This is a genomic window from Enterobacter sp. PTB (genome assembly GCF_051130085.1).
In the GTDB taxonomy this organism is placed as follows: domain Bacteria; phylum Pseudomonadota; class Gammaproteobacteria; order Enterobacterales; family Enterobacteriaceae; genus Enterobacter; species Enterobacter ludwigii.
Map to the genome: position 1 here is coordinate 1 of NZ_JBDKEE010000027.1, position 57671 is coordinate 57671.

A 57671-nucleotide genomic window follows, 5' to 3' on the forward strand; every position below is an offset into this window, starting at 1 on the left:
CTGTAAATCTGCCGTCATCGACTTCGAAGGTTCGAATCCTTCCCCCACCACCATCATCTCAAAGCCAATCCAGTGATGTATTTCAAACGATGTGTCATGCATAGCAACAGACGATCACATTGGAGGCAACCGACGCTTCACCGGTGAACTTTTCACGATCGACGTATTACACTGAGCATGTTCCGCCAGACCATCAAGCAACGCATCCAGTTGCTCAATCGACCGCACGACCAGCCTGATAACAAAGCAGTCTTCACCGGTGACTTTATCGCTCTCAATACATTCCGGCATGGCCTGAATGTACTTATCTACCTTTTGCAGCAACCCCGGTAAAGGACGAACCCGCACCAGCGCCTGCAACGTATACCCCAACGCCGTCAGATTGACGCGCGCGCCATACCCTTCAACCACCCCGCGCTCTTCCAGTCTTTTCAGACGCTCTGCTGTACTGGGAGATGTCAGTCCAACACGTCCGCTGAGTACCTTTAGCGACATGCGCGCATCCTCAACCAGACAGGCCAGGATTTGGCGATCGATATCATCGAGAAGGTTTTCCATCGTTTTTACCTAATTTAAAAAAGTCATCACTGTCTTTCACCTTATATCAGCCATGTTATTCCCGACAGCGGTATTCGACAATATCGTCATTAATCAGGAGGTGAATAATGGGTGATGTGCAAAAAGGCGTCTGGCAGATGAGCCTGGCAATGTTAATTTCCGGCTCGATTGGCGCGTTTGTTCTGCTTTCCGGCCTGCCGGTGACGGAAGTGGTTTTCTGGCGATGCCTGATCGGGGCGATGGCCCTTTTTATTTTCATCCGAATAAGTCGAAAACCATTTAGTCCGCTCACCCGTGTCACGCTACTGCTGGCAATTCTGGGCGGTGTTGCGTTAGTGGTGAACTGGTTGCTGCTGTTCGCGGCTTATGAACATATTTCAATCGGCCTTTCTACCGTGGTCTATAACACTCAGCCGTTTATGCTGGTGTTGACGGGGATGTTTTTAGGAGAACGCGTGAGCCTGGTGAAATGGGGTTGGCTCGTTCTCGCCTTTGGCGGCGTGGTCATCCTGCTCTCCAGTGAGCTGAATGGCGCACAGGGCGAAGGCTGGCTCGCAGGAATCGGTCTGGCGATGGGAGCCGCTTTCTTCTACGCACTGACAGCCATAATCGCCCGCAGACTGAAATCAGTTGCGCCCCAGCATATCGCCTTTATTCAGGTACTGACCGGCGTGGTCATGCTGTTGCCCTTCGCCCACCAGCCGGCATTATCAGCTGATTTCCCATGGCCGATTTTACTGACGTTAGGTGTCGTCCACACCGGGATCATGTATCAGTTGCTGTATAGCGCGATCCAGAAGCTCCCGACGCCCGTTACCGGTTCTCTGTCTTTTATCTATCCCGTGGTGGCCATAATTGTCGATAACGTGGTGTTCGGACACTCGCTGAATATCACGCAACTGGCAGGGGGTGCATTGATACTGTTTGCGGCGGCAGGTAATAACCTGGGCTGGGGCGAGAAAAAACCCCGCGAGTGCGGGGTTAGGATCAAATCAGCAAATTAGCGACGGGCGCGAACAATCTGATATTTGCGCGTCAGATACTCCACCGGTGCGCTCCAGATATGCACCAGACGAGAGAACGGGAACAGCACAAACAGCGTCATCCCGAGCACCAGGTGCACGCGGAAGATAAACGCCACACCGTCAAGGTGCTCAGACGCACCACCGTGGAAAGTCACCACAGACTGCGCCCAGCCGACCAGCTTCATCATTTCGCTGCCATCCATATGCTGAGCCGAGAACGGAATGGTCAGCAGACCCAGCGCACACTGCACCATCAGCAGGGACAAAATCAGAATGTCCGCGCCGGTGGTAGTCGCGCGAACGCGCGGGCTGAACAGACGGCGTTTGAGCAGCAGTAAACCGCCCACCAGCGTCATCACGCCGCAGGCACCGCCGGCAATCATCGCCATTTTCTGCTTCACCTCAATCGGCAGGAATGACTCATACATCCAGTGCGGCGTCAGCATTCCGAGGAAGTGACCCGCAAAAATCCCCAGGATCCCGATGTGGAACAGGTTAGAAGCCAGGTTCATCCCTTTGCGATCGAGCATCTGGCTGGAGGCAGCACGCCAGGTGTACTGGCCGTAGTCATAACGCAGCCAGCTTCCCACCAGGAACACGGTGCCCGCGATATACGGGTAAATGTCAAAGAAGAACATATTCAGGAAGTGCATTATTGCTGTCCTCCGTTAGAGATATTCAAATATTGCGGGGCAACGGCTCCGGCAAAACGACGTTGGTGAGCAGAGATTTCAGACTCACCGCAGTTCTGGTCAGCCATGAATTTCACCTGCTCTTCCTCCCAGACCGCATCCAGCGCCTGTGGCGTATCATCGCGGGCTTCATCGGCGATCTTCTCCGCAACTTTTTCACTGTCGACCGATGCGTTGGCGAGTTTCACCAGCAGGTCGAACAGCACCGCGTAACGGCTCTCGCGCTGCTGAAGTCGTGCGCCGAGCAACGCCAGGATCGGCGCGATGTCCTGCAGCCCCCCCAGCGCCTCCTCTTTAGGCAACTGCGCCAGATACTCAAGGTAGAGCGGCAGGTGGTCCGGCAGCTCGCGGCTGTCGAGCTGCAGGCCGTGTTGCTCGTACTGTCCCATCAGGTCAACCATCGCCTGACCGCGGTCACGTGACTCACCGTGAACATGTTCGAACAGCAGCAGCGACGTCGCGCGTCCGCGGTCAAACAGCTGGCTGTAATCCGCCTGCGCATCCAGTAAATTGCGTGCTAACAGGTCCCTGAGGAAAACGGCCAGTGTCTGGGCATCCTCTTTCTCAAGATTTTCAGATGACGCGAGTGCATCAAAGAGCTCCTGCTGATGCTGCGCAAGCGCATCATCCGGGTACTCGAGCAGACGCGAAACAATGACAAGTTCAATCATTGGTGCGGCTCCGTTTTGCTCGTCACATCCAGGGCATCGATGCGGCGGCTGTTGAAGAGATTGAATTTCGTGTCTGAACCGTGGCATCCATCGCCAAAGGTAAAGCCACAGCCATTTTTCTCCGGGAAGGCTTCGCGAGCCAGTTCTCGGTGGCTGCTCGGCACCACGAAACGGTCTTCGTAATTGGCAATCGCCAGGTAACGGTACATCTCCTGCGCCTGGGCTTCGGTCAGACCTACCGCTTCCAGTGCACGGGTATCGTTAACACCGTCAACGGTTTCAGCGCGTTTGAAGTGGCGCATCGCCAGCATACGTTTCAGCGCCAGCAGGACCGGCTGGGTATCCCCTGCGGTTAACAGGTTTGCCAGATACTGAACCGGGATACGCAGGCTTTCCACGTCTGGCAGAATGCCGTTGCTGCCCAGCTCACCCGCATCCGCAGCAGACTGGATCGGAGACAGCGGCGGCACGTACCAGACCATCGGCAGCGTGCGGTATTCCGGATGCAGCGGCAGCGCCAGCTTCCAGTCCATCGCCATTTTGTACACCGGAGACTGCTGCGCCGCGTCAATCACGCTCTGCGGAATGCCGTCTTTCAGCGCCTGCTCAATCACTTTCGGATCGTTAGGATCAAGGAAAACGTCCAGCTGACGCTGATAGAGATCTTTCTCGTTCTCGGTGCTGGCTGCATTTTCAATCGCGTCCGCGTCGTACAGCAGCACGCCGAGGTAACGAATACGGCCCACGCAGCTCTCAGAGCAGACGGTTGGCATACCGGCTTCAATACGCGGATAGCAGAAGATGCACTTCTCAGACTTGCCGCTCTTCCAGTTGAAGTAGATTTTTTTGTACGGGCAACCGGTAATACACATACGCCAGCCGCGGCACTTGTCCTGGTCGATCAGCACAATGCCATCTTCTTCACGCTTATAGATGGCTCCGCTCGGACAGGTCGCCACGCACGCCGGGTTAAGGCAGTGCTCGCACAGACGCGGCAGATACATCATGAAGGTGTTTTCGAACTGGCCGTACATCGCCTTCTGCATGTTCTCGAAGTTCTGGTCTTTGGCGCGTTTTTCGAACTCGCCGCCCAGAATCTCTTCCCAGTTTGGACCGCTGGTGATCTTATCCATACGCTGTCCGGTAATGAGCGAGCGTGGACGTGCGATCGGCTGATGTTTGCTTTCCGGCGCGTTGTGCAGGTTCTGGTAGTCGTAATCAAACGGCTCGTAGTAATCATCGATGCCCGGCAGATGCGGGTTGGCGAAGATTTTACCAAGCAGCATCGCACGGTTACCCATGCGCGGCTGCAGTTTACCGTTGATTTTACGGATCCAGCCGCCCTTCCATTTCTCCTGGTTTTCCCAGTCGGTTGGGAAGCCTGTGCCGGGTTTACTTTCCACGTTATTGAACCACGCGTACTCCATCCCTTCGCGGCTGGTCCAGACGTTTTTACAGGTGACTGAGCAGGTATGACAGCCGATGCATTTATCCAGATTCAGCACCATGCCGACTTGTGAACGAATTTTCATTTTACGCTCTCCTGTACCTGGTCATTACCTTCGCCGTCTAACCAGTTAATATTCTTCATCTTACGTACCACCACGAACTCATCGCGGTTAGATCCTACCGTGCCGTAGTAGTTAAAGCCGTAGGCCAGCTGCGCATAGCCGCCGATCATGTGCGTCGGTTTTGGCGTAATACGGGTCACGGAGTTGTGAATGCCGCCGCGCTGCTCGGTGATTTCAGAACCCGGCAGGTTAACGATACGTTCCTGCGCGTGGTACATCATGGTCATCCCGGCCGGGACACGCTGGCTGACAACCGCACGCGCCGTCAGCGCACCGTTGCTGTTGAACACTTCGATCCAGTCGTTATCTTCAATGCCCAGATCTTTGGCGTCCGTCTCGCTCATCCACACAATCGGGCCACCGCGGGACAACGTCAGCATCAGCAGGTTGTCGCTGTAGGTGGAGTGAATGCCCCACTTCTGGTGTGGCGTCAGGAAGTTCAGCGCCTTCTCCGGGTTACCGTTCGATTTCGTACCCATTACCGCTTTCACGGAGCGGGTATCGATTGGCGGACGATAAACCAGCAGGCTCTCACCGAAGTCGCGCATCCACTGGTGATCCTGATACAGGGACTGACGACCGGACAGGGTACGCCATGGGATCAGTTCGTGAACGTTGGTGTAGCCAGCGTTGTAGGAGACGTGTTCATCTTCCAGGCCAGACCAGGTCGGGCTGGAGATAATTTTGCGCGGCTGAGCCTGAATATCGCGGAAGCGGATCTTCTCTTCCTCTTTATTCGTCGCCAGATGGGTATGATCGCGACCGGTAAACTCACTCAGTGCCGCCCATGCTTTCACCGCCACGTGACCGTTGGTTTCCGGTGCCAGAGTCAGGATCATTTCTGCAGCATCAATGGCCGTGTTCAGCATTGGCTGGCCTTTGGCCGGGCCGTCTGCTTTGGTGTAATTGAGCTTACGCAGCAGGTCCATTTCGCTCTGGGTATTCCACGCAATCCCTTTACCCCCGTTACCGATTTTTTCCATCAGCGGGCCGATAGAGGTAAAGCGTTCGTACGTTGCCGGGTAGTCACGTTCAACGGGAATAATGTGCGGCGCAGTCACACCCGGGATCAGGTCGCACTCGCCTTTTTTCCAGTCCTTCACGTCCAGCGGCTGCGCCAGTTCGGCTGCAGAGTCGTGCTGAATCGGCAGGGTCACCACATCGGTCTCTTTGCCCAGATGTCCTACGCACACTTCGGAGAATTTCTTCGCGATATCTTTGTAGATATCCCAGTCGCTTTTGGATTCCCACGCCGGGTCAACGGCGGCAGACAGCGGATGAATAAACGGATGCATATCCGAGGTATTCATGTCGTCTTTTTCATACCAGGTGGCGGTTGGCAGCACGATATCGGAATACAGGCAGGTACTGGACAAACGGAAGTCCAGCGTCACCACCAGATCCAGCTTGCCGTCCAGACCGTTGTCTTTCCACTCCACTTCTTCTGGTTTCACGCCGCCCTGCTTGCCCAGATCTTTCCCCTGAATACCGTTTTCAGTACCCAGCAGATATTTCAGCATGTACTCGTGGCCTTTACCGGAGGAGCCCAGCAGGTTAGAGCGCCAGATAAACAGGTTACGCGGATGGTTTTTGCCGTTTTCAGGCTGCTCGGCCGCAAAGCGAATGGTGCCTTCTTTCAGTGCCTTGACGGTGTAATCCGCCGGGGTCATGCCCGCTTTCTTCGCCTCGTCGGCAATACGCAGCGGGTTAGTTCCTAACTGAGGTGCTGACGGCAGCCAGCCCATGCGTTCTGCGCGGACGTTGAAGTCGATCAGATGGCCGCTGTAGCGGGATTTATCCGCCATTGGCGACAGCAGTTCCTGGGCCGTTACCGTCTCATAGCGCCACTGGCTGGAGTGGTTGTAGAAGTAAGACGTACTGTTCATATGACGCGCCGGACGCTGCCAGTCGAGGGCAAACGCCAGTGGCTGCCAGCCCGTCTGCGGACGCAGTTTTTCCTGGCCCACATAGTGCGCCCAGCCGCCGCCGCTTTGACCCACACAACCGCAGAAGATCAGCATGTTGATCAGGCCACGATAGTTCATATCAAGGTGATACCAGTGGTTCAGACCAGCACCAACAATGATCATTGAACGGCCATGCGTCTTGTCAGCATTTTCAGCGAATTCACGGGCGATACGGGTGATGTGTCCACGCGGCACGCCGGTGATCTGCTCTGCCCAGGCCGGGGTATACGCTTTGATGTCGTCGTAGCTGGTTGCGCAGTTTTCATCATTCAGGCCGCGCTCCAGGCCGTAGTTGGCCAGCGTCAGGTCATACACGGTGGTCACCAGCGCCGTCGACCCATCCGCCAGCTGCAGACGTTTGACCGGCAGCTTATGCATCAGGATGTTCTGCAGCTCAACTTTGTTGAAATGCTCGGACCCTTCGCCGCCGAAGTACGGGAAGCCCACATCAGCAATTTCGTCCTGGCTACCCAGCATGCTCAGACGCAGTTCAGTCTCTTCACCGGTGGTACCGTTACGCTGCTCGAGGTTCCACTTGCCCTTCTCGCCCCAGCGGAAACCGATAGAGCCGTTGGGTGCCACCAGCTCGCCGTTATTGTTATAGGCGACCGTTTTCCACTCAGGATTGTTTTCCTGACCCAGCGCATCCACCAGATCGGCGGCACGCAGCGTGCGGCCCGCTGCATAATAGCCATCACGCTCTTCCAGCATGACCAGCATCGGCATGTCGGTATAACGACGGACATAGTCAGTAAAGTACTGGCTGGGTTTATCGAGGTGGAACTCACGCAGCATCACGTGGCCCATCGCCAGCGCCATCGCGGAGTCGGTACCCTGTTTAGGTGCCAGCCACAGGTCGCACAGCTTGGCAATTTCCGCATAGTCCGGGGTCACCGCAACGGTTTTGGTGCCTTTGTAACGCACTTCCGTGAAGAAGTGGGCATCCGGCGTACGGGTCTGTGGAACGTTAGAGCCCCAGGCAATAATGTAGCTGGAGTTGTACCAGTCAGCGGATTCCGGCACGTCGGTCTGCTCGCCCCAGGTCTGCGGAGAGGCTGGCGGCAGGTCGCAGTACCAGTCGTAGAAGCTCAGACAGGTTCCGCCGATAAGCGACAGATAACGAGCCCCGGAGGCGTAAGAGACCATCGACATCGCCGGGATAGGCGAGAAGCCTGCGACGCGGTCCGGTCCGTAGGTTTTGACGGTATAAACGTTTGAAGCGGCAATCAGTTCGTTGACCTCTTTCCAGGAAGAACGAACAAAGCCACCGCGACCGCGCGCCTGCTTAAAGCTTTTTGCTTTGTCGGCATCTTCGATAATGGATGCCCAGGCATCAACCGGATCGCTGTGCAGCACTTTCGCTTCACGCCACATTTTCATCAGGCGTTTGCGCATCAGAGGGTATTTCAGACGGTTGGCGCTGTACAGATACCAGGAGTAGCTTGCACCACGCGGGCAGCCACGAGGTTCGTGGTTTGGCATATCCGGACGGGTACGCGGATAGTCGGTCTGCTGCATTTCCCATGTCACCAGGCCGTTTTTAACGAAAATCTTCCAGCTACATGAGCCAGTGCAGTTCACGCCGTGGGTCGAACGGACGACTTTGTCATGCTGCCAGCGCTGACGGTAACCGTCTTCCCAGTCCCGGTTGGTCTCCAGAACCTGGCCGTGCCCATCGGCAAAAGTTTCACCCTTCTGTTTGAAGTAGCGAAACCGGTCCAAAAATTTGCTCATCGGGTATCTCCTGTGTGGAGCCTGTGGCTCTCTAAATCGACATTGCTGATTTGCAGCGAAGGTAACGCTCTGATAGATGGCGAGAATTGATAACGATCAATGCGGAGAGGGAGTTTCAGGTGGGGTATTAGATCGGATACCACCAAAGCGGTAGATTTTTAATTTTCATAAGCCATTAATTTATAATGATATTTATAATTTATCGTACAAAAAGGAGGGCTAAATTTAACATCTCAGGTATTAAGGGGTAGACCGCCCTGTAAAGCGATGGCGATCACAGTGTTACCCGCAGGCATTATTCCTCAAACGCCATCAGTATGTTGTAACTACTGTAGTAATAAAAAAACGCGGCCCGAAGGCCGCGCAAACGGATAATCACACTTACTTATTTTTCTTGGTATTACGGCCATATACCAGCCACGTAATCACTACGCAGGCGATATAGAAAACGAGGAAGACTTTCATTGCCCCTGCCGGAGAGCCGGTCAGGTCCAGAGAGATACCGAACGCTTTCGGAATAAAGAAGCCGCCAATTGCGCCGATGGCAGAGATAAAGCCCAGTGCAGCAGCCGTATCCGTCGCGGCTTCACGCATGGCCTGCTCTTCGCTTCCGCCCTGCGCTTTAACGCGATCCATCGTCAGTTTACGGAAGATAACGGAAATCATCTGGAAGGTCGATGCGCTACCCAGACCGGCCGTCAGGAACAGCACCATAAACACGCCGAAGAAGGCGGTAAAGTTGCCACCCTGGCCATTGGCGGGCAGCGTCAGGAACAGCAGCGCACAGAAAACAGCCATGATCACAAAGTTCACCAGCGTCACGCGTGTTCCGCCCAGACGGTCAGACACCATCCCGCCCAGTGAACGCGCCAGGGCACCGATGAACGGACCAAAGAAGGCAAACTGCAGGATCTGCACTTCCGGGAACTGTGTTTTGGACAGCATGGCAAAGCCTGCGGAGAAACCGATAAACGACCCGAAGGTTGCCAGATAAAGCAGCGCCATGACCCACAGGTGCCCGCGTTTCAGCACCGGCAACTGCTCGCTCAGCGAAGCCTTAGATGCCGACAGATCGTTCATAAAGAACCATGCCGCCAGGGTGAAGACCACCAGGAACGGAACCCAAATCCACGCCGCATTCTGCAGGTACAGGGAAGAACCATCCGCCTGCTCGACACCACCGCCACCAAAGGCTGCAAAAATGGAGACAGAGATTGCCAGCGGTGCAATTAACTGCATCACGCTTACGCCCATGTTTCCCAGACCGCCGTTAATACCCAGCGCACCGCCCTGCTTCGCTTTCGGGAAGAAGAAGCTGATGTTCGCCATACTGGAGGCGAAGTTAGCGCCAGCAAAACCGCACAGCAGGGAGATAATCACGAACACGCTGAAAGGCGTGGAGGTATCCTGCACCGCAAAACCCAGCCACACGCAAGGTACGATCATGATGCCCGTACTGAACGCCGTCCAGCGACGACCGCCAAACACCGGCACCATAAACGCGTAAGGGACGCGCAGCAGCGCACCGGACAGCGACGGTAACGCGGTCAGCATAAACAGCTGATCGGTCGTAAAGGTAAAACCCACTTTTGGCAGATTGACTGCCACTGCACTAAACAACATCCATACGCAAAACGCTAACAGCAAACACGGAACGGAAATCCACAGATTCCGGCTCGCTATACGATGGCCGCGCTGTTGCCAGAACGCCGGATCCTCTGGACGCCATTCAGTAATAACGGCACCATTTTCCCTTTCGGGAGCGGATGAGTGACTCATAGACACCTCTGATTCTCGAATGATGCTGCAAACATTAGGGTTTTAGGGCGGCGGTAAGTTGATATAAATCAAAGGAAAAGTGGGAGGTTTTACAGCGCGAAAAAAGCCCTTATCCTTAGTGAGTAGGCTATTTCAGTAAAAAAGACGTGGTTTTTCACGGCACTGAAGCGTCCCCGATACCGCCTCCTCCTGCCGCTTACTCCGCTGGCAATTTAGGGGTAATCCTTTATTGGTATGGGTATACTCCTGGGTATGCACCAGAATAGCGCCATTCCTGCAAGCAGGCCACGTCAGGAGCCCGGCAACTCTATGTTAAAAAGATGTTTATCTCCGCTAACACTGGTTAACCAGTTGGCACTGATCGTTATGCTGTCCACCGCCCTCGGTGTGACCGGTATGGCGATTTCTGGCTGGCTGGTACAGGGCGTACAGGGTAATGCGCATGCCATCAACGAGGCAGGCTCTCTACGCATGCAGAGTTATCGCCTGCTGGCGTCGGTACCGCTGACGGAAGACGATCAGCCTTTGATCGACGAAATGGAGCGTACCGCGTTCAGCCCGGAGCTGGAACGTGCCGCCATCCGTGACGGGCAGGAATCACAGCTTAAATCCCTGCAAAACTACTGGCACACCCAGCTTCAGCCTGGTCTGAAACAGGCACGCAATACTGAGACCGTAGCACGGGACGTCGCGGGCTTTGTGTCGCGCATTGACGCGCTGGTCTCCTCTTTCGATCAGACCACAGAATTGCGTATCGACCGGGTGCTGATGGTTCACCGTGCCATGGCGTTGTTTATGGGGCTGCTGCTGATTTTCACCATCCTCTGGCTGCGCGCCCGGCTGTTGAACCCCTGGAAACAGTTGCTGGCAATGGCCCGCGCGGTAACCGCACGCGATTTTACTCAGCGCACGCATATCAGCGGGCGGAATGAAATGGCGATGCTGGGCCAGGCGCTCAATACCATGTCCGAAGAACTCTCCGAAAGCTACGCCGTGCTGGAAAAACGCGTGCAGGAGAAAACGGCAGGGCTGGAGCAGAAAAACGAAATCCTCTCCTTCCTGTGGCAGGCCAATCGTCGTCTGCATATGCAGGTGCCGTTATGTGAACGCCTCTCGCCGGTGCTGAATGGCCTGCAAAATCTGACCTTGCTGCATGACCTGGAGCTGCGGGTCTACGATGTTGAAGATGAAGATAATCATCAGGAATTTACCTGTCAGTCCGACATGTCCTGCGATGACAAAGGCTGTCATCTTTGCCCGCGAGGCTTGCCGCCCCTCACCTCCGGCGGTACGACACTGAAGTGGCGACTGACGGACAGCCATACCCAGTACGGTATCCTGCTGGCCACGCTGCCCGCCGGGCGGCATCTGAGCCACGATCAGCAGCAGCTGGTCGATACGCTGGTCGAGCAGCTGACCGCTACGCTGGCGCTCGACCGCCATCAGGAAAAGCAACAGCAGCTGATCGTCATGGAAGAGCGTGCGACTATCGCGCGCGAACTGCATGACTCCATCGCCCAGTCGCTCTCCTGTATGAAAATGCAGGTCAGCTGTCTGCAGATGCAGGATGCGGAGATGCCGGAAAGCAACAAACAGCTGCTGAGCCAGATCCGCAACGAACTCAATACCTCATGGATTCAGCTTCGCGAGCTGTTGACCACCTTCCGCCTGCAGCTGACCGAGCCTGGCCTGCGCCCCGCGCTGGAGTCCAGCTGCCATGAATTTAGCGCCCGACTGGGGTTCCCGGTGAAGCTTGATTATCAGCTGCCGCCGCGGTTTGTCCCCTCCCATCAGGCGATTCATCTACTGCAGATCGCCCGTGAAGCCCTGAGCAACGTGCTCAAACACGCTGACGCGACGGCGGTCACCGTTACCGTCAGCCAGCACGATAATCAGGTCAGGCTCACGGTTCATGACAACGGCTGCGGCGTGCCGGAAAATGCCGAAAGAACTAACCATTATGGTTTAATTATCATGCGAGACCGCGCCCAAAGCCTGCGCGGTGATTGCCAGGTTCGCCGGCGAGAGACAGGTGGCACGGAAGTCGTGGTCACCTTTATTCCCGAAAAACCGCTCACAACTGCTCAAGGAGAAACCCATGACTAATCAGGAACCGGCATCCATCCTGTTGATCGACGACCATCCGATGCTGCGTACTGGCGTTAAACAGCTGGTCAGCATGGCACCCGATATCACCGTCGTTGGCGAAGCCAGCAATGGCGAACAGGGCATTGAGCTTGCCGAATCGCTTGATCCCGATCTGATCCTGCTCGATCTCAACATGCCGGGCATGAACGGTCTGGAAACGCTCGACAAGCTGCGGGAAAAATCGCTCTCCGGACGCGTAGTGGTCTTTAGCGTCTCGAATCATGAAGAGGATGTGGTGACGGCGCTCAAGCGTGGCGCGGACGGCTACCTGCTGAAAGATATGGAGCCGGAAGATCTGCTCAAGGCCCTGCAACAGGCCGCCGCGGGTGAGATGGTGCTGAGCGAAGCCTTAACGCCGGTGCTGGCCGCCAGCCTGCGGGCAAACCGCGCCACCTCGGATCGCGATGTCAGTCAGTTAACGCCGCGTGAGCGCGATATTCTGAAGCTGATTGCCCAGGGCCTGCCGAATAAAATGATTGCGCGTCGCCTGGATATCACCGAAAGCACGGTCAAAGTGCATGTGAAACATATGCTGAAGAAAATGAAGTTAAAATCGCGGGTTGAAGCCGCGGTATGGGTACACCAGGAACGTATTTTTTAAGCATTACTCATCCGGCAGCAGCTTCCAGCGCGGATCGTCGGCGGGTAATGCCACAAGCGGTTGCGCCACAGCCAGCGTGATCTCATTGGACGAGACGCGCTTGCCATCATTATCTTCTACCACCACCGAAAGCCGCCAGCGGTTGCTCGCGCCCTCACTGTCATCCCAGGCAGGCATAATCACGCTCCAGCCGTCTTCGCTGGTATTGTTGGCCGGCGATGTCAGACTCAGCGCCTGCGTATCTCCCTGCCAGTGCAACTGGCGAATCCCGTGCTTACTGCGGATCTGCAGCTTAAGCATCACGGTTTCGCCCCCTTTAAGATCCCACGGCGGTGTCGCCAGGTAGACGGACAACGTTTTGCTCTGGCGGAACTCCATCACCGGCAGGTTATCCCGCTCTGGCGAATCATAGCGACTGCCGCGCAGAGAACGGGTGGCGGCGACTTCACTGGCAGAAAGTTGCTTCACCAGCGGCACGCCAAAGCGGTAGTTGAGCTTGAGGCCAAGATTATTCTGGCTCACCCCACTCTCTCCTTGCTTATGCCCGGCGGTGAGGGTCACCAGCGGAACGGGGGTATAATTCAGCCCAAGATTGACCGCCACCGGGTTGTGATAACCGGTACCGCTGTTGAACAGGTCAACGTTATCACCAAAATATTGCTCAAAACTGACGCTGGTATTCAGGTGATGGAACCACGGCAACCACGCTTTAGCGGTCACGTCGTACCCCCGGGCCATACGTTGTTCCTGAATGTCGGAGCGATCGCGCCAGCCGGCAAAGGGCTGATAATAGTTCGCAGACAGACGCAGGTTCTCGCCCCACACTTCCGCACCTAACCCGGCACGCTGCAGGTTTTCATCCAGCAGGTTGTCGTAAAAGGTGTTGTAGCCGAGCAACCATTTTCCGGCAACCCAGCGCTGCCCAATGCCGGCATTGCTCACCAGACCGTCAGTCTGCTGCGTCAGGCCAAGCTGGCTCCAGCTCAGATAACGGTTGTTATCGTTCCACGGAATAAACCAGCTGCCGCTGCTGCCGTTAAATTTGCCGTCGTCATCCACCAGCAAGTTCACGCTGGCATTCCCCCACGGCGAAAGCCAGGATTCAATATGCTGGTTCACTTCGCCGCTCACCGCGTCACGCACCTTGCCAAAGGCAAACTGACGCGCCTGCTCGCCTGTCGTCAGGCCGTTATCGGTCATACTGGCTTCGCCAAACGCTTTCGCCATTTCTGCCAGATGTTTTTCGCCCTCGGTCGTGGGCGCCGCCATGCCGAGATCGGGCAGATTATCCCCGTTGTTATCAAAGGGGTTCTGTGCCTGTTGCACAAAGGAATTCGGCGCACCGTGAACGGCTCCGACCGGAATGAGGGGGAGTAAAGCAAGAAAACGAAGATGAGATGACACAGCCATTAACGTCGTAAGAAATACCCGATGCTTACGTGAGAACACCGGGTACCTTACCGTTATTCCTCACGTTTTGCAGCCTTAAGAGGAATTTTCCGGAATATCCTGAAACATTGTTTTTAGTTCAGGCACACAGGAGCCGCAGTTCGTTCCGCAGCGCAGCCTGGCACCCAGCGCCGCGACGGAATCACACCCTCCCCCAATCGCCTCGCGTATGACGTTTTCCCCCACGCTGAAACAGCTGCAGATGATCCGGCCCGGATCGACACTGTCCCCGGTCCCCTGTCCATTCAACAACGCGTGGCGCTCAGCAAGCGTCACGGGAGGTGAACGAAACGCGGCTTCAATTACCGCGTGCGCCAGTGTCGGTAACGCAGTGCCTTCCCAGAACCCGAGCATCAGTTGTCCGTCATGCCAGGCCAGCACGCTGCTGCGCTCGCTGGTCTGCGCGACCTGCAGCTGCCAGCCCCGTTCACTGGCGTACTGCATAACCCACGCCAGCAACGGCTTATCCCCCGCCACCGTCAGACGTGAGACTTTACGCCACCAGCAGACAGAGGGTGGAAGCTCCGGCAGTTCACGGGCATAAAGCTCACCCTGCCAGCCCGGCTGCCAGGGCATAATCCTGACGGCCGTCTGTTTACTCTCGGGCTGACCGGACAGCGGGTCACAGCGCCCTTCCACCAGCGCATTCACCTTCCCCTGGCGGGCAAACTGGGCATTCCAGTGCATTGGCACAAACAGCTCACCTTCTCGCAGCCCGTCAGTGATACGCACTCTTGCCAGCATCACCCCACGCGGAGAACTGATGCGCGCCAGCTGTCCGTCGTACAGTGAGAAGCGCATGGCATCGGCGGCGCCGATCTCAACACACGGCTCAGCACTATGCTGCATCAGTTTCGGGACGTATCCCGTCCGGGTCATGGTGTGCCACTGATCGCGGATACGTCCGGTATTGAGAATCAGCGGGTATAGTGCGTTTATTGCCGCACCGTGTGGCTGAGGCTCTACCGGCACAATTTCCCGGCGCGCAAAGGCCCCCGCTGGCCACTGATAAGGCTCAAGCCGGTCCCATTCCTCACGGCTAAGTGACGTCAGTTCATGAAGGTTAAACGCCCGCGCACCGTCATTTTCAAAGGCCGAGAGCGCTGCATGCTCACAAAAAATTTGCTGCGGATGTTCCCAGGCGAAGGCTTCACCATAGCCCAGCGCCTGTGCCACCCGGGCGATGACCCACCAGTCCGGTTTGGTCTCGCCTGGCGCCGGCAGAAAGGCGCGCTGGCGCGAAATACGCCGCTCGGAATTGGTTACCGTACCGTCTTTCTCCCCCCACGCCTGTACCGGGAAGCGGATATGGGCATAGCGGCTGGTGTCGGTCTCCTGCATCACCTCGGAGACAATCACCAGCGGGCAATGTTCCAGCGCCTGGCACACCGCGTGGCTGTCCGGCAGCGAGACGGCAGGATTGGTGCCCATGATCCACACCGCTTTCACTTCGCCGCGGGCGATCGCATCAAACAACTCCACCGCCATCAGGCCCGGCGTCTGGGCCAGTCTTTCTGTACCCCAAAAACGCGCCACCCGCGAAAGAGACTCCGGCTCGAAATTCATGTGAGCGGCAAGCTGGTTCGCCAGCCCACCCACCTCCCGCCCCCCCATCGCGTTAGGCTGTCCGGTCAGCGAAAACGGTCCGCAACCCTGACGGGCGAATTTTCCGCTGGCCAGATGAACGTTGATGATGGCATTACACTTGTCGCTGCCGCTTGAGGACTGATTAATGCCCATGGTGTAGAGCGTGATGGCCCGCGGCGCAGTCACAAACCAGTCGTAGAAGGTCCCCACGTCCTCGGTTGAGAGGCCACAAAACTCAGCCACTCGGGCGATGGGCCACGCGTCGGTTCCCTGAATCAGATTGAGTAAACCGACAAACAGCCCGGCGTCACTGCCGGGCGTAAGCGCCAGATGCAGGTCAGCAATATCGCAGGTGGCCGTTTTGCGTGGGTCGATAACCACAACTTTCATCGCAGGATTGTTCTGGCGCGCCTGTACCAGCCGCTGATACAGCACCGGATGGGTCCATGCCGCATTTGACCCGACCAGCACCACCAGATCGCTGTTTTCCACATCCTCATAGCTGCACGGCACCACATCTTCACCAAACGCGCGCTTGTAGCCTGCCACCGCGGACGACATACAGAGCCGCGAGTTGGTATCTATGTTTGCCGCACCGATAAACCCTTTCATCAGCTTATTGGCGGCGTAATAGTCCTCAGTCAACAGCTGGCCGGAGGCGTAAAACGCCACCGCCTGTGGTCCCCAGGTGTCGATGATGGTCTGCAGCCGTTCACCTGCCGCCGCCAGCGCCCGGGACCATTCCACCTCCTGCCCGTCGACCACCGGGTGCAGCAGTCGCCCCTGCAGACCGGTCGTTTCGCCTAATGCCGAGCCTTTAACGCACAGGCGTCCAAAACTAGCGGGATGGCGTTCATCTCCGCGCACGGTGACCTTCTCGCCCTCTACCGTTGCGATCACGCCGCAGCCCACCCCGCAGTAGGGGCACGTCGTTCGGGTTTCATTCATGACGCCTCCGCACGCAAGATTTGCGCGTCGTTCCCGACCCACACCTGACCGTTTTCTATTTTCACCGGCCAGGCGCGCACCGCAGGTTCCCCGTTATCGACCTGACAGCCGTCGCGCAGACGGATACGCTGCTTATAGAGCGGAGAGATAACCACCGGCTCGCCGGCAGCATCGCCGAGAATACCGCGTGAAAGCACGTTTGCTGTGCTGCCCGGCTCGAGGTCGTCGAGGGCATAGACAGATTGACCAAAGCGGAAAAGCGCAATCGGTTTTCGCCCCAGCCGGGCGCCGATCCCCGCCTGCTCAGGGATCTCATCGATAGCGCAGACCGCTTGCCAGCGTTTATTCTCCTCCACCGGCTGACGGTTCACTTCGGTACGGAACAGCGCCAGACGGCTCGGATCGTTAAGCGTGGTCTGCCATTCACACTGGTAGGTTTCCACCACGCGAACCATCTCCTGTTCCAGCTCGTGCGCAATGCCCAGGCTGTCGTGAAGAATCACCTCGCGCAGGTAATCGATCCCCCCTTCCAGATTGTCCATCCACGTACTGGTACGCTGCAGGCGATCCGCCGTGCGGATGTAGAACATCAGGAAACGGTCGACGGTGCGGATCAGCGTCTCGTCATCCAGATCGCTGGCAAAGAGATCCGCATGGCGCGGTTTCATGCCGCCGTTACCGCAGAGATAAAGGTTCCAGCCTTTGTCGGTCGCAATGACGCCCACGTCCTTGCTCTGAGCCTCCGCACATTCACGGGTACAACCGGACACGGCCATTTTAATTTTGTGCGGCGCGCGTAAGCCTTTATAGCGGTGCTCAAGCGTGACCGCGAGACGCGTGGAATCTTGCACGCCATAGCGGCACCAGGTCGACCCGACGCAGGATTTCACCGTGCGCAGGGATTTACCGTATGCGTGACCGGTCTCAAATCCGGCCTCCACCAGCGCCTGCCAGATCGCCGGCAGCTGGTCGAGCGTGGCGCCAAAGAGGTCGATACGCTGCCCGCCCGTGATTTTGCTGTACAGCTGGTAGCGTTTGGCGATCTGGCCGATAGCTATCAAGCCGTCGGCCGACACTTCTCCTGCAGGCATCCGGGGCACGATGGAGTACGTCCCGTCTTTCTGAATATTGGCAAAGTAACGGTCGTTGGTGTCCTGCAGCGGCAGATGTGCCGGTTTCAGCAGGTACTCATTCCAGCAGGAGGCGAGCACTGACCCCACCAGCGGTTTACAGATTTCGCAACCGTGCCCCTGCCCGTAACGGCTGATAAGCTGGTCGAAGGTACGAATATGATTGACGCGCACCAGGTGATAGATTTCCTGACGCGACCACGGGAAGTGTTCGCAGATGTCCTTTTTCACCTCCACGCCCTGCTCCGCAAGCTGGTACTCCATCACCTGTTTCACCAGCGCACTGCATCCTCCGCAACCGGTCGCGGCTTTGGTGCACTGTTTTATGGCTCCAATATCCGCGGCACCGGCACTTACCGCCTGACAGATATCACCTTTGCTGACGTTATGGCAGGAGCAGATCTGCGCACTGTCAGGCAGTGCTGCCACGCCGAGGGCTTTTGGCGCGCTCCCGGCGAAGGAAGGTAAAATCAGCGTTTCAGGCTCTTTGGGCAACGCTATGCCGTTGAGCATCATCTGCACCAGGGTCGCATATTCGCTGGCATCCCCCACCAGTACGCCGCCCAACAGGGTTTTATTGTCCTCACTGACCACGATCTTTTTATAGATTTGCTGCGGACCATGCGTCCATTGATAGCTTAGCGCGCCGGGTGTTCTTCCATGGGCATCGCCAAACGAGGCCACATCTACCCCCATCAGCTTCAGTTTGGTGCTCATGTCAGCCCCGGTAAAGGCGCTCGCCTCTCCCGCCAGCGTGGCCGATGCCACCCGCGCCATCTGATAACCCGGGGCGACCAGGCCAAAAATTTTACCCTCCCACAGTGCACATTCGCCGATAGCGAACACGTCTTTATCGGAAGTCTGGCACTGGTTATCAATGCAAATCCCGCCGCGCTCTCCGGTCACCAGGCCACTGCTGCGCCCCAGTGCATCCTGCGGGCGAATACCTGCAGAGAAGACCACGATGTCAGTTTCCAGCTGTTCACCGTCCGCAAAGCGCATCACCAGCCCGCCGTTCGCAGAGACGATGTCGGTGGTGGCTTTGCTGGTGTGAACGCCCACGCCAAGCGCTTCGATTTTTTTGCGCAGCATGGCCGCGCCGTCGTTATCGAGTTGTACCGCCATCAGGTGTGGCGCAAACTCCACGACATGCGTTTCCAGGCCCAGCTGTTTCAGGGCATTCGCGGCTTCCAGTCCCAGCAGGCCACCGCCAATGACCACCCCGCGACGGGATTGCTTTGCCTGCGCGGCGATGTTATCCAGGTCGTCCAGCGTACGGTAAACAAAGCAGCCTGGCAGCGTGCTGCCCGGTACCGGAGGCACAAACGGGTACGAGCCGGTCGCCAGCACCAGTTTGTCCCAGTGGGTTTCATGCCCACTGGCGGTACGCACGACGTGTGCGTCGCGATCGATACTCACAATTTGCTGCGAGAGGCGAAGCTCAATGCCGTGTTCAGCAAAGAAATCACCATCCACCAGCGAGAGCGATTCTGCGCTTCGTCCGCCAAAATATTCTGACAAATGCACACGATCGTAGGCGGCATAGCGCTCTTCGCCAAAAACGATAATCTGGTACTGCCGGTGCAAATTGCGCTTCACACAGTCTTCGAGAAAATGATGGCCGACCATACCGTGTCCAACCACCGCCAGCGTAGGTTTTGTCATAGCGTTTTGTCCTGCAACCTGCGGTTGCGTAGTGAATCGATTGAACAGCCAGTCCGCGTGGGCGGGTGCAGCCGTTGCCAGTAAATCGGTGAATGTTGCCGCGTTGCGGCAATCCCCCATCAGCAGCACGCCCGCAAGCGCACCGCGATGCAGTAACAAACGGCGATAGTGACGGGTCAGCGGATCCCAGGCGCTCCAGACCACATCGTCTGGCAGAACCTCTACTCGCCCGGCGCTGAACAGCTCCACACCGGGTACTTTGAGGCGCATGCCGCTGTCGGTCAGGGCAAATGGCGTGCTAGCCTCCCCAGCCAGCCGGGCGGCGAGGATATCCGCCTGCGCCAGGCAAGGTGCAACCAGGCCGAACGTCTGGCCGTCGATTTCACAGCACTCACCAATGGCGCTGATCGCCGGGACTGAGGTCTGCATCTGGTGGTTAACCACAATGCCGCGGACACAGTGAATGCCGCTGCCTTTTGCCAGTGCGACATTGGGCTGCACGCCGGTCGCCAGCACCACGCGAGAGGCGTTAATCTTGCGTCCGTTGTGTAACGTCACGGCATCCGCCGCAATGGCGGTCATTCCCGATGACAGTTCGCAGCGAACGCCGCGCTCCGCCAGCGCCTCTTCAAGCAAAACGCCTGCCTGGCGATCGAGCTGCTGTTCCATCAGCCAGGCACCACGATGCACCAGCGTGACGTTGTCACAAGACCGGGCCAGTGCCGCAGCGACCTCGACGCCGAGCACCCCACCGCCCAGCACTACAGCTGGCCCCGGGTTCTCCTGAATCGCGCGGATATCGGCCAGCGTACGAAAGGTGAAGACATGCGGAGCGTCACCGCCAGGAATGGGGGGTACAAAAGGCGTCGACCCGGTGGCAAAGACCAGTTCGTCCCAGGCCAGCGTGGTTGCTGTGGTATGGACCTCGCGTTTCTCAACATCCACGGAGAGGACCTTTTCGCCCCGTCGTACCGTCACACCCCGTGCGTGATACCAGGCGTCATCCTGCAGGCGGATCTGCTGCGCCTGTTTTTCCCCGCCCAGTACCGGCGAGAGCATGATGCGGTTGTAAGCGTATTCCGACTCCTCGCCAAACACGGTGATCGTGAAGCGACCGGGCGCACGCTCGGTCAGCGAGGCAATCAGCCGTGTTGCGGCCATCCCATTACCGATAACGATCAGTCGCATCATCGCCTCCGTTACGCCGCTTTAGGCTGTTTTTCATAGAGGAAATGGAGGATCTGCTGACGCATATGGTGATAGCGGCTATCGTCCGCCAGCTGAACCCGATTGCGCGGGCGAGGCAGGTCAACGTGCAGCACCTCGCCGACGGTGGCCGCCGGGCCGTTAGTCATCATCAGCACCCGGTCAGAAAGCAGCACGGCCTCGTCCACATCGTGGGTGATAAGCACGATGGTGGTGTTCAGCGCCTGCTGGATTTGCATCACCGAGTCCTGCAGATGCGCGCGCGTGAGCGCATCCAGCGCGCCAAACGGTTCATCCATCAGCAGGACCTTAGGCTTCATCGCCAGCGCACGGGCAATGCCAACGCGCTGTTTCATGCCGCCGGAGATTTCCGAAGGCCGTTTATGCAGGGCATGCCCCATCTGGACGCGATCGAGGTTGTGTTCAATCCACTCCTTGCGCTCCGCCTTGCTCATGGTGCGGCGAAAGACCTGATCCACCGCCAGCGCAACGTTGTCGAAGCAGGTGAGCCACGGCAGCAGAGAATGGTTCTGAAACACCACCGCACGCTCTGGTCCTGGCCCGGCGATTTCGCGGTTATCGCAAATCAGCCCACCTTCGGTCGGCAGGGTGATCCCGGCAATCAGGTTGAGCAACGTCGATTTGCCGCACCCGGAGTGGCCAATCAGGCTCACGGTTTCGCCTTCGTGAATATCAAAAGAGACGTTCTGCAGCGCCAGAAACTCGCCGCTGGCGGTAGAAAAACGCTGGCTCACGGCCTGGACCTGAATTAATGGTTTCATCTTCGCTCCTTATTTTTCCTGCCAGCTAAAGCGACGGGCGATCAGCATCAGCCCCTGCTCCAGCAGCAACCCGACCACGCCAATGATGACGATGGCGATGAGAATGTTTTCGACGTTGAGGTTGTTCCACTCATTCCAGATCCAGAAGCCGATCCCCAGCCCACCGGTGAGCATCTCGGCGGCGACAATGACCAGCCAGGCGATGCCAATAGAGAGGCGAACCCCGGTCAGCACCGCGGGCAGCACGGCCGGGAAGAGGATCCGCCGCATGATGGTCCACTCGGAGAGCTGCAGCACGCGGGCAACGTTAAGGTAATCCTGCGGAATACGACGTACCCCTTCGGCGGTGTTAATCACCATTGGCCATATTGAGCAGATAAAAATGGTCCAGCTGGAGGCGGGCTCCGCTTTCTGGAACAGCAGCAGGCCGATAGGCAGCCAGGCTAAAGGACTGACCGGGCGTAACAGTGCAATCAACGGGCTGAACATGCGCGAGCAAAAGGTGAAGCGACCGATCAGGAAACCGAGCGGGATCCCCGCGAGCGCCGCCAGACCAAAGCCCACCGCCACGCGCTGCAGCGAAGCGAGCACGTTCCAGCCGATACCCATATCGTTTGGCCCGTCGCGGTAAAACGGGTCAGCGAAGAGCGTTAATGCGGAATCCAGCGTGCTGAGCGGCGTCGGGAACCCTTTGCTGTTGATCGCGGCCAGCTGCCAGAGCAACCCCAGTAACCCGAGCCCCAGCAGCGCCGGGATCACGCGCTGCAGAAGGTCATTCATCCGTCGCGTGAACGTCGGTGCGCGGCGGCGAACCTGTACCGGAGGGAGGGTAATCACTTCCCCGCTCGCCGGCGTCTCGTCTTTCGATTTCGTGCTGTGCAGATGCTGCATAATCAGGCCCCTTTACGGTGAATAGCGAAGCGGTTGGCGTAACCGTCCGGATCGGTACCGTTCCAGACGGTACCGTCCATCAGGGTGCTGCTGCGATACGGTGATGACGGGGTGGATATGCCTCCCACCGCCGTGGCGGCATCCTGCCAGACCGAGGTCTGGTTAATGCGCTGCGCGATGGCGGCATAATCCGGCGCCGATTTGAGCAAGCCCCAGCGGCGGAACTGGGTTAAAAACCACATCCCGTCGGAGAGGTACGGATAGCTGACGGCTCCCTCGTTGAAGAAACGGATCGGATGCGCATCCTGCCAGCGCTGGCCAAGCCCGTTGTCGTACTCTCCCAGCATCCGTCCGGTGAGATATTGCTCTTTGGTGTTCAGCCACGCCCGGCGAGCGAGGATTTGGGCGGTCTCACGTTTGTTGTCTGGTGATGCATCGATCCAGCGTGCGGCTTCCAGTACCGCACTCACCAGCGCCCGCGCGGTGTTCGGGTTTTTCTCCACCCAGTCGCGACGTGTGCCAAGAATTTTTTCCGGATGATCGGCCCAGATCGACTGGGACGTTGCGGCGGTAAACCCGATGCGGTCGTTAATGGCGCGTGCATTCCACGGCTCACCAACGCAAAAGCCGACCATGTTGCCAATCCGCATGTTCATCACCATTTGCGGCGGCGGCACAACCACGGTCCGGACGTCATCGAACGGATTAATGCCCGCGCTGGCCAGCCAGTAGTACAACCACATCGCATGCGTACCGGTCGGGAAGGTGTGTGCGAAGGTATAAGTGCCGGGTGCCTGCTGCCCAATCAGCGTTTTCAGCCCGTCGAGATCGCGAACGCCCTTCTCGGCCAGATCGCTGGAGAGCGTGATGGCCTGACCGTTCTGGTTCAGGGTCATCAGGTTTGCCATCTGCTGTGGCTTACCGGCAAGCCCCAGCTCCAGCCCGTACAGCAGGCCGTAAAGAATGTGGGCGGCGTCCAGTTCGCCAGCCACCAGCTTATCGCGCACGGCTGCCCAGCTTGCCTCTTTGGTTGGCACGATGGTGATGCCATATTTTTTATCAAACCCCTTCAGCGCCGCGATAACCACCGGCGCGCAGTCGGTTAACGGTATAAACCCGATGCGCACCGTCTCCTGCTCCGGTTTATCCGAGCCTGCCGCCCACGCGGCCTGCATGATGCCCGGTAACAACATGGCGCCGCTCGCCAGCATGCTGGCCTGTAAAAACCGCCGTCTCGACAAATCCGCCATGACCACTCCTGAAAAAAAGACAAAAAAAAGCGCCCACCCGTGCCAAAGCACCGCTGGACGCCTTTATCCCGAAGACAGATGCACCGCCGTTGGCACACCGTCAAAAATGGTTAATCAGATAATGCAAAGGGAATGCCAGGTTTTACTGCCCTGTTTTCCGGGCGTTTACCGGGATTTCTCCACGACCGCGCACCTCAATCAGGCACTAAATGCCCACTGATTGTGCAGCTACTCCTTAGGGGTTACCTGCCACAAGCTCTTCACGGTGAGCAGCGCACGGGCGATATCCACCATGCGCTGGTTTTTGTCCATCGCCATTTTACGCAGCGCCGTCCATGCCTGTTCCTCACTCATCTTTTGATGGGTCATCAGTACGCTTTTCGCTTTATCGATGGTTTTGCGCTCTTCGAGCGTATCGCGCAGTGACGCAAGCTGACGGGAAAGCTGTTCTATCTCGCGCGCCTGCTGGCGAACCAGGGTTAACAAGGGCTTATCGGGGTAAGAGGCCAGCGGGTCGTCCAGCTCGTCAGCCGGGAGCGTGTAGTCCTCCTGTCGATGGATACGTTCGTCCACCGCGATCATCAGATCGGCGATAACCATCTCCTCCAGGGTGCGCAGATGCTCAAGGCGTGCCGTTTGCAGAGCAAACCAGGCCAGTGCGGTATGGCCATTGTCAGCGGCTGGCTGGCGGGTACAGGCCACGCGCCTCAGTTGTTCCGTCTCACGGTCAGGCTGGCAATTCTGGGAAAAGGTGGTTTGCACATCCGCCGTGCTGTGGGTCATGAAAATCTCGAAGCAGGCCTGCTGTCCGTCAATCCGGTCCACCAGCCGCTGACGGATGCCATCGTCAAAATAGCCCTGCGTGAAGCCAATCGCGCCCAGCGCCCGCTCTTGTCCCGCCAGCTCTTTACCTTGCATCAGGCTATAAAGCGCGACAAAACGGCCTGCGATTTGCGGATCGTCAATGCTGTCATTAAGCTGCGGTACGATACTGAGCAGATGACGCAGGATGCGACAATAGTGATCCATCGCCTGCGGGGCCGTGATGGTTTGCTGAATAACGCCGTCACGAAGGGCTGACAGGTTATCCAGACTGAGCAGCGCGGCGGCTATACGTTCGCACACGCCGCTGCCCTGGAACGGGGAGTGATTATCCAGAACGTCATAAAGCGCAGTGAGGTTTTCATTCACCAGCGCCCGGCTCGCTTTGCATTCGGCAGCGTACAGCTTACCCTGTGAGCAGAGCCAGACGTTAGAGGCTCCACGCTCGCACTGCAGCATATGCACCAGCAGACTGATGGCGTTAACCAGCACGCCAAGCTGTGCCAGCCTGCTCAGTTGCTCCCGGCGCATCGACCTTGCACGCTGGAGCCATTCGGTCGCACCTGGCGAAATGCCAGCCATAAATGTCATGCTTACTCTCCCGGACAGCGAAACCCTGGATAGCTAAGCAATATTCGTGCCTTTAAAAGAACAGGAGTCAACATGCAAAAGATTGTTATCGTCGCCAACGGTGCGGCTTACGGCAGCGAATCCCTTTTTAACAGCCTGCGTCTGGCGATCGCGCTACGTGATAAAGAGAGTGAACTGGAGTTACGGCTCTTTTTAATGTCGGATGCGGTCACCGCCGGGCTGAAGGGACAAAAACCGGCAGAAGGTTACAACATCCAGCAGATGCTGGAGATCCTGACCGCGCAAAACGTTCCGGTCAAACTGTGCAAGACCTGCACCGACGGGCGCGGCATCACCGGATTACCGCTGATTGAAGGTGTGGAAATCGGCACGCTCGTTGAACTGGCCGAGTGGACTCTGCGCGCCGATAAAGTATTAACTTTTTAATAATAAACCCGTAAAAATATTATTTTCTTATGGACGCGGTTTCAGCATCAAGTTTACCTGCAGGGTTGCCGATAGGCATGGAAACAACACAGCAGGTATTTCACTTATGTTCAGATCCATTCGTGCACGCATCATTGTCGCGACGACAGGTTGTCTGGTCGTCGCCCTTCTTCTTAATACTGTCATCAATTTTCAGGTCACACGCCAGGATAACCAGCAGTCACAGCGCGACATCCTGACCAGCACCAGCGCCAGCCATAACATGGCGATTGCGGACTGGGTGAAGAGCAAAATGACGGTTATCGCCTCCGCACAAACCGTTGCGCTCAGTGACGATCCGGTTCCGGTCTTTAAACAGCTTGCCCAGGCGGGTGGGTTCACTAACGTATACGTTGGCTATGCCAGCAAAACGGCGAAATTCTCTGAACCAGCGGGCGTACCGGCGGATTATGACCCCACGATCCGTCCCTGGTATCAGCAGGTCGTAAACCAGGATAGCCCGGTCGTGACCGCGCCATATGTTGACGCCGGTAGCGGAAAACTGGTGGTGACGTTTGCCGTGCCGGTGAAAGAAAACGGTACCCTGAAAGCCGTGGTGGCTGGCGATGTGGCGATGGACAGCGTGGTAGCTAACGTGCGCGGGATCCACCCAACCCCGGCAAGCAGCGGGCTGCTGCTGAATAGCGATGGCACCGTCATTGCCGCCAGCGACCCTGCCCTGACGCTTAAACCGTTCGCCGAAACCCTCAAAGGCATCGACTTTGCGGCGCTGAAAAGCGGAAACCCGGTAAACGGGACCTTCAATGGCGCCGAAAAAACCTTCGTGGCAACCGCCGTGCCGGGTACGAACTGGATGCTGGTTGTTGCCCTGGACACAGGCGATGCCACCTCCGGAATGCGCTCGCTGCTGAAAGCCTCGGCCATCTCGCTGGTGATCCTGGCCTTACTCAGCGGCGCCATTGTTCACTTCCTGATTGCGCGTCTGCTGAAGCGCCTGTCTGACATTCGCGATGCGATGCATAACATTGCGAACGGCACTAACGATCTGTCGCAACGCCTGCCGGACAGCGGCGATGACGAAGTGGCGCAGATAGCGCAGGCGTTTAACGCCTTCAGCGACAAGCTCTCGGTGGTGATGGTACAACTGCGGGATGCCAGCGCATCGGTGAAAAACGCCGCGCGGGAAATTGCGGCAGGTAACCAGGACCTCTCAGGGCGTACCGAGCAGGCCGCCTCCAGCCTTCGCGAAACGGCCAGCGCCGTGGAAGAGATCACCGCGTCGGTAACCCAGTCGAACGAGTCTGCGGCTGAAGCCAATGACCAGGCGAGTAAGGCCTCTGCGGCGGCGGCTCGCGGCGGCGAGGTGGTATCTCAGGCCATCAGCACCATGCAGTCCATTGAAGTGGCTTCCGCGAAGATTGGCGACATCACCAGCGTGATTGACGGGATTGCCTTCCAGACCAATATCCTGGCGCTGAACGCCTCGGTGGAAGCCGCACGCGCCGGAGAGCAAGGCCGTGGGTTTGCCGTGGTGGCCGGCGAGGTGCGTAATCTGGCCAGCCGCAGCGCGCAGGCGGCGAAAGAGATTAAAACGCTTATCGATTCCACCACCAACAGCGTGGCCACCGGCTCCCGCTACGTTCATCTGGCCGGGGAAAGCATGAACGAAATCCGCTCCAGCATCGGTAGCGTGTCGGGCATCATGCGTGAAATCTCCATCGCCACCAGCGAGCAGATGAAAGGCATCCAGGAGATTAACCATGCGGTGACCCATCTGGACAGAATGGTTCAGCAGAACGCCGAACTGGTGGTGCAATCTGCCGCTGCAGCCGGCGCGCTGCAGAGCCAGGCGGGCGACCTTGCTGAAACTGCCGGGCATTTCCGCATTTAATGTTAGGGTGGCGCGCGTTCACCGGGCAAAACGCGCGCCAGAGTAAATTTTCAGGGATTTTGTCATTTTTGTTTAATCGTTACGCCATTTTTTGATCAAAGTCAGCATCCTCACCCTCCCCCTTTGGTGTTATGCCATGAGTGAATTGTGAACAATATCACGCTCGGATATGGCAGCAGGGAGAGCGTTGTTTAAGACTACGGGGTAAAAAATGGCACTGGTAAAAACAAGTTTGAAATTGTTTGGCGGGGATACGGTCGTGGTGCGGTGTTCTGAGCGCTGCCGCATTCATTTGATGAGTTCGAAAGCACAACAACACTCGCAGGCGGATATCCTGACCGTGCAGGATGACAAGGCATGGCTTACCGTGCCGTACACCGGCACGTGGGATGTCCTGATTGACAGCCATAGCCAGTCACTGGAGCATTCCGTAAGCTACGTTGCTGCATAAGAGACAAACGCCCGGTCAGCTCACGCAGCCGGGCGCATTCTCAGGCAAAACCGGGACGCAGCGTATTATTCAGCGGGTTCCCTTCCAGCAGCGCTTTCACTTTCACCACCAGCTCATTCAGACAATCGTCCTTCATGCCGAGGCGCGTCAGCTCCTGGTCGAGCGAAAAGAGATACTGCGCGTTGGTGCCCAGCGGTCCACTGGCGGCAGCGATCAACGGGGCAATAACCTGCGTGCGGGTATCCGCTTCATACAGCGGATGGCGCGGATCCATAATAAACACCAGCGCGTTAACGGTACGTCCGTCATCGAGTTCCAGCTTGCACCAGCTCGGCATATAGCAGCCGGTGATCATCTCGCGCTTCCACAGCAGCGTCAATTCGTCTTCCAGCGTTGCATCCGGCAGACGGTAGGCCACCCCCGTGGTGCGTCCGCCTTCTTTTAGTGCAAGCATGCGTCCAGGCTGACACGCGCTACCTCGACCGGCCGTCAGGCGCAAACAAAATGCGCGATGCCAGCCAGGAAGTGTACCTGTTGCCGATTCGACAAATTCGAGAGCCGGGTTCCACATCAGCGAACCGTAGCCAAAAATCCATACCGGGCCATCATCCGGGCGGCACGCCAGCGTGGCAGCGAGCGACGCCGCACGTTGTTCAGCTGACCAGAGAAGCGATTCCTCAATAGCACCAAATGCCGTCTTACAATCTGCCTTCATTAAGAAATCACGCGTTAACACTTTCCACCTCCGCCACTGCATGCTTCCTTGCGACATCTGTAATCCGCCTTCCCGGCATTGTGTGCTGGTCATTTTGCCAGCAGTTGAGTAACGATAAGCAATTCACGGGCCAGTTGCAATACAACGGAAGTTCAACCGCCTGAAAAGTCAAAACGAAGGCAGCGAATGATTTCACGGCTATTTCTTTTTATGCCATTTATCGTCGTCTCCTTTCTCATATTCATGTTTTACTGCGGCCCAGGCGACTTTGTGCGCGGTCTCTTCACGGCTGGCATCATCACGTCGATCTTCTTTATCTTTGTATTGATCCCAGGCGCTGTTAAAGGCCTCTTTGTAGATATCCTGCGCGTGCGCGGGCAATACGTGTTGCACGCTGTCTGGTAATTCGCGTTTCGTTTTATATGGCATCGCTAACCCCTCTTTTGGTTAAAGAGGTAAGTGTGGACGACGATACGGCATGGTGCCAGTAAATTAAGAATTATGCGTAAATGATAATTTTAATATTATGTTATTAAAGGATTAATTATAGAACACACCATATTATCGACACCACACAGCCAAAACATTACAAACAGTAAAATTGAGTAAAAAATCAAGGGTATTTAACAGAGATCTGTTAATTTAATGACCGAAAATTCTATCTATAATTACAAGCACCTGCATTGATGGAGAAGCACATGACAGCAGCACACGAGGCGGTGAAGACCCGCCACAAGGAGACATCACTCATTTTCCCGGTCCTGGCACTGGCTGTGCTGCTCTTCTGGGGAAGCAGTCAGTCACTGCCAGTGGTAGTTGGTATCAATATTCTTGCTCTGGTGGGTATCTTAACCAGCGCCTTTAGCGTTGTTCGCCATGCGGACGTATTAGCCCACCGCCTGGGTGAGCCTTACGGCTCGTTAATTCTCAGCCTTTCGGTGGTTATCCTCGAAGTCAGCCTGATTTCCGCGCTGATGGCGACCGGTGACGCCGCACCGACCCTGATGCGTGACACCCTCTACTCCATCATTATGATTGTGACAGGTGGTCTGGTGGGCTTTTCACTGTTACTGGGCGGCCGCAAATTTGCGACCCAGTACATGAATCTGTTCGGCATAAAACAGTATCTGATTGCCCTTTTCCCGCTGGCAATTATTGTGCTGGTCTTCCCGATGGCATTGCCGGGGGCCAACTTCTCAACCGGTCAGGCGCTGCTGGTTGCGCTGATTTCCGCAGCCATGTACGGCGTGTTCCTGCTGATTCAGACCAAAACGCACCAGAGCCTGTTCGTCTATGAACATGAAGATGACGGCGACGACCCGCATCACGGTAAGCCATCGGCTCACAGCAGCGCGTGGCATACGGTTTGGCTGATCGTACATCTGATTGCGGTTATCGCCGTGACCAAAATGAACGCCAACCCGCTGGAGACGCTGTTAACCGAGCTGAATGCCCCGGTCGCGTTTACCGGTTTCCTGGTGGCGCTGCTTATCCTGTCGCCTGAGGGTCTGGGGGCGTTGAGGGCGGTGCTGAACAATCAGGTGCAACGCGCAATGAATCTGTTCTTTGGCTCGGTCCTGGCGACAATCTCACTCACCGTGCCGGTGGTGACGCTGATTGCCTTTATGACCGGTAACGAGCTGCAGTTTGCGCTGGGTGCGCCAGAGATGATTGTGATGGTGGCTTCACTGCTGCTGTGTCAGATATCCTTCTCGACCGGGCGCACCAACGTGCTGAACGGCGCGGCGCACATGGCGCTGTTTGTGGCCTATCTGATGACGATATTTGCCTAAGCGTTGTTCGGTGAGGCTCTGAGGCCACACCCGACATCTCTTCTATCGGAAGAGGAATAACCAAAAAAAACCCGCCGAAGCGGGTTTTTTTACTAGTGGCTGGTATCCAGCTCGTCGAAACTCTTCACCAGATCGTCAATCGCTTTGATCTGTTTCAGGAACGGCTCCAGTTTAGCCAGCGGCAATGCGGATGGGCCATCGCACTTCGCGTTGTCCGGGTCCGGGTGCGCTTCAATGAACAGACCGGCCAGGCCAGTCGCCATACCGGCGCGCGCCAGCTCGGTGACCTGCGCACGGCGGCCGCCAGAAGCTGCACCAAACGGGTCGCGGCACTGCAGCGCATGGGTCACATCGAAGATGACCGGAGACTGGTTGGACACGTTCTTCATCACGCTGAAGCCGAGCATATCAACGACCAGGTTGTCGTAACCGAAGTTTGCGCCACGGTCACACAGGATCACTTTGTCGTTGCCGCCTTCGATAAATTTATCGACGATGTTACCCATCTGGCCAGGGCTCACGAACTGAGGTTTCTTCACGTTGATGACCGCGCCGGTTTTCGCCATCGCTTCCACCAGGTCCGTCTGACGTGCCAGGAACGCTGGCAGCTGGATAACGTCGACAACGTCCGCAACAGGCTGCGCCTGAGAAGCTTCGTGCACGTCGGTGATCACTTTCACGCCAAAGGTCTGTTTCAGTTCCTGGAAAATTTTCATCCCCTCTTCCAGGCCCGGGCCACGGTAAGAGTGAATGGAGGAACGGTTGGCTTTGTCAAAAGAGGCCTTAAACACGTACGGGATACCCAGTTTCTGGGTCACGGTCACGTAGTGCTCGCAGATACGCATCGCGAGATCACGGGATTCCAGCACGTTCATACCGCCAAACAGCACGAACGGCAGGTCGTTTGCCACGTTGATATCACCAATGCTAACCACTTTTTGTTTCATAGGATCGCCTTATTCAGGTGTGAATCGGAATTAAGATTAATGCAGTGTAATTTGTTTGTGCGAGATCGCGTTGATCTGCGCACGAATCATTTCGCTAATAGGGTCTTCCGGGCATTGCTCAACGAAATAATTCAGATCGTTCAGCGCCACATGCTCGCAATCAAGCTGGGCATAAATCAGCCCGCGATCGCGGATTTCGTACGGATCTTCCGGATTAAACTGCAGCAGCACTTCACTGGCACGTAATGCCAGCTCCATCTGACGCTCTTCCATCAGCGCAGATTTCAGCGTATCCAGCAGTTTACGGATCACCTCGGCGTTATCCGCCTCGTCGAGATCTTCATTAAAGAGCTCGGCAACCGGGCTGATATTGCCTTTTAACCAGACGTCCAGCGTATGCTCATCCAGCGTATCGCCGTTAAACGGATTGATGAGCCACATCTCACCGTCCAGCCACTCCGCTCGCAGGATCATCTGCGTCGGGAAAATGACCGGCACCAGTGGAATATCCAGACGATGCGCGACCCACAGCAAAATGGAACCCAGCGCAACCGCGCTGCCCTGACGATTTTTCAAGACCTGATCCAGCCATAGTGCGTCAGACAGACGATACACGCCACGCGTGTCGCAGAAACCCCATTCGCCGTAGAAAAGCTCAAGCAGCTTCTCTAATTGCCAGTCCTGCGGGCGCGCCTGATTGATCTCTTCACGCGCCAGGCTGACCAGATTCTCCAGCTCTTCGTAGACGTACTGCGACGTAAAATCGTCGCGGATCATCTCCGAAATCAGGATCATGCCATCGCAAAGCGGCACTTTATTAAATTCGAAATCGGCTAAGGACCTCATGACTTACCCCAGTAACGGTATTCTTGTGGTGGCGAGTTTAATGATGATGTACAGCACCACCAGCCCCAGCAGAAAGGCGATAAAACCGGCCTGCTGGCTGCGCGGACGACGACGCCCAAGCGCGATAAAACCCAAAACGATGTAGATGATAACGCCAAACAGCTTTTCAGTCAGCCATGCGCCTTTATCAGTAAATGGCAGATAGCCGGTCTTCCACATTAATCCGGCCCCTGAGAGAAACAGCACCGTGTCAATACAGTGCGGCGCAATACGCACCCAGCGGGCGTCAATCAGCGGATTATTGCTGTAACGCCACCCGTAACGGACGATGAAAAAGCTGATGGTCAGGGCAACGGCTATCAGGTGGGCCGTGATCAGCACGGTAAACAGACTCATGCCCATTGTCCCAGCGTCAGACGGTCGTTGCCGCCATAGTCGCGACAGGTTTCCACCGCACGATAACCTGCAGCGATGAACACGTCACGCACCGCGTCCCCTTGCGTCCAGCCGTGCTCGACCAGCAGCCAGCCGCCGGGGTGCAAATGCTGTCGTGACGTTGTCACAATATGCACAATATCCGCCAGCCCTTCGTTGGCAGCGACCAGCGCCGTCAGCGGTTCAAAACGCACGTCCCCTTGCGTCAGGTGCGGGTCATGCTCGTCGATATAGGGAGGGTTGCTGACAATCATCCCGAACGTGCGGTTATCCAGCGCGCTAAACCAGCTGCTTTGCAGAACGGTGACGTTCGGGAAGCCCAGACGCGCCACGTTACGCTGCGCCAGCGCTACCGCATCGGGCATCACGTCAACCGCCGTCACCTCGCAGTCCGGACGCTCGCTGGCCAGCGCCAGGGCAATTGCGCCAGTGCCGGTTCCAAGATCAAGAATTCGGCAGGCTTGTGCGGGTAAACGCGACAGCGCCTGCTCCACCAGACACTCGGTGTCCGGACGTGGGATCAGGGTCGCTGGGGAGACGTACAACGGCAGTGACCAGAACTCACGCTCCCCGACCAGATGCGCCACCGGCTCACCGGTTTTGCGTCGGGCAAGCAGCGTAGCGAGCTGCGCTTCCTGCTCAGCGCTGAGCTGAGTCTCGCCGAAAGCCAGCAGGTAAGTGCGGGCTTTCCCCGTCACAAACTCAAGCAAAATTTCGGCGTCACGTTTAGGGCTTTCGCTCGCGGAAAGCTCACTGGCGGCCTGCCGTAACCAGTGCTGAAACTCCATTATTCCTGCTCGGACAGTGCTGCCAGCTGGTCGGCCTGGTATTCCTGCACGATAGGCTCAATCAGCATATCCAGCTTTCCTTCCATCACTTCGTCCAGACGGTACAGGGTCAGGTTGATGCGGTGGTCGGTAACACGGCCCTGCGGGAAGTTATAGGTACGGTTACGGTCGCTGCGATCGCCGCTGCCCAGCAGGTTACGACGCGTGGAGGCTTCCGCCTGTTGACGTTTTGCCATTTCAGCCGCGTGGATACGCGCGCCCAGCACGGATAAGGCTTTGGCTTTGTTCTTGTGCTGTGAACGTTCGTCCTGGCACTCCACCACGATGCCGGTTGGCAGGTGGGTAATACGGATAGCGGAATCGGTGGTGTTAACGTGCTGACCCCCTGCCCCGGAGGAGCGGAAGGTATCGATACGCAGGTCCGCCGGGTTGATGTCCGGCAATTCTGCTTCAGGCAGCTCTGGCATCACCGCAACCGTACAGGCAGAAGTGTGAATTCGCCCCTGAGATTCGGTGGCAGGTACGCGCTGCACGCGATGACCGCCGGATTCAAACTTCAGACGACCGTACACGCCGTCACCGCTGATTTTAGCGATAACCTCTTTGTAGCCGCCATGTTCACCGTCGTTGGCGCTCATGATCTCAACGCGCCAGCGACGCGCTTCGGCGTAGCGGCTGTACATACGGAACAGATCGCCGGCAAACAGTGCCGCTTCGTCACCGCCGGTCCCGGCGCGGACTTCGACAAAGGCGTTACGCTCATCGTCCGGATCTTTTGGCAGCAGAAGCACCTGCAACTGTTGCTCCATCTCTTCAGCACGCGCTTTTGCGTCCAGCAACTCTTCCTGCGCCATCTCGCGCATTTCAGGGTCGTCGAGCATCATCTGCGCGGTTTCAATATCTTCCTGGACCTGTCGCCAGTCGGTAAAGCATTTTGATACATCACTCAACTGCGCGTATTCACGCGAGAGCGCGCGAAAACGTTCCTGGTCAGCAATGGTCCCGGCATCGCCGAGCAGCGCCTGTACTTCTTCATGGCGCTCGTGCAGAGCTTCCAGTTTAGCGACGATAGAAGGCTTCATAGGCGTAAATGCACCTTGTAATAGAAAATGGGTATAGGGCGCTATTCCAGCCCGAGGCTGTTGCGCAGAATAGTCAGGCGTTCATCATCCCCGTCACGGGCGGCCTGCTGAAGAGATTTGGTTGGTGCATGGATCAGGCGGTTGGTCAGTTTCCAGGCCAGATCCTGCATAATGGCTTCTGCGTCGCCGCCCTGCTGAAGGGCGGCCAGCGCTTTGGCGGTCAGGTCATCACGCACCTGCTCCGCCTGACCGCGGTACTCACGGATAGTCTCGCTGACGCTTTGCGCGCGCAGCCAGGCCATAAACTCACTTGTTTCCTGCTCTACAATGGTTTCCGCCTGAACCGCCGCCGCTTTACGCTGGGCAAGGTTATGCGAAATGATGCTTTGCAGGTCGTCTACGCTGTAAAGGTAGGCGTTCGCCAGTTTACCGACTTCCGGTTCGACATCGCGCGGGACGGCAATATCCACCAGCAGCATCGGCTGATTACGGCGGGATTTCAGGGCTCGCTCGACCATCCCTTTACCGATAATCGGCAGCGGGCTGGCGGTAGAGCTGATGATAATATCTGCCTCTTTCAGGCGCTCATCGATGTCGCTCAGCGCAACCACCTCGGCACCCACCTCGTCCGCCAGCACCTGTGCACGTTCGCGGGTACGGTTAGCGATAATCATCTTTTTAACTTTGTGTTCGCGCAGATGGCGCGCCACAAGTTCGATGGTTTCGCCCGCCCCGACCAGCATCACAGTGACGGTCGACAGGGATTCAAAGATTTGACGGGCCAGGGTACAGGCCGCGAAAGCAACAGAAACCGCACTGGCACCAATGTCGGTTTCGGTTCGCACACGCTTCGCCACGGAGAATGACTTCTGGAACATACGCTCCAGTTCACTAGCTTTCAGATGCCCTTTTTGCGAATCGGCAAACGCCTTTTTCACCTGACCGAGAATTTGTGGCTCGCCGAGCACCAGCGAGTCCAGGCCGCTGGCCACACGCATCAGATGGCTGACTGCATCGTTATCCTGATGCCAGTAGAGGCTATTACGCAGCTCTTCTTCGTTGAGGTTGTGGTAATCACATAACCAGCGGATCAGCGCTTCATGCAGGTTGTCCTGCTCTTCAACGCTTAGGTAGAGTTCAGTACGGTTGCACGTCGAGAGCACCACGCCACCCTGCACCATCGGCTGTGCAAGCAGGCTGTCCAGCGCCAGGTCAAGCGTATCCGGCGAAAACGTTACGCGTTCTCGCAGCGAAACCGGGGCTGTTTTGTGGTTAATACCGAGTGCTAATAGGGTCATGTTGAGCGGGAGTAGTACCAGCGTTAATAAGGTTAGCAGAACGCATCATACAGGATGCGCGAGATCAATAAAAGAGACTGCCCCCTTTCGGAGTAATAGCTTATACAATGCTTTGAGATAATTTGAACGTAGACGGTGGCACCCTTCGACGCTAGCATTAACAGTTATAACTGCAACGTATCTCAAGGATTTGTCCTCATTATGACCCGACTGATTCGCCTGCTGCCCCTGGCGGCACTGGTTCTGACCGCATGTACCGTCACCCAACCTAAAGGCCCGGGCAAAAGCCCTGATTCACCGCAGTGGCGTCAGCACCAGCAGGACGTCCGCAATTTGAGCCAGTACCAGACCCGTGGTGCCTTCGCTTATCTCTCTGATGAACAAAAAGTGTATGCGCGTTTCTTCTGGCAGCAAACCGGGCAGGACAACTATCGCCTGCTGCTGTTAAATCCGCTGGGCAGCACCGAACTGGAGCTTATTGCCAAACCGGGTGAAGCGCAGATCACCGATAACAAAGGCAAGCACTATACCGCCACCGACGCCGAAGAGATGATCGGCAAGCTGACCGGAATGCCTATTCCGCTGAACAGCCTGCGCCAGTGGATCCTGGGCCTGCCGGGTGACGCGACCGACTACCAGCTTGACGACCAGTATCGTCTGAGCCAGGTGAACTACACCCAGAACGGCAAAACCTGGAAAGTGGTGTACAGTGCCTATGACAGCAACACCAGGCCTTCCCTGCCATCCAATATGGAACTGACCCAGGGCAGCCAGCGGATCAAGCTAAAAATGGACAACTGGATCGTTAAATGATGACCCACTGGCCTTCTCCGGCAAAACTGAATCTGTTTTTATACATCACCGGACAGCGTGCTGACGGATACCATACCCTGCAGACGCTGTTTCAGTTCCTTGATTACGGCGATACGATCGCGATTGGCCCGCGTCAGGACGGCGAGGTTTGCCTGCTGACGCCGGTTGATGGCGTGGCGCATGAAGATAACCTGATCGTGCGCGCTGCACGTCTGCTGATGAAAGTGGCGTCGGACACCGGTCGCCTGCCGGCAGGAAGCGGCGCGGATATCCGTATTGAGAAGCGTCTGCCGATGGGCGGTGGACTGGGCGGTGGCTCATCAAATGCCGCCACCGTGTTAGTTGCCCTGAATCACCTCTGGGGGTGCGGATTATCTCAGGATGAGCTGGCAGCGTTAGGCTTAACGCTGGGGGCGGACGTCCCGGTTTTCGTGCGCGGTCATGCGGCGTTTGCTGAAGGGGTGGGCGAAATACTTTCCCCGGTCGAGCCGCCGGAAAAATGGTACCTGGTGGCCCACCCGGGCGTCAGCATTCCGACCCCGGTCATCTTCAACGATCCTGACCTGCCACGGAATACCCCGGTGCGGTCAATAGAAACGTTATTAAATTGTGAATTCAGCAACGATTGCGAGGTTATCGCAAGAAAACGTTTTCGCGAGGTTGATGCGGTGCTTTCCTGGCTGTTAGAATACGCGCCGTCGCGCCTGACTGGCACAGGGGCCTGTGTCTTTGCTGAATTTGACACCGAATCCGCCGCTCGTCAGGTGCTTGAGCAAGCGCCGGTTTGGCTGCATGGTTTTGTAGCACGTGGGATGAACACCTCCCCCCTACAGCAAGCCATTCTGGCGCAGACTGAGTTTCGGTGACAACGTCACCCTGTTCCAGACGTTGCATCGCGCTCTTTAATACACCGCCTGGATAGCATTTCGCCTGGCCCGCACAGTTTGCGGCGAACGCTATCCACCACTGGACGCATGCCTGAGGTTCTTCTCGTGCCTGATATGAAGCTTTTTGCTGGTAACGCCACCCCGGAACTAGCACAACGTATTGCCAACCGCCTGTACACTTCCCTCGGCGACGCCGCTGTAGGTCGCTTTAGCGACGGCGAAGTCAGCGTACAAATCAATGAAAATGTACGCGGTGGTGATATTTTCATCATCCAGTCCACCTGTGCTCCAACAAATGACAACCTGATGGAACTGGTTGTTATGGTCGACGCCCTGCGTCGCGCTTCAGCAGGCCGTATCACTGCTGTTATTCCTTACTTCGGCTATGCTCGTCAGGACCGTCGTGTCCGTTCCGCGCGTGTGCCAATCACTGCCAAAGTTGTCGCTGATTTCCTCTCCAGCGTTGGCGTTGACCGTGTTCTGACCGTTGACCTGCATGCAGAACAGATCCAGGGCTTCTTCGACGTTCCGGTTGATAACGTATTCGGTAGCCCAATCCTGCTGGAAGACATGCTGCAGCTGAATCTGGATAACCCAATCGTGGTTTCTCCGGACATCGGCGGCGTGGTACGTGCTCGTGCTATCGCTAAGCTGCTGAACGATACCGACATGGCAATCATCGACAAACGCCGTCCACGCGCTAACGTTTCTCAGGTGATGCACATCATCGGTGACGTCGCTGGCCGTGACTGCGTGCTGGTTGACGACATGATCGATACCGGCGGTACGCTGTGTAAAGCAGCAGAAGCGCTGAAAGAACGTGGTGCCAAGCGCGTATTCGCCTACGCGACTCACCCGATCTTCTCCGGCAATGCAGTAAACAACCTCCGCAACTCCGTTATCGACGAAGTAGTGGTGTGCGATACCATCCCACTGAGTGACGAGATCAAAGCGCTGCCAAACGTGCGCACCTTGACCCTGTCCGGGATGCTGGCCGAAGCGATTCGTCGTATCAGCAACGAAGAATCTATCTCAGCAATGTTCGAACACTAATCGAACACGGCCGAAAAACCCGCTGCGGCGGGTTTTTTTGTCTCTGATATTTATTTGTATGATCAATGCCTCCTTCACCTGCCATTCACATGACAGATGATGCGCACACGGATGAGAGATAATTGTGAAACACGTAACCTCCTCACATGTTCTTCCCTTTCGCGCCCTCATCGACGCTTGCTGGAAAGAGAAATACACCGCTTCACGTTTTATGCGTGACCTTATTGCCGGTATCACCGTCGGGATTATTGCCATTCCGCTCGCCATGGCACTGGCAATTGGCAGCGGCGTAGCACCGCAGTATGGGCTTTACACGGCGGCCGTCGCCGGGATTGTGATTGCGCTAACGGGCGGGTCTCGCTTCAGCGTTTCCGGCCCGACAGCCGCATTTGTGGTGATCCTCTATCCCGTTTCTCAGCAGTTTGGCCTGGCAGGCCTGCTGGTCGCCACCCTGATGTCCGGCGTCTTTTTGATCCTGTTTGGTCTGGCCCGTTTTGGCCGGCTGATTGAATACATCCCCCTTTCCGTGACGCTGGGGTTCACCTCCGGGATTGGCATTACCATCGGGACAATGCAGATCAAGGACTTCCTCGGCCTGCAGATAGCCCACGTCCCTGAACATTACCTGCAAAAAGTCGGGGCGCTGTTTATGGCGCTCCCCACCGCCAACCCGGGCGATGCCGCCATCGGGATTGTTACCCTGGGCACGCTGATTATCTGGCCTCGTTTAGGCATTCGTCTGCCTGGCCACCTGCCCGCCCTGCTGTTGGGCTGTGCGGTGATGGCCATCGTTAATCTCTTTGGTGGCCACGTCGCGACCATTGGATCTCAGTTCCACTATGTTCTCGCTGACGGTTCACAGGGAAGCGGTATTCCTCAACTGTTACCGCAACTGGTACTGCCATGGGATATGCCGGGTTCCAGCTTCACCTTAAGCTGGGACTCCCTGCGCGCCCTTCTGCCCGCGGCCTTCTCAATGGCGATGCTGGGGGCCATTGAATCCCTGCTCTGTGCCGTCGTGCTGGACGGCATGACCGGCACCAAGCATAAAGCCAACAGCGAACTGGTTGGGCAGGGTCTGGGCAACATCATCGCCCCGTTCTTTGGCGGTATTACGGCAACAGCGGCCATCGCCCGCTCTGCGGCAAACGTACGTGCCGGGGCGACGTCGCCGGTATCGGCAGTTATCCACTCGGTGCTGGTGATCCTCGCCCTGCTGGTCCTCGCCCCGCTGCTGTCCTGGCTGCCGCTTTCAGCCATGGCTGCCCTGCTGCTGATGGTGGCGTGGAACATGAGCGAAGCACATAAGGTGGTCAATCTGCTGCGTCGCGCACCGAAAGACGACATCATCGTGATGCTGATTTGTATGTCGCTGACCGTGCTGTTCGATATGGTTATCGCCATCAGCGTCGGGATCGTGCTGGCCTCCCTGCTGTTTATGCGCCGTATAGCGCAGATGACGCGCCTTTCCCCGGTTAACGTAGAGGTACCTGACGATGTGCTGGTGCTGCGTGTGATTGGCCCGTTGTTCTTTGCCGCCGCGGAAGGTCTGTTCAGCGAACTGGAAACCCGTATCGTGGGCAAACGCATTGTGGTGCTGAAATGGGATGCCGTGCCGGTGCTGGATGCGGGTGGTCTGGATGCCTTCCAGCGCTTCGTTTCGCGTCTGCCGGAAGGCTGCGAACTGCGGGTGAGTAATCTCGAATTCCAGCCGCTGCGCACCATGGCGCGCGCGGGCGTGCAGCCTATCCCTGGCCGCCTGGCCTTTTATCCCAACCGTGAAGCCGCGTTAGCGGATCTGTGAATGCCCTGATGCAGAGAAACGTCTCTGCATCATCACGGCTATCGCCTGCTGGAGCCATGCAAGCACGGCAGGCGTCATCCATGTTCCTTTCATCAGATGCGGCTCCTGCTGCATGGCAACGCGAAACTTTTGCTGGGTTTCAGGATTCGTTCCCGCGTATGACTGGAACAATACCCGCCAGTGTTCAGCGAGCATTTGCGCCTCACCAGAAGACGGGTCAAGGTTTTCCCGCTGCGCCTGATGCAATTTCGCTACCAGTGGCGGCCATTCCATCATGCGATCAAAATAGTGTGCGCGGGTAAAGGCCATCTCTTCTGCAGAGAGATACTTTTCCCAGATGGCAAGCTTCGATTCGGCAAACGCCCGCGTAATATAGTCAGTCATTTCCGCCGTAATACCCGTCTGCTCACGCATCTGCGGCTCGACGCTGTGCATTTCGTTCAGCCGGGTGAGAAATTCCGGCTTACCTGCCGTATCCTGCTCCAGGCGTGACATCCAGCGCGTCGCCAGATCCCTGGCACGGGGATCCGAAACGTCGATATTATGCTTCAGCAGGTTATTTGCCTCAGCAACCAGACCTGACCAGATATCCGCAAGTGCCTCCTTCTGTACGGCAAACGGCAACTGCTGTAACTCCTCTTTGCTAAACCAGCGTTCGTACATATTCATTAACTCCAGAGTCTGTAGCCAGGATTCCAGATTGGGTGCCGCATCGTTGGTAAGCCCGGTACGCAATTCCACCAGCCTCTCGCGCAGCGTCAGCATGCTGCGCAGTTGCTTATCCAGCAAACTGATTTGCGCATCGAGTAATTCGGTTAACGACAGCGACTCCTGTTTCAGAAAATCCCTGATTTCAGCAAGTTCCAGCCCGGCTTTTGCCAGCACCTGAATCATATGCAGACGTTGCACATCCGCCAGATTATACAGCCGGTAACCTGCCGCACTTCTGGCAGAAGGCAGTAACAACCCTGTTTGCTCATAGTGATGCAATGTTCGCACGGTGATCCCGGCACGTTTCGCGAGTTCACCCACCTGAATCAACATAACTGCTCCTTTACTTTGCCAGTGGCACCACTCTGAAGCCTTACGTTACGTGAGGGTCAACCTTTCATGCAAAAAAAAACGACTCCATGAGGAGCCGTTTCGGTGTTCTTTCGTCGTAGCACGTTAGCTGTGTTTGTGCTGGTCCCTGCGGCAGCGCTTATCGTAATGGCGCACCCACCAGTATTTGTCGCAGACTTCTTCATGTCCACTCACGCGCGCACCGGCAAGCCATAGCACTGCACCAAGGAAGATACTCAATACCGCGCCATGCGCGAAGTATTGCGGAAGGTCAAGCTGCGGCAATTGGTTTAAAATTGAATAACCCACGCCAGCGACCATCACAAACAGTCCCAACCCCATCAGCACATTACCGAGTATCGAAGCGTTTTTGCGTTTCATATGTCACCTCCGGAACTTTGGGTTGTAAGGGGAAAAGCCCCTGATCCTTGTGTGTAAAGTATAGACAACGGCTCTTTTATGAGTTGCGTGAATGATCACATTTACAGATAACTCCCAGACAAAAGTTTACAAATAAGACATTGAACAGCTTGAAATTCTAATTGTTCAGATAAGTAATTATTCATATCTCGCGGTTCGGGCAGCAGAATTTTGTCAAGCGGCGCGTCAGACAGTAAACTACGCGCCAGATCTGGAACCCATTAGGAATTGAATCGTGACGATTAAACTGATTGTCGGCCTCGCGAACCCAGGCGCAGAGTACGCGGCGACCCGCCACAATGCCGGTGCCTGGTACGTTGATCTGCTGGCCGAACGGTTACGTGCTCCCCTGCGTGAAGAACCAAAATTCTACGGGTATACTTCACGTATCAATCTTGCTGGCGCAGATGTCCGTCTGCTGGTGCCCACCACCTTTATGAACCTGAGCGGCAAAGCTGTTGCAGCCATGGCGACGTTTTATCGCATTAACCCGGATGAAATTCTGGTGGCCCACGATGAGCTGGACCTGCCCCCCGGTGTGGCAAAATTCAAACTGGGCGGTGGTCATGGCGGTCACAATGGTCTGAAAGACATTATCAGCAAGCTGGGCAATAACCCCAATTTCCACCGTTTGCGCGTGGGAATCGGCCATCCGGGCGATAAAAACAAAGTTGTCGGTTTTGTGTTAGGTAAACCGCCGGTTTCTGAGCAGAAACTGATTGACGAAGCGGTCGACGAAGCGGTGCGCTGCACCGAAATCTGGCTGCAGGATGGCCTAACCAAAGCGACAAACCGCTTACACGCTTTCAAAGCGCAATAATCCGCCCGATACGGCTTTTTTACCGCGCGTGGTGCGGGTTACGTGTATAATAGGCGTAGTTATTTACTTTTCATCAATCGGTTATCGTTAACGGATTGATTATCAAGATATTAAGGTGATTTAGAAATGGGATTCAAATGCGGTATCGTCGGTCTGCCAAACGTGGGCAAATCCACCCTGTTCAACGCGCTCACCAAAGCAGGTATTGAAGCGGCGAACTTCCCGTTCTGTACCATCGAACCGAACACCGGCGTTGTGCCAATGCCCGATCCGCGTCTGGACCAGCTCGCGGAAATCGTGAAGCCGCAGCGCATTCTGCCGACCACCATGGAGTTCGTGGACATCGCGGGCCTGGTGAAAGGTGCATCCAAAGGCGAAGGCCTCGGTAACCAGTTCCTGACCAACATCCGTGAAACGGAAGCAATTGGTCACGTTGTCCGTTGCTTCGAGAACGACAACATCATCCACGTTAACAACAAAGTGGATCCGGCTGACGACATCGAGGTGATCAACACCGAGCTTGCACTGTCTGACCTCGACACCTGTGAACGCGCTATTCACCGCGTGCAGAAGAAAGCCAAAGGTGGCGACAAAGACGCGAAAGCAGAACTGGCTGCGCTGGAAAAATGTCTGCCACAGCTGGAAAACGCGGGCATGCTGCGCGCGCTGAAAAACCTGACAGAAGAAGACAAGGCGGCAATCAAATATCTGAGCTTCCTGACTCTGAAGCCAACTATGTACATTGCCAACGTTAACGAAGACGGTTTCGAGAACAACCCGTACCTGGACAAAGTGCGTGAAATCGCGGCGGCTGAAGGTTCAGTGGTTGTAGCGGTTTGCGCTGCCGTTGAATCCGACATTGCAGAGCTGGACGACGCTGACCGTGACGAATTCATGGCCGAGCTGGGTCTGGAAGAGCCGGGCCTGAACCGCGTGATCCGCGCAGGCTATGAGCTGCTGAACCTGCAGACCTACTTCACCGCTGGCGTGAAAGAAGTGCGTGCGTGGACCATTCCTGTGGGTGCGACTGCGCCTCAGGCGGCCGGTAAGATCCACACCGACTTCGAGAAAGGCTTCATTCGTGCGCAGACTATCGCGTTTGAAGATTTCATCACCTACAAAGGTGAGCAAGGTGCGAAAGAGGCAGGCAAGATGCGTGCGGAAGGGAAAGATTACATCGTTAAAGATGGCGATGTGATGAACTTCCTGTTTAACGTTTGATTTATTTTGAATGAAAAAAATCCACGCTTTGGCGTGGATTTTTTTCATTCCGGGGTTAAAACACATTTTCCAGGAGTTCTGTTTTCATGCTGGGTTCAAAGGGAATGATTTCAACAGTCGCAAGCTTTAACTTCTGAAAAGGATCCTCGCGTAAGCGCTCTTCAAGAGAGGCAAGACTCTCGCACTTAGCGAGAATGACACCGCCGTTTCTTGGGATCCGTCTACCGGACGCCAGAAAAATCCCCTCTGCATACCCCTTTTTTAGCCACTCAACATGAGCAGGTATCGCTGCGTCGATTTCATCGAGTGGTTTTATATAGGTCAAAATGACAATGTAAACCGTGCTCATCCTTTGCCTCTTAACTCTATTTTTTTAAACCGCTTGTTGGAACTGCTGATACAGTCCCTGTTTTGCCACCGGTTATAGTTATCATTTTTTTTAGCGCTTTTGATCTTAATATGCAGGGCCCGATTGAGACAACGCGTTACGCTTCATATCCCAGGAATAAAACCAATCATGCCAACCATTTTGTTTTGCTGGATAGCTACAGAAAACGAACACTTCCTTTGACAGATTGAATGTTAAGTAATAGAAAGTCGCACCTTCAGGAGGTGCAGATCAAAATAGTTTTTCGCCCTGAGCATCGAAGATGGTCAAAACGGTTGGTAATGGCTTAGACTCGCTTAACGCAAAGACTAACTGGCGTGTTGAGTCGACCATTGCATGGTCTAAAAATGGCATACTAACCACTCTGTTACTTTCACCACTAGCCCAATGAAGCAGGTTATTTTCTTTAAAATAAATGAGATTTTCAATCATTGGTAAACCTCAACTTTTAAAGTTTTATCTTTTTCAAATCACCTTCAAAAAGCCCCACAAGATATACCCGGTATCGTGCTGGTTGCACTTCTTTATACGTTAATACACTAGAAAAATCTTTCAAACACTTTGAACATGTATTTTTCGAAACATCTAATTGGCTATCGTCGTAGCTATATTTCTTATGTTCACTAACAAGCTTCACACCTCTCATTTTCTTAACCAAAAAGCTTTTTACCTCTTCAGTAAGCGTATCAAACTCATATGAGTTTACGATAGAGTAGACTATTACCCCGTCACATTCAGGGCATGATATTTCCTTTCCATACTCTATGAAATCATTGTCAATGCCATCGAGGACTAATAACTTCATTTTAAGTCGATTAGTTATTTTCATTTCCTCTATAACTTTTAACCCCAATAATAACAAGTAAGATTAAAAGTAAATAGATGATGTTATTAGTCAATAACTTAATTTAGGCAAACCTTGGTTATTGATTATATTGAATTCCAAACTATATATATACCATGGTTGAATGACTTTGTCTCATACGAGACAGAAATTCGGCCCCATTCATAATCCCATCTAATCATTTCTGTTTTCGTAATATCAGGAACCCCTAAATTTAGAGAAAGGCTTAGCCAATCAGACAAGCTTTTCACTGAGTTATTTAGCATGTTAATATTAGTTCTCGCATCCCAGTCCTTTAGGGATTTATAATATTCACTATCTTTATCGACAAGATGAACCATAAAAGGAAAACCAAAACATATTGGCCGTATGTTAATTTCAAATTCTTTATCGCAAAAAAACACCGGATCAATAAGATAGTGATAAGGCATGTATTTCTTTACAGCATTAAACGTATTTAGTTTGTGATAAAGTTTACTGTTGCAAAATCCTTCTTCAGTATCAATCTCTAAAGTTAGACCATCGAAAATTAGCTTTCCCGTTTTCGCATTAAAATTTAAGTTTATCATATATCTAAAATCTTTCCTGGGGTTAAAAGATGTCTCGATTCCTCTGGGATAAAGAACTGAAGTCCTCCCCCATCTCCATACAACTTATTGGCTGCAGCTCTACCGTAAGCAACATCTATGTCTTCGCTTACATAGAAAACCCTTAATTTCGTACGTACAGGCCATCGAGGATCTAATTTCACCTGTAACGCTTGATGATAACCCAAAGGATAGCCTCTATATTGATTGACTGTTGGGAATGTCACAGTATATGAGGGTTGTTGATTCCCATTCGGGTAAAGAGCATAAAGAATTGTACCTTTTTTCAGCTTCCTATTCTTATAAACATCAATACCGGGATAATCATCATTTCCAGGGCCTTGCCACTTCGTTGCTTCTTTAGATGGATCCTTACATTTACGACTCAACCCCCACGGATCCACCCACCCCAGCGCATTAGGCGCATACTGGTAAAGGTTTATCCCCCCCGCCAGCCCTATCGGGTCCTGCTGCGTAAATCTTCCGCAGTCCGGGTCATAATACCGGAACAGATTGTAGTGCAGCCCTGTCTCACGGTCCAGGTATTGCCCCTGCATGCGCAGGTTCTGAGAATATCCTGATACCTGCGTCTCGCTTTCCCGCAGCAGCTTGCCCCAGGCGCTGTTCACCCCTTCCCAGCGCACCTGCCCTTCGCTATCCGTCATCCGCTCCGTCGTGCCGTTGGGCTGGCAGTGGAACCAGAAAATCTCCGGGGAATCAACGCCATCGACACGCGCCAGCGGATCGTAACTGTCCTGATCGCTGTAGACACTGGTCAGCGGCACATCCCCGTGCACCTCCTGCAGCAGACGGAACCCTTCCCAGACAAACCGGGTGGTGACCGGCTTGCCGGTTGGCTGTCCGCCCAGCATCTGGCGTCGCGTTTTGCTGATGCGTCGCCCAAGCGGATCGTAGCGGAAGCTGACGCCCAAGCGGATCGTAGCGGAAGCTGACCTGCGTCTGCGGTTTGTTGCGGTCCCGCGGCTGTCTAATCACTTCCGTCAGGCGATGCTCCCCGTCGTAGCAGTAGTGCCAGCGGGTCTGGCCGTTATCCTTCTCCACGGTGCGGCCGTGGATATCATAGCGCCAGCGAATGCCGTTCAGCTGCGTCAGACAGTTGTGCGTGACTTTCTCAGCAGAACCTTCGAGCAGTGAAGGTTCTGTAGTGGTAGCGGTTTGCGCCGCGGTGGAATCCGATACCGCTGAAATGGACGACGCCGGCCGTGAAGAGTCCATGGCCGAGCAGGGTCTGGAAGAGCCGGGCCTGAACCGCGTGATCCGCGCGGGCTATGAGCAGCTGAACCTGCAAAGCTACTTCACCGCTGGTGTAAAAGAAGTGCGTGCGTGGACCATCCCGGTCGGTGCGACTGCGCCTCAGGCAGCCGGTAAGATCCACACCGACTTCGAGAAAGGCTTCATTCGTGCGCAGACTATCGCGTTTGAAGACTTCATCACCTACAAAGATGAGCAAGGCGCGAAAGAAGCGGGCAAGATGCGTGCGGAAGGGAAAGATTACATCGTTAAAGATGGCGATGTGATGAACTTCCTGTTTAACGTTTGATTGGTTTTGAATGAAAAAATCCACGCTTAGGCGCGGATTTTTATTCCGATATAAATTTCCCAGATATTATTAAATTTAAAAAATACCTTCTTTGAGAGGATGGTCTTTTATTCCTCCCCAAGGGTCATCTAGTAAAAACTTAGCAGCAACAGCTTCTTTTGCCGGTACAAGAGTGAAATTATAGTAAATTTCATCGCCTTCACAAATCTCATAAAAAAGTGAATAAACTTTATCGTTCACATCTATATTTAAATCGAATTTCTCAGTTGCAGAAGCGATTTGCAGCTTATGTTTATCCGTAATGAAAAATGGTACAACAATACAGCGCTGAGCATTTTCATCCAATTTGAAAGCATTCTCTATTTTGATATTGACGTTTGCTCCAAACGCGTCCTCTGGTAATGGATCGAATATAACATAATCCTTGTGAAGAACAGCACCTTGAGAAACATTACCCTTTCCCCACTGACTCAGCTTTTCGTCATAGTCTCGGGATCGTAACACTATTTGACTATGTGAAATCAGTAGATCAACTATTTGTATTTTTTTATCATTCATTACACTACCTCGATTTTTATTATCGTTCTACCAATAATGTGAGGTCAGGCCATCAAAAATAAAATACCTGTGATATTTTTAAGGTGTTAATGAGTGGCGGTAATACGAAATCTGACAGGGGAAGCACCCTACCCCTGATGCTCAAATATTGGTCAGGATATTATCGACAAGCTCAAACCCTGATACCCCCATTGTTGTGTAATTAGGGTATTCGGCAACAGTTAACCGCCTGGTTTCGTCCTCTCCATTATATAAACCACCAGCATAATTAAATATTTTCAATTGTTTTTTTTCTTCTGTAAGATCAGTGTGACCAATAATTTTCCAAACGCCCTTGCTGATATTTTGGTTGCCGGTAAAGATAATTTTCGTCTCTTTGCCAAACTTTTCAAAACTTAGCGGTGTTAATGAATCGCCATCAATAAGTTCTTCAGCCTGCTGGATTGATAATATGCAGAACCCTATGGCTTGCTGAAATTTTTTGCTTGGAGCAAAAACAATATGACAAATCGCATATTTCCCATTGCTCAATGGAATGACAAAGATGTCACCCTCTTTGTATTTTACTTTCATAAGCCATTACCTTTCAGAATTGATAACGCATCATTCAATACTTTTCCACCTCAATCACTGCTATGACCCGCAATATCATATGTGCTAGCATTTGGGTTATTAGGACTATACGATCTGATTTTATTGAGGAGATTTGTTAAGGAATTCGTTGGCTTAGCTCCACCATTAAGATCCATAATTCTTTGTTCCAAGTATTTAGCTTCAGCTTTGGTCAAATTATTATCAAATATGGTCAGCTGTTCCAAATGAGATTTACCCGGTGTATTCGCATGGCTATTCAAACGCGTTGGTGCATCCCCACGTCCTACATAGATAATATTCTTTCCATCGTGTAGCACATACAACCCTTGTCCATTTACAGGATCATAATGTTTGCCTGTCCCCCCAGCCCTACGTGTAGAAGGTAAACCCTTACAAGGTGTTAGACCTAAAGGATCAGTCCAGATTATAGGATTAGGAGCATAGCTGTAAAGATTTAACCCGCCATTTAACCCTATCGGGTCCTGCTGCGTAAACCGCCCGCAGTCCGGGTCGTAATACCGGAACAGATTGTAGTGCAGCCCTGTCTCACGGTCCAGGTATTGCCCCTGCATGCGCAGGTTCTGAGAATATCCTGATACCTGCGTCTCGCTTTCCCACAGCAGCCTGCCCCGGCGCTGTTCACCGCTTCCCTGCGCACCTGCCCAGGCAGCGTACCGTCCTGAACCAGCAAACGCCCGGCGCTGTCGTATTGCCAGCGGTACCAGCTGAACGGGTTATCGTCATGCTCTTCCCGCACCAGATTATTGCGGTAGTCGTAATCCCAGCGGCGATGCAGTCGGCTAAGACGGACAGGTGGTCAGCAACCCCTGGGTGCGGCTGATCTCACGGTGAAGTTCGTCGCGGCTAAAATCTGAGACCGACAGCTTATTGAGAGCAGGATGAACAAGGCGCGAAGAAGCAGGCAAGATGCGTGCGGAAGGGAAAGATTACATTGTTAAAGATGGCGATGTGATGAACTTCTTGTTTAACGTTTGATTTATTTTTTATTGCAGGGTCAAAATACATTTTCCAGGAGTTCTGTTTTCATGCTGGGTTCAAAAGGAATGAGATCAGCAGTCGCAAGCTTTAACCTCTGAAAAGGATCTTCGCGCAAGCGCTCTTCAAGAGAGGCAAGACTCTCACACTTAGCAAGAATGACACCATCGTTTCTTGGGATCCGTCTACCGGACGCCAGGAAAATTCCTTCTGCGTATCCCTTTTTAAGCCACTCAACATGAGCAGGTATCTCTGCGTCAATCTCTTCGAGTGGTTTTATAAAGGTCAAAATAACTATGTAAACCGTGCTCATCCTTTGCCTTTCCGTTAGGTTTTTCTCTAAGTAATAATTAAGTCGTTCGTTGGACCTAAAGAAACATTTCCTCTTATGCCATAAGATCACGTTATAATTTTTAGCGGAAATTTTAATCTTAAAAGGGATCACTATGAGATATTATCTTACGCTTCACCATAATAATGCCATAACATACGATACAAACTGGTAAGCTCTTTATTTTTAAGCTTTTTATTTCACTTAATCACTAAAAATAAAGTTTTCTTCTGCCAGTTTATTTTTTTCCTTGTATTCCTTTTCCCACTCGAAGTATCCGTCAGGTTCATTTGGAGAAACTCCTGTTGTCCAATATTGATCACCATAAGCAATTAACATTGCCCAATGATATTCACTTTCATGACAGCGCAAAGCAATAGACATGTAATCATTTTCCGTAAAACGAACAAGTGGAGAGGCTAATACTATTCGTTCAGCCTCACTCTCTGTTTCATTCGCATATTTAACAATGATCGCTTTAATTAACTCAATCCAACTATAGTAATTAAAAACAACACTTTCATTTGAATCATTAAATTGGATACCATCGATAATATTCATTGCCCTTTACACCTTTTTTTACTTTGTAACGATCAAACACGGTTGCAGCTTTATTTAAGAAAATAGCAAGCTGTGAACCTATGGGCTTAGCCTTTCCCCCTTTTTTTACAGCACCAGGGTTTGCTAACATTGGCTCACTTACAGCATCATAACTATGTGCAAGTGTATTGGCTCTACCCTGAATTACAAATTTAGCCCATTCATTATCAGCAGACTCAAATACTTTTATATTTAGTTTATTCAGTTCTCCATTCTACCCATTTAATAGCCGGTGATTTATCAGTATTTAGAGATAAATACCCTCTTCTAATGCATTTTCAGTAAACGCTGCTTTTGTAAAGAAAATGAGAACATCCGCGCCTTGTTTTGTATATTTAACTTCATAATTACCAGGTTCTAAAGTAATAAACTCATCTGACATAGCTTCGGAGTCATCAGGATCAAGGGCGCCGCCCGTAACATTCTCCCCCTCCCCGATGAAAACTTTCCCAGAAGATACGCTTAAGAATTATGCAACTGTATACTCACCAACATCGTATCTAATATTGACATTATAGGTTCCGTCACCACCAAGATTGGAGATAACATATTGCATTTTTATTTCTTCATCTTTTGGTAGACTGCACCAATCTACATCCTCATTAATTCTATGCTTTAATAGCATCAAATCATAAATAACTAATACGGCAGTATCGGTTTCTATAGTTATAAATTATCAAGTAATAAATGAAGGGATTAGGTTAAAAATAGGTATAAGCCCACCTGGCACTCAAAAATATAACAATATGTTTTTTATAAGCTAATCATCATAACATGCTGCGGTAAAAATAAAAGACCGAAAAACACAAACTACTCACCGACCTGCATATTAGTTAATTATACTTTCTATAGATTTTACAACGCTTTTATAGAATTGAATCGACTCTTCACCTATTAGTATATTCTCAATCGGCGAGTCTACTTCCACGCCATGATGATCATATATTTTATTTCTAACAGGGTTTTTAAAATAATGTTGAGGTAAGACATCCACTTCACGCATGTCGATAGTTTTAAACGTTACGAAATAACCGTTTTTCCAACATGAATTATCAGTAATAATTGGCGACAGCAGCAAATTATCTTTTGCCAATACAGCATCTTCTTGAAGCGAAGATGTAAAATAGTTATATATATATATAACTATGGCATTCTTGAACGGGCCGACATCTATTTTACCCAAAGAGACCATGCCATAGCCTAACCGACCATCATTTAACTGAAAGTAAAAAACATCGCCTTCTTTAGGCCATTTTTTTTGATTTTCTTTTGCTGGCACTATAGTAAGTCTATCGACCATTTTCCATTAACCCTATTATTTAAGCCAATTTCCGCCACACATAATAGCATCCGAGTATAACTTTCTTGTCGGACTTATGCTATTGATAGAATTTTAAAAGTGGGGATTATTGTGAATAATTTCTGGTTCTCTGATCCACGCATGACCGCAATTTAACAGTTCTTCAGTAATTCTAACTATTTTATCGAACATTTCACCAAGCCACCAAGCTGTACAGCACGGATATCTACATCCTTAGTGATCCCTACATAGATAGGTCTGACATCTTTATATCTTAAATACACATGGGTATTATTTCCACTTTTTTCTTTTAATCCACTCAGCAAAAGACATGTTTCTCATTGATCGTTTAGGGCATCCGTTTTTGCAAACGGTTAAACCAACAGGATCCACCCACCCCAGCGCATTCGGCGCATACGGGTAAAGGTTTATCGCCCCACCAGCCATATCGGCCCCTTTTGCGTAAACCGCCCGCTGTCCGGATCGTAATACCGGAACAGATTGTATGCAGCCCGGTCTCACAGTCCAGGTATTGCCCCTGCATGTGCAGGTTCTGAGAAAATCGTGATACCTGCGTCTCAGCTTCCCGCAACTGCTTTCCCCACGCGCTGTTAACCCCTTCCCAGCGCACCTGCACTTCGCTATCCGACGTCCGCTCGGGCATGCCGTTAGGCTGGCAATGGAACCAGAAGATCTCCGGGGTATCTACGCCGTCAATTCGTACCAGCGGATCGTTGCTGTCCTGATCGCTATAGACATAGGTGAGCCGCACATCCCCATGCACCACCTGCAGCAGGAGGAACCCTTCCCAGGCAAACCAGGAAGTGACTAGCTTGCCAGTTGCCATCCAGCATCTGGTATCGCGTTTACGCCAGCGAATGCCATTCAGTTGCGTCTTACAATTATTAACGACCTACTACTTAGCAGAATCTTCGAGCGGGTTATCTGCTGCATGACAGCGGCGCTGGCGACGGGCATTGCCGACAAAGACGTCCCGGCTATACAGTTGGCCCATGCGATCGTACTCGCTGCGGGTGGTCAGAAGCCTTGCGTACGGCTGATCTCACGGTGGAGTACGTCGCGAGTATACTCACCGCTAATCGAGAGCAAGGCGCAAAAGAAGCAGACAAGGTTCTTGCCGAAGGGTAGGATTATATCGTTCAGATGGTGAAGTGCTGAACTTCTTGTTTAACGTTTAATTTTTTTTGAACAAAAGAAATGCACGCTTTGGCGTTGATTTTTATTGATATTAAACAAGTAGTCCATAATTGAATCAGGAACTCTTATAACATAAATATAGTATTACTTTCTTTAATCATATCCAAGCTTCCTAACGCACCAAGTTCTAAAGAATAAACCTCATCAGTACCTCTACACAAATTAAGGAAATACCCTAGATCGCCATCTTGACCAATCAATAAAAATTCAGGTTCAACCTCTTGAATTGTGTATGTAATATTTCTTTCAAGTAAATCGAAACAATTGAATACATATAAATGTTCACCATTCGCTCTTTTAATCTCATAAGAGTCAGTGTCTCTAACATTCTCAACCATAAATCGCTTATATTCAGCAGGTAAAGATTTGTGCACTAGTTGTTCAATTTTATCCAACTGATCGATTAAATCCTGCTTTACCATATGTGTTTACCGATATAAGAACAAGCCATATTAAAAACAAATGTCATTGCAATGAGACTAGCATTTGTTAGTGAATTAGTAGAAATTAACAATGCGGAAAAGTGTTGTTAATTGCCTACAGATAATTAGTTGTTAATTGTTTTTTATAGAATCCATGCAAACTACACCTCTTCCCAAACTTTTATTAATGCCGATATGTTTCTTCAGCGTTTAAGATTATAAACTTCAAAAATATTTTTTCAAAATAAATTTCGCACCCAATAATGAGCATCAAGTCCAGTGTGGCCATCATTAACTATATCTCTCAAATAAGGATAGCTTCCAATTTCATAAACACTTAATCTATAATGACCTATCCACATCGGTGCATACTGGTAAAGGTTTCCCCCCCGCCAGCCCTATCGGGTGCGACTGAGTAAACCGCCCGCAGTCCGGATCGTAATAACGGAACAGATTGTAGTGCAGTCCTGTCTCACGTTACAGGTATTGCCCCTGCATACTCAGCTCCTGGGAATAACATGATATCTGCGTCTCGCCTTTTCGCAGCAACTTGCACCAGGCGTTGTCTCCCCCTCTCCAGCGCACCTGCCCTTCACTATCCATCATTCGCTCCGGCATGCCGTTAGGATGGCAGTAGAACCAGGAAATCTCAGGTCAGCAACGCCATCAATACGCGCCAGCGGATCGTAGCTCTCCTGATCGCTGTAGACATAGGTCAACGGCACATTCCCCGCACTTCCTGCAGCAGGCGGAACCCCTCTCAAGCAAACCGGGTGGTGACGGGCTTACCGGTTAGCTTTACGCCAGCGAATACCATTCAGCTGTGTCAGCCAATCTTACTCGCTACGGATGGTCAGCAGCCCTGCGTAAGGCTGGTCTCACGGTGGAGTACGTCGTGAGTATACTAACCGCTAATCGAGAGCAAGGTGCAAAAGAAGCAGACGAGGTTCGTGCGGAAGGGAAAGACTACATCGTTAAAGATGGCATAGTGTTAACCTATTGTTTAAATTGTAAATTCTATAAGTTAACTATCTTATACCCTCTTGCGCATAGAGAACTTAAGGTATTTTTAGGCCGATCCTGAAAAGCACGCTGTTTTCCATAAACATAAGCATCGTTAAAATATTTATTCGCTTCCTCGAATAATTCCACTCGGTACGGTCCGTTACGAGGTCGATCAATGGCGCAGTGCCTATATTCGTTCGACGTTTGCGTAATGTGGTCTCTCCCCATTTCTTCGCCTTATCATACTCCGCGAGATCGAAGTAAGGGCTGTACATGCATACAAATATCCAGTTGGCAAGTTCCAATGCACCCTTCAGCTAAGATAGCGCTTTCTGGACTTGTTGTTATTGCTCAAAGCCTCGATATAGTTCTTGTTATCGTGTAAATCGTTTCCTTTTCAATAGTATTTATTATAGATATTTGCATACTAAAGTCCTTGCCTATGTCAATAATGCATTTATTTTAGAGCAGCAAATAAGCCTTACTAAAAAACCGTATCTAAATTTAACTTAAAATTATAAAGTCAATACAGTACAATCAATCATCTTATAACAAATATTTTTTAATATTAATGACTCTATAATACTCCAATCACCACCACCAAGGCCAGCTCCTATTCTTGGCATTTGTACTGAAAGACGATTCATCAACGCAAAGTCAGACAATTTTGCGAGACAAATATCTAAGAATTCATAGCATACATATTGATTATTATCATTGTTGTTTTTCTTGATCCCATCCTGTGCAAACATATTAGCAACAAATATCCTTTTTTGATCATCAACCATAACAAAATCTACCTTACCTAATTCTGGAACGCCATTATCTTTAAAATTGTTGTGATAGTTTTTCTTCGAAGCTGGATATTTTTTCGAAAGAGACAAAACAAATCCCTTCCCCCATTTGCCTTTGTTATTTACAATGTGAGCAATAACTGTGGATTTGTTCAAACACTTTACAGCATCTCCGGATAAATACTTTATTCGGTTTTTTTCTTTAAATGAATCGAGTGAATCCATCCAGACACTTTCAAATTTTTCATTTGAAATCTCTTCAGAGTCACTTAAGTCTAAGTCGCTTTTCTTACCATCATAAAGCAGGAAACCTACTTGTTCGTTTTTATCTAACAAAGAGGAAGAAGCATAATACTCACCATCAACAATATTTATTTGACGTGTCGCGACATCTCCTATAAATTCACTAAGAATGCACCCTTGCCCAGAGATAAAATCAACGTTTCCTTTAAAATATTTTTTCTCCAACTACAATCCCTCCCTCTTTTAACAATTCTTTTAGAATCATCAAAATCTTTTATATACAAGACCAAAAGTGTATTTTCTCGTGATTCAATTACCATCTAAGCCAATAGCAGCTATTTCGGCAAAATGGCTTATTCCTTTTAATTTTCTTGCATTACCATATCTATCAACTTCTAATTGGCCTAGTAACATTTTCACAATTGCATCAATATCTTTGAAGTGTTAGTCCGCCAATCATTTCAGGTATGATATTAATGAAGTATTGTCCATCCTCGAAGCGGACAAGTATATCTCCTGTTGAAGGTCTTATTACACCACTCTTCGTGATATCTTTCATCTCTTCTTCGGCTGTATCATGAATCAATGTGTAAGAAGTCAACTCCACCCAATCGCATTCGGCGCCTACGGGTAAAGGTTTATCCTCCCACTAGCCCTATGTGTCCTGCTGCGTAAACCGCCCGCAGTCCGGGTCGTAATACCGGAACAGATTGTAGTGTAGCCCTGTCTCACGGTCCAGGTATTGCCCCTGCATCCGCAGGTTCTGGGAATATCCTGATACCTGCTTCTCGCTTTCCCGCAGCAGCTTGCCCCAGACGCTGTTCACCCCTTCCCAGCGCACCTGCCCTTCGATATCCGTCATCCGCTCCGGCGTGCCGTTCGGCTGACAGTGGAAACAGAAGATCTCCGGTGCTTCCACGCCGTCAATGCGCGCCAGCGGGTCCTAGCTGTCCTGATCGCTGTAGACACATGTCAGCGGCACGTCCCCGTGCACTTCCTGCAGCAGACGGAACCCTTCCCAGACAAACCGGGTGCTGACTGGCTTGCCGGTTGGCTGTCCGCCCAGCATCTGGCGTCGCATTTTGCTGATGCTGCGACCGAGTGGATCGTAGCGGAAGCTGACCTGCGTCAGGCTGTTGTGCGTGACCTTCTCAGCAGAATCTTCCAGCGAGTTACCGGCAGCATCCCAGCGCCACTGCTCCTTGCCGGGCAGCGTGCCGTCCTGAACAAGCAAACGCTCGGCGCTGTCGTACTGCCAGCGGTACCAGCTGAACGGGTTATCGTCCCGCTATTCAGGTATCAGGTTATTACGGTAGTCATAATCCCAGCGGCGATACCCGCATCGCGGTGCCGGACGCTGGGCATTGCCGGTAAAGACGTTCCGGCGATGCAGTTGACCAAGACGGTCGTACTCGCTGCGGGTAGTCAGCAGCCCCTGGGTGCGGCTGGTCCCATGGTGAAGTTCGTCGCGGCTAAAATCTGAAACCGACAGCTTATTGAGAGCAAGGTGAACAAGGCGCGAAGAAGCAGGCAAGATGCGTGCGGAAGGCAAAGATTACATCGTTAAAGATGGCGATGTGATGAACTCTTGTTTAACGTTTGATTTCCTTACGGGGTCAAAACACATTTTCCAGGAGTTCTGTCTTCATACTGGGTTCAAAAGGAATGATTTCGGCAGTCGCAAGTTTTAACCTCTGAAAAGGATCCTCGCATAAGCGTTCTTCATGAGAGGCAAGACTCTCACACTTAGGGAGAATGACACCACCGTTTCTTGGGATCCGTCTACCGGACGTCAGGCCCCCCCTCTACGTATCCTTTTTTAAGCCACTCAACATGAGCAGGTATCGCTGCGTCAATCTCTTCGAGTGGTTTTATATAGGTTAAAATAACTATGTAAACCGTGCTCATCCTTTGCCTCTCAGTTAGGTTTTTACGCCGATTGTTGGAACTGTTTATGCAGCTCCTCTTTTGCCACCCGGTATTGTTATAACGTTTATGTGTATTTTAATCTTAATACGCGGGTCCGGATTGGGAAAATACGTTATGCATCATATGAAAAACCAATCATGCCAGCCGTTTTTTTACCGCATAACTACAGACAATGATGACTTACCTTGGAAGAGTGAATGTTAAGCAATAAAAAAGTCCCTTGGGGAGGTGCAGATAAATATACTTTGTCACACAGTGCATTGAAGTTTGTCAAAACGGCTGGTAACGGCTTTTGTTCATTTAATACAAAGACTAATTAACGTGTTGAATCTAACATTGCATAGTCTAATAATGATATGCCGAAAGTATATTTTTACCGTTTAACGATCACAATGCTTCTATAATCTGTTTCATTTTTTATCCAGAATATTTCATCTTGAGGTAAGGTTCCATCACTGCAGAAATCAACAAGTTCACCTAAC

Annotated in this window: 48 protein-coding genes and 11 pseudogenes (1 of these 59 running past the window's edge); 17 read left to right on the forward strand and 42 right to left on the reverse strand. The window is 53.2% G+C overall.

Annotation, left to right across the window (positions count from 1 at the left end):
- Positions 1 to 114 precede the first annotated feature (114 nt).
- On the reverse strand, positions 115 to 558 hold the full coding sequence (locus AAIR21_RS23040; RefSeq protein WP_183516271.1) for an Lrp/AsnC family transcriptional regulator: 444 nt from the start codon (positions 556 to 558) through the stop codon (positions 115 to 117).
- 107 nt (positions 559 to 665) lie between these two features.
- Here AAIR21_RS23040 and AAIR21_RS23045 point away from each other — a divergent pair, with 107 nt between their 5' ends.
- Entirely contained in the window at positions 666 to 1562 is an 897-nt protein-coding gene (locus tag AAIR21_RS23045; RefSeq protein WP_183516270.1) for a DMT family transporter, read from the forward strand.
- On the opposite strand, the gene narI is transcribed toward AAIR21_RS23045, so the two are convergent.
- The 5 genes from narI to AAIR21_RS23070 form a co-directional block, all read right to left on the reverse strand.
- Positions 1559 to 2236 carry a respiratory nitrate reductase subunit gamma gene (gene narI, locus AAIR21_RS23050; RefSeq protein WP_014170469.1) on the reverse strand — a complete coding sequence of 226 codons (678 nt, stop codon included), beginning with the start codon at positions 2234 to 2236 and terminating at the stop codon, positions 1559 to 1561. The two genes, AAIR21_RS23045 and narI, sit on opposite strands and share 4 nt — an antisense overlap.
- Positions 2236 to 2946, reverse strand: coding sequence for a nitrate reductase molybdenum cofactor assembly chaperone (gene narJ, locus AAIR21_RS23055; protein ID WP_020882364.1), 711 nt, complete (start codon positions 2944 to 2946; stop codon positions 2236 to 2238). The genes narI and narJ overlap by 1 nt, the downstream gene beginning before the upstream one ends.
- Positions 2943 to 4478 carry a nitrate reductase subunit beta gene (gene narH / locus AAIR21_RS23060; protein WP_020882363.1) on the reverse strand — a complete coding sequence of 512 codons (1536 nt, stop codon included), beginning with the start codon at positions 4476 to 4478 and terminating at the stop codon, positions 2943 to 2945. Before narH ends, narJ begins: the two co-directional genes overlap by 4 nt.
- Positions 4475 to 8218 carry a nitrate reductase subunit alpha gene (locus AAIR21_RS23065; RefSeq protein WP_020882362.1) on the reverse strand — a complete coding sequence of 1248 codons (3744 nt, stop codon included), beginning with the start codon at positions 8216 to 8218 and terminating at the stop codon, positions 4475 to 4477. Before AAIR21_RS23065 ends, narH begins: the two co-directional genes overlap by 4 nt.
- Before the next feature lie 381 nt (positions 8219 to 8599).
- Positions 8600 to 9997: a NarK family nitrate/nitrite MFS transporter gene (locus AAIR21_RS23070; protein WP_020882361.1), complete on the reverse strand. Its 1398-nt coding sequence runs from the start codon at positions 9995 to 9997 to the stop codon at positions 8600 to 8602.
- A gap of 309 nt (positions 9998 to 10306) precedes the next feature.
- Here AAIR21_RS23070 and narX point away from each other — a divergent pair, with 309 nt between their 5' ends.
- Positions 10307 to 12103, forward strand: coding sequence for a nitrate/nitrite two-component system sensor histidine kinase NarX (gene narX / locus AAIR21_RS23075; RefSeq protein WP_025203922.1), 1797 nt, complete (start codon positions 10307 to 10309; stop codon positions 12101 to 12103).
- A complete protein-coding gene (gene narL, locus AAIR21_RS23080) occupies positions 12096 to 12746 on the forward strand; it encodes a two-component system response regulator NarL (protein WP_003856701.1) in 651 nt (216 codons plus the stop codon). The genes narX and narL overlap by 8 nt, the downstream gene beginning before the upstream one ends.
- A gap of 3 nt (positions 12747 to 12749) precedes the next feature.
- On the opposite strand, the gene AAIR21_RS23085 is transcribed toward narL, so the two are convergent.
- From AAIR21_RS23085 to nasR, 7 genes are all read right to left on the reverse strand, one after another.
- Positions 12750 to 14156, reverse strand: coding sequence for a YchO/YchP family invasin (locus AAIR21_RS23085; RefSeq protein WP_183516269.1), 1407 nt, complete (start codon positions 14154 to 14156; stop codon positions 12750 to 12752).
- A gap of 75 nt (positions 14157 to 14231) precedes the next feature.
- On the reverse strand, positions 14232 to 16730 hold the full coding sequence (locus AAIR21_RS23090) for a nitrate reductase (protein WP_183516268.1): 2499 nt from the start codon (positions 16728 to 16730) through the stop codon (positions 14232 to 14234).
- Positions 16727 to 20713: a nitrite reductase large subunit NirB gene (nirB, locus tag AAIR21_RS23095; protein WP_183516648.1), complete on the reverse strand. Its 3987-nt coding sequence runs from the start codon at positions 20711 to 20713 to the stop codon at positions 16727 to 16729. The genes AAIR21_RS23090 and nirB overlap by 4 nt, the downstream gene beginning before the upstream one ends.
- 11 nt (positions 20714 to 20724) lie before the next feature.
- Entirely contained in the window at positions 20725 to 21513 is a 789-nt protein-coding gene (locus tag AAIR21_RS23100) for an ABC transporter ATP-binding protein (protein ID WP_014170481.1), read from the reverse strand.
- Between the two features lie 9 nt (positions 21514 to 21522).
- On the reverse strand, positions 21523 to 22404 hold the full coding sequence (gene ntrB, locus AAIR21_RS23105) for a nitrate ABC transporter permease (protein WP_025203918.1): 882 nt from the start codon (positions 22402 to 22404) through the stop codon (positions 21523 to 21525).
- A gap of 2 nt (positions 22405 to 22406) precedes the next feature.
- The gene (locus tag AAIR21_RS23110) at positions 22407 to 23654 is read right to left on the reverse strand and encodes a CmpA/NrtA family ABC transporter substrate-binding protein (protein ID WP_183516267.1); all 1248 of its coding nucleotides are present in this window, start codon (positions 23652 to 23654) and stop codon (positions 22407 to 22409) included.
- Between the two features lie 228 nt (positions 23655 to 23882).
- Positions 23883 to 25067, reverse strand: a complete 1185-nt coding sequence (gene nasR / locus AAIR21_RS23115) for a nitrate regulatory protein NasR (protein ID WP_196087376.1) — start codon at positions 25065 to 25067, stop codon at positions 23883 to 23885.
- 72 nt (positions 25068 to 25139) lie between these two features.
- Between nasR and AAIR21_RS23120 the strand changes: the two genes are divergently transcribed.
- The 3 genes from AAIR21_RS23120 to AAIR21_RS23130 all read left to right on the forward strand — a co-directional run bounded on the left by AAIR21_RS23120 (position 25140) and on the right by AAIR21_RS23130 (position 27835).
- The gene (locus AAIR21_RS23120; protein ID WP_020882353.1) at positions 25140 to 25493 is read left to right on the forward strand and encodes a DsrE/DsrF/TusD sulfur relay family protein; all 354 of its coding nucleotides are present in this window, start codon (positions 25140 to 25142) and stop codon (positions 25491 to 25493) included.
- 106 nt (positions 25494 to 25599) lie between these two features.
- Positions 25600 to 27384 (forward strand): methyl-accepting chemotaxis protein, encoded by a 1785-nt coding sequence (locus AAIR21_RS23125; RefSeq protein WP_183516265.1) that lies wholly within the window; start codon positions 25600 to 25602, stop codon positions 27382 to 27384.
- 211 nt (positions 27385 to 27595) lie between these two features.
- Positions 27596 to 27835 carry a DUF1883 domain-containing protein gene (locus tag AAIR21_RS23130; RefSeq protein WP_014170489.1) on the forward strand — a complete coding sequence of 80 codons (240 nt, stop codon included), beginning with the start codon at positions 27596 to 27598 and terminating at the stop codon, positions 27833 to 27835.
- A gap of 40 nt (positions 27836 to 27875) precedes the next feature.
- Here AAIR21_RS23130 and AAIR21_RS23135 read toward each other — a convergent pair whose 3' ends face one another.
- Together AAIR21_RS23135 and chaB are read right to left on the reverse strand one after the other, a co-directional pair.
- The gene (locus AAIR21_RS23135) at positions 27876 to 28571 is read right to left on the reverse strand and encodes a gamma-glutamylcyclotransferase (RefSeq protein WP_020882351.1); all 696 of its coding nucleotides are present in this window, start codon (positions 28569 to 28571) and stop codon (positions 27876 to 27878) included.
- A 177-nt stretch (positions 28572 to 28748) separates the two neighbouring features.
- On the reverse strand, positions 28749 to 28979 hold the full coding sequence (gene chaB / locus AAIR21_RS23140; protein ID WP_032680829.1) for a putative cation transport regulator ChaB: 231 nt from the start codon (positions 28977 to 28979) through the stop codon (positions 28749 to 28751).
- Between the two features lie 269 nt (positions 28980 to 29248).
- Between chaB and chaA the strand changes: the two genes are divergently transcribed.
- Positions 29249 to 30343: a sodium-potassium/proton antiporter ChaA gene (chaA, locus tag AAIR21_RS23145; RefSeq protein ID WP_020882349.1), complete on the forward strand. Its 1095-nt coding sequence runs from the start codon at positions 29249 to 29251 to the stop codon at positions 30341 to 30343.
- Between the two features lie 92 nt (positions 30344 to 30435).
- Here chaA and kdsA read toward each other — a convergent pair whose 3' ends face one another.
- Genes kdsA through hemA form a run of 6 tightly spaced genes read right to left on the reverse strand, consistent with a single transcriptional unit; the run spans position 30436 to position 35739 of the window.
- On the reverse strand, positions 30436 to 31290 hold the full coding sequence (kdsA, locus tag AAIR21_RS23150) for a 3-deoxy-8-phosphooctulonate synthase (RefSeq protein ID WP_014170494.1): 855 nt from the start codon (positions 31288 to 31290) through the stop codon (positions 30436 to 30438).
- Between the two features lie 36 nt (positions 31291 to 31326).
- Positions 31327 to 32136, reverse strand: coding sequence for an invasion regulator SirB1 (sirB1, locus tag AAIR21_RS23155; protein ID WP_014170496.1), 810 nt, complete (start codon positions 32134 to 32136; stop codon positions 31327 to 31329).
- A gap of 3 nt (positions 32137 to 32139) precedes the next feature.
- A complete protein-coding gene (gene sirB2, locus AAIR21_RS23160) occupies positions 32140 to 32532 on the reverse strand; it encodes an invasion regulator SirB2 (RefSeq protein WP_059305521.1) in 393 nt (130 codons plus the stop codon).
- The gene (gene prmC / locus AAIR21_RS23165) at positions 32529 to 33359 is read right to left on the reverse strand and encodes a peptide chain release factor N(5)-glutamine methyltransferase (protein WP_040017710.1); all 831 of its coding nucleotides are present in this window, start codon (positions 33357 to 33359) and stop codon (positions 32529 to 32531) included. Before prmC ends, sirB2 begins: the two co-directional genes overlap by 4 nt.
- Positions 33359 to 34441 (reverse strand): peptide chain release factor 1, encoded by a 1083-nt coding sequence (gene prfA, locus AAIR21_RS23170; protein WP_020882346.1) that lies wholly within the window; start codon positions 34439 to 34441, stop codon positions 33359 to 33361. Before prfA ends, prmC begins: the two co-directional genes overlap by 1 nt.
- A gap of 41 nt (positions 34442 to 34482) precedes the next feature.
- Complete coding sequence (gene hemA, locus AAIR21_RS23175) at positions 34483 to 35739, reverse strand: glutamyl-tRNA reductase (RefSeq protein WP_014170500.1); 1257 nt, start codon at positions 35737 to 35739, stop codon at positions 34483 to 34485.
- A 201-nt stretch (positions 35740 to 35940) separates the two neighbouring features.
- Between hemA and lolB the strand changes: the two genes are divergently transcribed.
- The 4 genes from lolB to dauA all read left to right on the forward strand — a co-directional run bounded on the left by lolB (position 35941) and on the right by dauA (position 40296).
- Positions 35941 to 36552, forward strand: a complete 612-nt coding sequence (gene lolB, locus AAIR21_RS23180; RefSeq protein WP_020882344.1) for a lipoprotein insertase outer membrane protein LolB — start codon at positions 35941 to 35943, stop codon at positions 36550 to 36552.
- Positions 36549 to 37418, forward strand: coding sequence for a 4-(cytidine 5'-diphospho)-2-C-methyl-D-erythritol kinase (gene ispE / locus AAIR21_RS23185; protein ID WP_040017712.1), 870 nt, complete (start codon positions 36549 to 36551; stop codon positions 37416 to 37418). Before lolB ends, ispE begins: the two co-directional genes overlap by 4 nt.
- A 126-nt stretch (positions 37419 to 37544) precedes the next feature.
- The gene (prs, locus tag AAIR21_RS23190; protein WP_003856663.1) at positions 37545 to 38492 is read left to right on the forward strand and encodes a ribose-phosphate diphosphokinase; all 948 of its coding nucleotides are present in this window, start codon (positions 37545 to 37547) and stop codon (positions 38490 to 38492) included.
- A 124-nt stretch (positions 38493 to 38616) separates the two neighbouring features.
- Positions 38617 to 40296, forward strand: coding sequence for a C4-dicarboxylic acid transporter DauA (gene dauA / locus AAIR21_RS23195; RefSeq protein ID WP_020882342.1), 1680 nt, complete (start codon positions 38617 to 38619; stop codon positions 40294 to 40296).
- Here dauA and AAIR21_RS23200 read toward each other — a convergent pair.
- Positions 40282 to 41340, reverse strand: a complete 1059-nt coding sequence (locus AAIR21_RS23200; protein ID WP_020882341.1) for a MerR family transcriptional regulator — start codon at positions 41338 to 41340, stop codon at positions 40282 to 40284. The genes dauA and AAIR21_RS23200 overlap by 15 nt on opposite strands.
- 123 nt (positions 41341 to 41463) lie before the next feature.
- Positions 41464 to 41739 carry a stress-induced protein YchH gene (ychH, locus tag AAIR21_RS23205; protein WP_014170506.1) on the reverse strand — a complete coding sequence of 92 codons (276 nt, stop codon included), beginning with the start codon at positions 41737 to 41739 and terminating at the stop codon, positions 41464 to 41466.
- 274 nt (positions 41740 to 42013) lie between these two features.
- Here ychH and pth point away from each other — a divergent pair, with 274 nt between their 5' ends.
- Together pth and ychF are read left to right on the forward strand one after the other, a co-directional pair.
- A complete protein-coding gene (gene pth / locus AAIR21_RS23210) occupies positions 42014 to 42598 on the forward strand; it encodes an aminoacyl-tRNA hydrolase (RefSeq protein WP_006175913.1) in 585 nt (194 codons plus the stop codon).
- 126 nt (positions 42599 to 42724) lie between these two features.
- A complete protein-coding gene (ychF, locus tag AAIR21_RS23215; protein WP_014170508.1) occupies positions 42725 to 43819 on the forward strand; it encodes a redox-regulated ATPase YchF in 1095 nt (364 codons plus the stop codon).
- A 55-nt stretch (positions 43820 to 43874) separates the two neighbouring features.
- Here the strand turns inward: ychF and AAIR21_RS23220 are convergent, their stop codons facing one another.
- From AAIR21_RS23220 to AAIR21_RS23240, 5 genes and pseudogenes are all read right to left on the reverse strand, one after another.
- The gene (locus tag AAIR21_RS23220; protein ID WP_014170518.1) at positions 43875 to 44168 is read right to left on the reverse strand and encodes a YciI family protein; all 294 of its coding nucleotides are present in this window, start codon (positions 44166 to 44168) and stop codon (positions 43875 to 43877) included.
- A gap of 270 nt (positions 44169 to 44438) precedes the next feature.
- Positions 44439 to 44639, reverse strand: coding sequence for a hypothetical protein (locus tag AAIR21_RS23225; protein WP_020882339.1), 201 nt, complete (start codon positions 44637 to 44639; stop codon positions 44439 to 44441).
- 16 nt (positions 44640 to 44655) lie between these two features.
- On the reverse strand, positions 44656 to 45036 hold the full coding sequence (locus AAIR21_RS23230; protein ID WP_032669729.1) for a hypothetical protein: 381 nt from the start codon (positions 45034 to 45036) through the stop codon (positions 44656 to 44658).
- A gap of 101 nt (positions 45037 to 45137) precedes the next feature.
- Positions 45138 to 45620: a hypothetical protein gene (locus tag AAIR21_RS23235; protein ID WP_020882338.1), complete on the reverse strand. Its 483-nt coding sequence runs from the start codon at positions 45618 to 45620 to the stop codon at positions 45138 to 45140.
- A pseudogene (locus AAIR21_RS23240) lies at positions 45617 to 46787 on the reverse strand (RHS repeat domain-containing protein); the annotation flags it as partial. The gene AAIR21_RS23235 and the pseudogene AAIR21_RS23240, both read right to left, overlap by 4 nt.
- On the opposite strand from AAIR21_RS23240, the pseudogene AAIR21_RS23245 reads away from it, so the two are divergent.
- Positions 46777 to 47199, forward strand: a pseudogene (locus AAIR21_RS23245) (DUF933 domain-containing protein); the annotation flags it as partial. The pseudogenes AAIR21_RS23240 and AAIR21_RS23245 overlap by 11 nt on opposite strands.
- A 75-nt stretch (positions 47200 to 47274) precedes the next feature.
- Here the strand turns inward: AAIR21_RS23245 and comJ are convergent.
- From comJ to AAIR21_RS23260, 3 genes and pseudogenes are all read right to left on the reverse strand, one after another.
- Positions 47275 to 47757: a competence protein ComJ gene (gene comJ, locus AAIR21_RS23250; protein WP_020882335.1), complete on the reverse strand. Its 483-nt coding sequence runs from the start codon at positions 47755 to 47757 to the stop codon at positions 47275 to 47277.
- A 141-nt stretch (positions 47758 to 47898) separates the two neighbouring features.
- Positions 47899 to 48330 (reverse strand): immunity 26/phosphotriesterase HocA family protein, encoded by a 432-nt coding sequence (locus AAIR21_RS23255; RefSeq protein WP_020882334.1) that lies wholly within the window; start codon positions 48328 to 48330, stop codon positions 47899 to 47901.
- 50 nt (positions 48331 to 48380) lie between these two features.
- Positions 48381 to 49268: pseudogene (locus tag AAIR21_RS23260) on the reverse strand (RHS repeat-associated core domain-containing protein); the annotation flags it as partial.
- Between AAIR21_RS23260 and AAIR21_RS23265 the strand changes: the two are divergent.
- A pseudogene (locus tag AAIR21_RS23265) lies at positions 49264 to 49347 on the forward strand (DUF933 domain-containing protein); the annotation flags it as partial. The pseudogenes AAIR21_RS23260 and AAIR21_RS23265 sit on opposite strands and share 5 nt — an antisense overlap.
- 19 nt (positions 49348 to 49366) lie before the next feature.
- Here AAIR21_RS23265 and AAIR21_RS23270 read toward each other — a convergent pair.
- The 7 genes and pseudogenes from AAIR21_RS23270 to AAIR21_RS23300 form a co-directional block, all read right to left on the reverse strand.
- Entirely contained in the window at positions 49367 to 49660 is a 294-nt protein-coding gene (locus tag AAIR21_RS23270) for a YciI family protein (protein WP_020882332.1), read from the reverse strand.
- A 222-nt stretch (positions 49661 to 49882) separates the two neighbouring features.
- Positions 49883 to 50239 carry a hypothetical protein gene (locus tag AAIR21_RS23275; RefSeq protein ID WP_007949666.1) on the reverse strand — a complete coding sequence of 119 codons (357 nt, stop codon included), beginning with the start codon at positions 50237 to 50239 and terminating at the stop codon, positions 49883 to 49885.
- Positions 50240 to 50525: 286 nt separating this feature from the next.
- Positions 50526 to 50948 (reverse strand): annotated as a pseudogene (locus AAIR21_RS23280) (DUF6386 family protein).
- 159 nt (positions 50949 to 51107) lie between these two features.
- Positions 51108 to 51578: an Imm26 family immunity protein gene (locus AAIR21_RS23285; RefSeq protein ID WP_020882331.1), complete on the reverse strand. Its 471-nt coding sequence runs from the start codon at positions 51576 to 51578 to the stop codon at positions 51108 to 51110.
- 369 nt (positions 51579 to 51947) lie between these two features.
- Positions 51948 to 52754: pseudogene (locus AAIR21_RS23290) on the reverse strand (RHS repeat domain-containing protein); the annotation flags it as partial.
- Positions 52755 to 52861: 107 nt separating this feature from the next.
- Positions 52862 to 53218 (reverse strand): hypothetical protein, encoded by a 357-nt coding sequence (locus tag AAIR21_RS23295; protein ID WP_020882329.1) that lies wholly within the window; start codon positions 53216 to 53218, stop codon positions 52862 to 52864.
- A 350-nt stretch (positions 53219 to 53568) separates the two neighbouring features.
- Positions 53569 to 54011 (reverse strand): annotated as a pseudogene (locus tag AAIR21_RS23300) (RHS repeat-associated core domain-containing protein); the annotation flags it as partial.
- A gap of 111 nt (positions 54012 to 54122) precedes the next feature.
- On the opposite strand from AAIR21_RS23300, the pseudogene AAIR21_RS23305 reads away from it, so the two are divergent.
- Positions 54123 to 54227 (forward strand): annotated as a pseudogene (locus AAIR21_RS23305) (DUF933 domain-containing protein); the annotation flags it as partial.
- 511 nt (positions 54228 to 54738) lie between these two features.
- On the opposite strand, the gene AAIR21_RS23310 reads toward AAIR21_RS23305, so the two are convergent.
- Entirely contained in the window at positions 54739 to 55485 is a 747-nt protein-coding gene (locus AAIR21_RS23310) for a macro domain-containing protein (RefSeq protein ID WP_020882326.1), read from the reverse strand.
- A gap of 402 nt (positions 55486 to 55887) precedes the next feature.
- A pseudogene (locus tag AAIR21_RS23315) lies at positions 55888 to 56767 on the reverse strand (RHS repeat domain-containing protein); the annotation flags it as partial.
- On the opposite strand from AAIR21_RS23315, the pseudogene AAIR21_RS23320 reads away from it, so the two are divergent.
- Positions 56764 to 56863 (forward strand): annotated as a pseudogene (locus tag AAIR21_RS23320) (DUF933 domain-containing protein); the annotation flags it as partial. The pseudogenes AAIR21_RS23315 and AAIR21_RS23320 sit on opposite strands and share 4 nt — an antisense overlap.
- Before the next feature lie 13 nt (positions 56864 to 56876).
- Here AAIR21_RS23320 and AAIR21_RS23325 read toward each other — a convergent pair.
- Positions 56877 to 57168: pseudogene (locus AAIR21_RS23325) on the reverse strand (YciI family protein).
- A 394-nt stretch (positions 57169 to 57562) separates the two neighbouring features.
- Positions 57563 to 57671: the end of a hypothetical protein gene (locus AAIR21_RS23330; protein ID WP_020882321.1), read on the reverse strand. Its footprint extends 410 nt past the window's final position; the window shows 109 of its 519 coding nt (coding positions 411-519); its start codon lies off the right edge, out of view; the stop codon is at positions 57563 to 57565.

Coding starts and splice junctions, on each gene's coding strand:
- nasR (WP_196087376.1), bottom strand. CDS start 25,067: ATGACATTTATGGCTGGCATTTCGCCAGGTGCGACCGAATGGCTCCAG.
- narL (WP_003856701.1), top strand. CDS start 12,096: ATGACTAATCAGGAACCGGCATCCATCCTGTTGATCGACGACCATCCG.
- AAIR21_RS23220 (WP_014170518.1), bottom strand. CDS start 44,168: ATGAGCACGGTTTACATTGTCATTTTGACCTATATAAAACCACTCGAT.
- chaB (WP_032680829.1), bottom strand. CDS start 28,979: ATGCCATATAAAACGAAACGCGAATTACCAGACAGCGTGCAACACGTA.
- comJ (WP_020882335.1), bottom strand. CDS start 47,757: ATGAATGATAAAAAAATACAAATAGTTGATCTACTGATTTCACATAGT.
- nirB (WP_183516648.1), bottom strand. CDS start 20,713: ATGCGACTGATCGTTATCGGTAATGGGATGGCCGCAACACGGCTGATT.
- AAIR21_RS23225 (WP_020882339.1), bottom strand. CDS start 44,639: ATGATTGAAAATCTCATTTATTTTAAAGAAAATAACCTGCTTCATTGG.
- AAIR21_RS23235 (WP_020882338.1), bottom strand. CDS start 45,620: ATGATAAACTTAAATTTTAATGCGAAAACGGGAAAGCTAATTTTCGAT.
- sirB2 (WP_059305521.1), bottom strand. CDS start 32,532: ATGAGTCTGTTTACCGTGCTGATCACGGCCCACCTGATAGCCGTTGCC.
- AAIR21_RS23275 (WP_007949666.1), bottom strand. CDS start 50,239: ATGAATATTATCGATGGTATCCAATTTAATGATTCAAATGAAAGTGTT.
- AAIR21_RS23130 (WP_014170489.1), top strand. CDS start 27,596: ATGGCACTGGTAAAAACAAGTTTGAAATTGTTTGGCGGGGATACGGTC.
- lolB (WP_020882344.1), top strand. CDS start 35,941: ATGACCCGACTGATTCGCCTGCTGCCCCTGGCGGCACTGGTTCTGACC.
- chaA (WP_020882349.1), top strand. CDS start 29,249: ATGACAGCAGCACACGAGGCGGTGAAGACCCGCCACAAGGAGACATCA.
- narX (WP_025203922.1), top strand. CDS start 10,307: ATGTTAAAAAGATGTTTATCTCCGCTAACACTGGTTAACCAGTTGGCA.
- AAIR21_RS23125 (WP_183516265.1), top strand. CDS start 25,600: ATGTTCAGATCCATTCGTGCACGCATCATTGTCGCGACGACAGGTTGT.
- AAIR21_RS23255 (WP_020882334.1), bottom strand. CDS start 48,330: ATGAAAGTAAAATACAAAGAGGGTGACATCTTTGTCATTCCATTGAGC.
- narI (WP_014170469.1), bottom strand. CDS start 2,236: ATGCACTTCCTGAATATGTTCTTCTTTGACATTTACCCGTATATCGCG.
- prfA (WP_020882346.1), bottom strand. CDS start 34,441: ATGAAGCCTTCTATCGTCGCTAAACTGGAAGCTCTGCACGAGCGCCAT.
- ychH (WP_014170506.1), bottom strand. CDS start 41,739: ATGAAACGCAAAAACGCTTCGATACTCGGTAATGTGCTGATGGGGTTG.
- AAIR21_RS23270 (WP_020882332.1), bottom strand. CDS start 49,660: ATGAGCACGGTTTACATAGTTATTTTGACCTTTATAAAACCACTCGAA.
- AAIR21_RS23065 (WP_020882362.1), bottom strand. CDS start 8,218: ATGAGCAAATTTTTGGACCGGTTTCGCTACTTCAAACAGAAGGGTGAA.
- sirB1 (WP_014170496.1), bottom strand. CDS start 32,136: ATGAGGTCCTTAGCCGATTTCGAATTTAATAAAGTGCCGCTTTGCGAT.
- AAIR21_RS23085 (WP_183516269.1), bottom strand. CDS start 14,156: ATGGCTGTGTCATCTCATCTTCGTTTTCTTGCTTTACTCCCCCTCATT.
- hemA (WP_014170500.1), bottom strand. CDS start 35,739: ATGACCCTATTAGCACTCGGTATTAACCACAAAACAGCCCCGGTTTCG.
- narJ (WP_020882364.1), bottom strand. CDS start 2,946: ATGATTGAACTTGTCATTGTTTCGCGTCTGCTCGAGTACCCGGATGAT.
- prmC (WP_040017710.1), bottom strand. CDS start 33,359: ATGGAGTTTCAGCACTGGTTACGGCAGGCCGCCAGTGAGCTTTCCGCG.
- AAIR21_RS23285 (WP_020882331.1), bottom strand. CDS start 51,578: ATGGTCGATAGACTTACTATAGTGCCAGCAAAAGAAAATCAAAAAAAA.
- AAIR21_RS23100 (WP_014170481.1), bottom strand. CDS start 21,513: ATGAAACCATTAATTCAGGTCCAGGCCGTGAGCCAGCGTTTTTCTACC.
- AAIR21_RS23040 (WP_183516271.1), bottom strand. CDS start 558: ATGGAAAACCTTCTCGATGATATCGATCGCCAAATCCTGGCCTGTCTG.
- AAIR21_RS23120 (WP_020882353.1), top strand. CDS start 25,140: ATGCAAAAGATTGTTATCGTCGCCAACGGTGCGGCTTACGGCAGCGAA.
- kdsA (WP_014170494.1), bottom strand. CDS start 31,290: ATGAAACAAAAAGTGGTTAGCATTGGTGATATCAACGTGGCAAACGAC.
- AAIR21_RS23110 (WP_183516267.1), bottom strand. CDS start 23,654: ATGGCGGATTTGTCGAGACGGCGGTTTTTACAGGCCAGCATGCTGGCG.
- ychF (WP_014170508.1), top strand. CDS start 42,725: ATGGGATTCAAATGCGGTATCGTCGGTCTGCCAAACGTGGGCAAATCC.
- AAIR21_RS23090 (WP_183516268.1), bottom strand. CDS start 16,730: ATGAATGAAACCCGAACGACGTGCCCCTACTGCGGGGTGGGCTGCGGC.
- AAIR21_RS23295 (WP_020882329.1), bottom strand. CDS start 53,218: ATGGTAAAGCAGGATTTAATCGATCAGTTGGATAAAATTGAACAACTA.
- AAIR21_RS23230 (WP_032669729.1), bottom strand. CDS start 45,036: ATGAAAATAACTAATCGACTTAAAATGAAGTTATTAGTCCTCGATGGC.
- ispE (WP_040017712.1), top strand. CDS start 36,549: ATGATGACCCACTGGCCTTCTCCGGCAAAACTGAATCTGTTTTTATAC.
- narH (WP_020882363.1), bottom strand. CDS start 4,478: ATGAAAATTCGTTCACAAGTCGGCATGGTGCTGAATCTGGATAAATGC.
- AAIR21_RS23045 (WP_183516270.1), top strand. CDS start 666: ATGGGTGATGTGCAAAAAGGCGTCTGGCAGATGAGCCTGGCAATGTTA.
- AAIR21_RS23070 (WP_020882361.1), bottom strand. CDS start 9,997: ATGAGTCACTCATCCGCTCCCGAAAGGGAAAATGGTGCCGTTATTACT.
- AAIR21_RS23200 (WP_020882341.1), bottom strand. CDS start 41,340: ATGTTGATTCAGGTGGGTGAACTCGCGAAACGTGCCGGGATCACCGTG.
- ntrB (WP_025203918.1), bottom strand. CDS start 22,404: ATGCAGCATCTGCACAGCACGAAATCGAAAGACGAGACGCCGGCGAGC.